Here is a 57671-nt window from a genome sequence, read left to right as displayed (position 1 = left end):
CGATGCGACGTCGATCGCGGGCAATTACGACATGGGCCTCGACTGGCTGACGGTCGCGATCGAATCGAGCGGCAACGCGTGCGACAACCCGGCGGTCGGGCTGTATGAAGACGACTTCACGGCCGCGATGCGAACCGAACCAGGTGTGGTATCGGTGCAGTCGTATTCCGCGATGATGCGCACCTACAACCAGGGCTACAACGAAAACTATCCGAAGATGAACGTCGTACCGATCGCCGCCGAGAACTATGGGGCGGTGTCGGTTGATGTCGGGCGGGTCAAGGGATACATGAACGTCAATTGCAGCATGACCGCGGTGCATCTGTTCCTGGCCGATCACAAGGCAACGACGATCAACCGGATTCTCGACGACGTGAAGCGTTATCGCGCGTCGCATGTCTTCCCGGGCATCAGTCTCCGTCTCGCGGCGGGTAATGCGGGCGTACTCGCCGCCACCAACGAAGAAGTAGCCAGCAGCGAATTCCCGATGATGCTGTACGTGTACGCAGCGATCCTGATCCTCGTGTTCTTCGCGTACCGCGACTGGCGCGCGATGATCGCGTGCTGCGTGCCGCTGTCGGTCGCGACCTTCATCGGCTACTGGTTCATGAAGGAACTGCAGATCGGGCTGACGGTGGCGACGTTGCCGGTGATGGTGCTGGCGGTCGGCATCGGCGTCGACTACGCGTTCTACATCTACAACCGGCTGCAGGTGCACCTCGCGGGCGGGCAGACGATCGTGAAGGCGGTGCAGCACGCGATGCTGGAAGTGGGCGTGGCGACGATCTTCACGGCGATCACGCTGGCGATCGGCGTCGCGACGTGGAGCTTCTCGGCGCTGAAGTTCCAGGCCGACATGGGCAAGCTGCTCGCGTTCATGTTCATCGTCAATCTGATCATGGCCATGACGGCATTGCCCGCATTGGCGTCCGCGCTGGAACGCTGGTTCCCGCGTCGCCAGCCGGCGCGCGCGCCGGGCCTGTTCAGTCACTGACCGTCGCGACACAAATTACAGGGATCCAGCCATGATCAAGACTTTCATTGCCTGCGCCGTGCTGTGCGCGAGTGCGGCCGTTTTCGCGGAACCCCAGGGGACGGTCGCCGCCTGGAGCGCGATACCCGCTCACGCATGGGCCGAGCCGACGCACAGGGTGCTGATGGATGCGGCACGGGCCGGCGCGCGTATCGTTGCCGTCGGCGAGCACGGCGTCATCCTGCTTTCGGACGACGACGGGCATACGTACCGACAGGCACGGCGCGTGCCGGTCTCCGCGACGTTGTCGGCCGTCACGTTCGCCGACGCCCGGCACGGCTGGGCGGTGGGCCAATGGGGCGTGATTCTCGCGACTGACGACGGCGGCGAAACCTGGGAGAGGCAGCGTATCGACGTCTCGGTCGATCAGCCGTTGTTTTCCGTGCTCTTCACCAGCGCACAGGACGGAATCGCGGTCGGCCTGTGGTCGCTCGTGCTCGCGACCCATGACGGCGGCAAGACGTGGGCCAGGACGACATTGCCGAAGCCGCCGGGCGGCGGGAAAGCGGACCGCAATCTGTATCACGTCTTTGCCGATCATCGCGGCGCGCTGTACATGGTCGCGGAGCAGGGGACGGTGCTCAAGTCGACCGACGGCGGCGCGAACTGGACCTACCTCGCGACCGGCGGCAAAGGCACGTTGTGGGCGGGTGTGGCGATGCCGGACGGCCGGATCGTTGTCGGTGGCCTGCTCGGCGGCATGTTTCAGAGCACCGACGGAGGGACGACCTGGTCGGCGCTGAATTCCGGCACGAAGAGTTCGATCACGGATCTCGTCGCAACTGGCGGCGGACTGATCGGGGTGGGACTCGACGGCCTGGTGCTGACGCAACAGACGGGAGATGCAAAGGTCAACGTCCTGCAACGCGCGGATCGTGCGACGCTGACCGCAACCCTGATCAACGCGGATGGGAAACCGATCCTGTTTTCGCAGGACGGGGTACTTGCACCTTAGTACCTGCTGCGGCATCCGCGCCGAACCGATCGCTTTGTCCGACTCGACGACTCAGGTCATGAATGACAGGCTCTTGCTGTTTCCAGTCGCAGCGCTGTTGGTCGAAGAGACGGACCGGCCACTCTGGTTTCGCCGTGCGCGAGACGCTCATGGCGCCGTGATCTGCGTATTCGGCGATGTGACCGATGTGCTCGCGCGCCTGCCCGATAGCTGGAATGTCGTTCCTCGTGCGCTGCTCGAAGGCTTGCACGACGACGAAGACATCGTCCTGGCCGATCCGCGCTTCAACGGCGAGATGCAGGATCCCGGCTTTGCGATCGTGCGTCATATCGATCGACGCATCAGTGTGGCACTCCTGCTGATCAACGCCGCAGAGGCGGTCTTGCTGCCCGAGCGCCTGCTCGGTACGCGGAATACTTTCGAGACCTGCGTACCCGGCATCGCCCGTTAATGCGTGCCGTCGCGCGCGACGACATGCGGCGTGACGCGCACGCCGCATGATCTAATGCACACAACGGCGATCAGCGTCCGCCCGGCAACGCGATGTCGATCAGCACCGGATCGTGATCCGACGAGCGGTATGCGTCGGGCGCGTAATACGTCCGTTGCTGCTCGGTGGTCTTGTACGCGAGCGTGTACTGCAGCGCGACCGGCTCGTCCGCATTGATGTGCCATTCATGCACGGCCTTCACGTGCGACGCGAGCGGCAGCGACGCGAGCGCATGATCGAGATAACCCGCTTCGCCGTTGTAGACGTAGCTGTACGCATTCGCGCCAATCCAGCGCGACACGAGGTTCCGGTAGCCGCGCGACTCGAGCAGGCGGATCGGATCCTCATGCGTGTAGCTGTTGAAATCGCCGATCAGCAACACGCCCTGGCCCGCGACGCCGGTCGGCGTGCCCGCGAGCCAGTCAACGAGCTTTGCCGCCGCGCGCGTACGCGTCGGGTTCCAGCAACCCTGGCCGTCACCCTGGTCGAGATCGTCGTTCGCCGCATCCGGGCAATTCTTCGATTTCAGGTGGTTGACCGCGACCGTCAGCGCCTGCTTGCCACCGACGCGCCGGAACGATTGCGCGAGCGGCTGGCGGTTCTTGTCGTCGATCGCGAGCGTTGCCGCGCGGCCGACGGGTTCGACCTTGCGGCTGTCGTAGATCATCGCGACCGCGATCGCATCGCCGCCGAGCCGCGACGTGCCCGGATCGACGACGCGCCAGTGGCTGCCGAGCTTCGCCGCGAGCTGACGCACCGCGCTCAGTTCGCCGTAGCCGTTGTTCTGGATTTCCATCAGGCCGATCACATCGGCGTCGAGCGCCTTCAGCGCGCTGACGATCTTCGCATCCTGGCGGACGAATTCCTGATAGTTCTTCGCGCCGCGGTTGTTCGGATCGTCGAAGCCGCCGCCGAGGCCGTTGCCGTTGAAATAATTGAGGACATTGAACGAAGCGACCCGCAGGTTCGAATGCGGATCGCGCGCGGGCGCCTGGGTGCGCGGATTCGCGCGTGCGTCGAACGCCGGCGCGGGCGCGCCGGGCACCGGCTGCACGCGCCATGCGCCGTAGCGCACCTCGAGCACGCCTTCGACGTTGCTGACCGTGTAGCCCGCGCGCAGCGTGTTCGCGGCGGAAAGCTCCGGTGCCGGATACGGCACGGTCGCGGGGTTCTGCTTGTTCGAGCCGTCGTCGAGGACCAGCCGGTTGCGCGCGTTCGCGTCGATTTGCGTCTGCGCCTGGGCGGGCGGCACGACGCTCGTCGGTATGCGCAGGCGGCCGTTGCTGAGCAGCACGCTGCCGTAGCGGCCGAGCTCGTAGTTGTCGGTCACGTTCAGCGTCTGCGGCAGGCGCACGAGCATGCCCTCATACGCGGCGAACGCATTCGGGCTGTCGACCGGCAGCGTGAGCGTCGCGGGCGTGACCGACTGGCCGTTCGCGCAAACCGCGATGCCGCCCGCCAGCGTGAGCTGCGTCTGTCCGTATTTTTCGTCGACCCTGCCCGTCACGTGGACGAGATCGCCCGCCTTCGCGCGCGCTTTCGGCGAATAGACGAACAGCCCCTCGGAGACGCCCGGCTGGTTGCGGCGCTGCGAATCGGCCTGCTGGACGAAGAAGCCGCCGAAGCCGTCGGTGCCGCCGAAATCGGCAGTGACGACAGCTTCGATCGACACGTTCTGGCCGGCGAGCGGCGACGGCGCGCCCGGACCTTGAATCTCGGCGATCGGCGTCGTGCTGCCGCCGCAGGTCGCGCTGACGGGCGCGGCGGTGGCCGCGAACGCTGGCGCGGCAGCGAGGGCAGGCAGGAGCGACAAGGTGGCAAACAACGGCATCGAGGGGCGCATGGAGAAGAATCCCGGTTGTGAGGGTGGCGAAAGCTTAGCGACGCGTGGTGACGGTTTTTTGTAAATAATTGACAGGTTTATGTAATTTAATTTTCATGGACGAACCGCCGTGCGGCGGCTGCTCCGGCATCCATTTCCGAAACCGTTTCGCGGGGACTGCGTTTCAGTTCTGAAACATTCGCCGTCTCCAGCCGCGCGCGCCGCTTGCGCGCTCATCACGGAGGCCCGCCAGGCTTGGCGTTGCGCCCGATGGTGCGTTCCTTGCGTATCTCTTGGTGCCGCCAGCAGGAACGTCGACGATGTCAGATCGATAATCACGCACCGGCGGTCAGGGAGCATTTCAATCGGGGACACGAGAATGAAAAGAGATCACATCGCAACGCGCCGTGTTGCAAACATGAATCGGCGAAAATCTCGGGTCCTCAATTCCCATCTGCACGAGGTGACTTGATCACGCTCGGCACCGAATCCCGTCCGGAAATCCGCGTCCACTTCATCGAACTTTCGCGCATGCATGGCGAACGATGCTGACCGTCGAGTGCGTTGTGACGACGGCGGCGAGCGACAGAAGCGAGCGTCGGCCCACGGATGGTCATGCAATCAATTTGATTTGTCGTCCTGATTAACGAAGTGCGGGTCTTGCGTGTCACGCGATGCATCGGCGAGTGACGCTCGGACCGGAACCGGCTTAGACGCGCGGGCGGTGTGATTCAAAACCGAAACCTGACGCGCCGACCGAACGCAGGCACCTTGAACGACATCGGGATACGAGACGGCGATCGCTACGACATGAACGGTCATCTCGACAGGCAGGCAGGACGAACGATTTGCGGCTTCGCACTGCGGTGTCGCCGGATCGGGTTCGCCCATCGCTTTGCCGGTCACGAATCCGGGCAGCCGGAACGAGCAGGGAGGGCAGGCAGCGTGCAGCGCCGCGAATGACATAAAAGGATTGGCGTCGACCGGGGATCATCCGTCGGGCAAAACCCCGCGGATGTAACGACGCCAGGTTTCCAGTTGATCCACAACCCCGATGGATCAATTGTTCAAGCGCCCATCACCTTTTTGGCGGATGGGCGCCTTTTTTTGCACGCGACGTTTTGACGACCGGCGCGGTCTTGCGGCTGTTCGCTCGCTCCGGTGGCTCGCGAGTCGCCAGCCTGATCGATCAGGGTTTCGGTATCATGTGCTGGCATGCCGGCGGGCCACGCGTATTCCGACCGCCGCCCACACCCGTTCATCGCGGACCCGGTCTTTCCCGCCGGATCCGCCGTCGCTGTCATGACTGACTTCGCTTCCACCGATCCGTCTTCATCCGCCGTTGTCGACACCCCAGCGCTCGATGCGCTGCACGCGTTCGTCGAGCGCCATCCGCGCCTGCTCGTGCTGACGGGGGCCGGCATCAGCACCGATTCCGGCATTCCCGGCTATCGCGACCGCAATGGCCAATGGATGCGTTCGCCGCCGATCCAGCTTCACGAATTCCTGGGTTCCGACGCGGCACGCCGGCGCTACTGGGCACGCAGCATGATCGGCTGGCCCGTCGTCGGCCGTGCGCAGCCGAACCGTTCGCACGTCGCACTCGCGCGGCTCGGCGCAGCCGGGCGCATCGAACGTCTGGTCACGCAGAACGTCGACGGCCTGCATCAGCGCGCCGGCAGCGGCGACGTGATCGAACTGCATGGCGGCATCAACGGCGTCACGTGCCTCGATTGCGGCGCGCAGCACGCGCGGGCCGCGATCCAGGCCGTGCTCGAAGAGGAGAATCCCGAACTGCTCGGCGCGCAGGCGCAGCCTGCCGCCGATGGCGACGCGCATCTCGAATGGGACGCGCTCGATACGTTCCGCATCCCGGCCTGTCCGGCTTGCGGCGGCCTGCTGAAGCCGGCCGTCGTGTTCTTCGGTGAAAACGTGCCGCGCGAGCGGGTGGCCGAGGCCGCGCGCGCGCTCGACGCGGCGGATGCGCTACTGGTGGTCGGCTCGTCGCTGATGGTGTATTCGGGCTATCGCTTTTGCGTGTGGGCGCACGCGCAGAACAAGCCGGTCGCCGCGCTCAACCTCGGCCACACGCGCGCCGATCCGATGCTGACGCTGAAGGTCGAGGCCCATTGCTCGCTCGCGCTCGATGCGCTGAACGCGCGGCTCGGCCTCGCCGATCTCGACTCGGAGCATTGCACATCATGACCGGAAAAACTCCCGCCGATCCGTCGCTGCGGCTTTCGGCGCCCGCGGCCGAGCGTAACCGCGGGCCGATTCTCGACGTATTGCGCCGCGTGTTGCCGGCGAGCGGCGACGTGCTCGAGATCGCGAGCGGCACCGGCCAGCACGTCGTGCATTTCGCGGCGGCGCTGCCGGGCTTGCGCTGGCAGCCGAGCGACCCCGACGCGCAGGCGCGGCAGTCGATCGCCGCGTGGATCGCGCATACGGGGGTGCCGAACGTCCGCGCGCCGCTCGCGTTCGACGTGCGCGACGCGGTGTGGCCATTCGCGGCTCTCGACGCGATTGTCTGCATCAACATGATCCACATCTCGCCCTGGGCGTGCGCACAGGCGCTGTTCGCCGGCGCGTCGCGCGTGCTGCGGCCGGGCGGCGTGCTCGTGCTGTACGGGCCGTATCGCCGCGAAGGCCGGCACACCGCGCCGTCGAACGAAGCATTCGACGCGCAATTGAGGCGGAGCGATCCGTCATGGGGCGTGCGCGATCTCGAGGCCGTCGTCGCGCTCGGGCTCGATTGCGGGCTCGACTGCATCGAGGTTGTCGAGATGCCCGCCAACAACCTGAGCGTCGTGTTCCGCCGCCTGCCGCACACGGAACAGTGACGCGCCGCGCGCATCGCGGCCGGGTTTCCCTTATCCTTTCGCCTGTGCGCGCGACCCGCTCGGGTCGCGCCCTGTTTTTTCCGGAGAATTGACTAATGGGCAAACAAGCAATCGGTGTGATCGGCCTCGCGGTAATGGGCCGCAACCTCGCTCTCAATATCGAAAGCCGCGGCTATGCGGTGTCGGTATACAACCGCAGCCGCGAGAAAACCGACGAATTGATCGCCGAATTCCCCGGCCGCAACCTGGTGCCGACCTATACGCTCGAGGAATTCGTCGGGTCGCTCGAAACGCCGCGCCGGATCCTGATGATGGTGAAGGCGGGCGAAGCGACCGACGCGACGATCGCCGCGCTCAAGCCGCTGCTCGAGAAGGGCGACGTGCTGATCGACGGCGGCAACACGCATTTCACGGATACGATCCGCCGCAACCAGGAACTCGCGCAGTCGGGCCTGCATTTCATCGGCACCGGCGTGTCGGGCGGCGAGGAGGGCGCGCTGCGCGGCCCGTCGATCATGCCCGGCGGCCAGCGCGACGCGTACGACCTCGTCGAGCCGATCCTCAAGCAGATCGCCGCGAAGGCGCCGTCGGACGGCGAGCCGTGCGTCGCGTACATGGGGCCGGACGGCGCGGGCCACTACGTGAAGATGGTCCACAACGGGATCGAGTACGGCGACATGCAGCTGATCGCCGAGAGCTATGCGGTGCTGAAGGGCGTCGCGGGCCTGACGAACGACGAACTCGGCGCGGTCTACACCGAGTGGAACCAGGGCGAGCTCGACAGCTACCTGATGGAGATCACGTCGAAGATCTTCGGCAAGAAGGACGACGAAACCGGCAAGCATCTGGTCGACGTGATCCTCGATCGCGCGGCGCAGAAGGGCACCGGCAAGTGGACGAGCCAGAACGCGCTGGATCTCGGCGTGCCGCTGCCGCTGATCACCGAGTCGGTGTTCGCGCGCGTGCTGTCGTCGCTGAAGACGGAGCGCGTGGCGGCCAGCAAGGTGCTGTCGGGCCCGTCCGCGACGCCGCTGCAAGGCGATCGCGCGGCTTTCGTCGAGGCCGTGCGTCGTGCGCTCTACCTTAGCAAGGTGATCTCGTACGCACAGGGCTTCGCGCAGCTGCGCACTGCGTCCGGGGAATACGGCTGGAACCTCGATCTGGGGACGATCGCGAAGATCTTCCGCGCGGGCTGCATCATTCGTGCACGCTTCCTGCAGAAGATTACGGATGCATACGCGAAGGATCCCGCGCTCGCGAACCTGCTGCTCGACCCGTATTTCCAGGACATCGCCGCGAACTACCAGGCATCGCTGCGCGAGGTCGTGATCGAGGCGGTGAAGGCTGGCGTGCCGGTGCCGGCATTCGCGTCGGCGGTCGCGTACTTCGACAGCTATCGTTCGGAACGGCTGCCGGCGAACCTTGTGCAGGCGCAGCGTGACTTCTTCGGCGCGCACACGTTCGAGCGTACCGACAAGCCGGGCAGCTTCCACGCGAACTGGTCGTAAGCCGCGAGCGGCAGCGGCAATTGTTGCGAAAATCTATTCTATCGATAGGGTTTTTCGATGCCGGATCCCGGAATTGTTAGCTCCGTCGAAACAGTGTTTTTGTCGTTTCATGGTTTTCCCTAAGTGATTGCGGGACTAGACTTCGTTCCATCGCTGCAGACATGGTGTGTGCGGCGGAGCAAAAAAATCACGGAGGTAAGTCATGAAATCGCTGATCGCAACGTTCGCTGCTGCTGCCGTTCTCGCTGTTCCGGCCGTCTCGTTCGCCCAACAAAGCGGCCCGGTCACCCGTGACCAGGTCAAGGCCGAGCTGGTCCAGCTGCAACAAGCCGGCTACAAGCTCGGCAGCGACCGCACCACCTATCCGGAAGGCCTCCTGGCCGCCGAAGCGCGCGTGCATCCGCAACAGAACGTGGCCGCCGCCGATACGAGCGGTGTCGGCGCGCAACCGGCCGCCCAGCAGGAGTCGGGCGCACCGGCAGCGGCCACCAACGCGTGGCCGAACGGGATCAAGCGCGTCGCCGACGGCGCGCCGGTCTACAAGGGTCGTTGATCGACGCGGCCGCGAGGCCGCAGCCGGCTGTCCGCCGGATTCGCTTCACCCGTCCGAGCTTGTTCATGCAGCCCATCGTTCCGCGATATGGAACGATGGGCTGTGTTCTTTTGGGGGCGGGATGGAGTGGGGTGCGTCAGTGCAGCGGCCGCTTGCCTCGGCCGATGTCCTTGAACAGCTTGTCGGCCGGCTCCAGCGCCATCAGCCAGGTTTCGTCGTAGCCGCTCAGCGTGTCGAGTGCGTCGCGCAGACGCTCGATCGCCGCGACAGGCAGCTCGACGCTGCGCCGCGCACCGCCCGACAGGTGCGTGACGCTGGCGAGCTGAACGAGCGCGTCCGCGGCCTCGGCGACGTCGCTCGCAAACATCAGGTGCCGGTTGAGCAATTCGACGAGTCCGCTCGAACCGGCGAAATCCTCGGCGTTGAGCTGGACGGATAGAAACATCGCATTGTTCATTGTCGGTCTCCTCTCTAAGGCGGATCGGGCAGCGCATCAGTGAGTATAGGTGACGGGGCTCGACCGGGCGGCCGGGCGGCGGCGATGCCGCGCCGGTGCAGGCTCTGGCGCCGTCACCGGGCGGCCGGCAGGCGCTGCGCATCCGCAACACGCATCTGCAAGATGCATCTGCAAGAATGTCGCGGCGGACAAGCGCTTGTCGTCGCCCGGACCGCCGCGGTGGTATCTTTGCCGGTCGGGATGGCGCGCAACGGGCCGGCGAGTCCGTGCGCGGCGCCCCGATGATCTGGAAACTGCCGGCCGCACATGCGGTCGGATATCGATGGGTCCGGCCGTTGCGCCGGACATCGTGCGTCGCACGCCGGAGGGCGGTGGGTGGCGCATCGAGGCAAATCCGGGAGGTACCTTGAGAGAAATTATTCCCATCCGCGTTTCGCTGAAACGCCGGTTGCCGCAGGCGGCGCTGGCTGCAGCCGTGATCGCGCTGACCGGCTGTACGACTACGCCGTGGACCGACTACTGGCAGCCGTATCGGCCGTCATCGCCTGCCGCGCCGGCGAGCACGTCTGGCGGTGTGCTGGCAGGCTACTACCGCGTAAATCCGGGCGACACGCTCGCGAGCATTGCGGGCGCATTCGGGCAGCGGGTGCAGGACGTCGCGAGCTGGAACCACATGGCGACGACGAGCGTGCTCACGCCCGGCCAGGTGCTGCGCGTCGCGCCGCCGCCCGCCGCGACGTCGTTGACGCCGCAGCCGGCCCCGAGCCAGGCAGGCGCGCTGGCGTGGCCCGCCACCGGTGTGGTGACGACGCCATTCTCGACCGGCAGGACGCGCGGGATCGTGATCGCCGCGTCCGGGCCCGATCACACCGTGCGCGCCGCGGCGAATGGCCGGGTCGTCTATGCAGGCTCCGGCGTCCAGGCATATGGCCCGCTCGTGATCCTGAAACACGAGAACGGCCTGATCACGGCTTATGGCCACAACGGCAAGCTGCTCGTCAACGAAGGCGATGCCGTGCGCGCGGGCCAGCCGGTCGCCGAGATGGGCACCGATGCGAGCGGCCGGGCGACGTTCGAGTTCGAAGTCCGGCAGAACGGCAAGGTGGTCGATCCGATGGGCTTCCTGCCGAGGAACGGCGGCTGACGCCATCCTGGCGTGTGTCCCGCAACGGGCGTGCACGCTGGCCGTTCAGTGTTCCTTCGTCGTCGCGTCGACCTGCCGCTGCCGGTTGCCGAGCCAGCGGATCGCCATCGCGAGCAGGGTCGAGCCGAGCGCGATCAGCGAGCATTGCAGTGCAACGGGCAGATAGCCATGCAGCCGCGGGTCGACGAACGGATACGGATACCAGTTTTCCCACGAGCCGCGTACGAGCGTGTACGCGAGATAGACGATCGGAAAGCCGAGCCACGCGGCCGCGCTCTGCCATGAAATCGGCGAGCGCGGCTCGACGTACAGCCAGTCGCCGAGCACGACGAGCGGCACGATCCGGTGCAGCACCCAGTTGTGGAGGGGCGGGGTGATGTGCCGCAGCGCGTCGAGACGGGCCAGCAGCAGTTCGTAGACGATTGCGGTGATCAGCATGTACAGCACGGCGGCGCCGCGCATCGATTCGTAGCGCGGCGAAACCGGGGGGCGGGTGGCGCGCCAGAGCCCTGCGCACAGCATGGTCGCGGCGTAGAGGCTGCTCAGCTGCGTGAAATAGCTCAGGTAATTGCCGAGATGAAACGCGGGCATGCCCCAGCGGCCGGCGATGCCGTGCAGCGTCGTGGACAAGGCGAGCAGCGCGGCAATCAGCCGGTAGGCTGCAACGAAGTACACTTTGCCCATGATGCTGCACGACATCGACGCTAAAGCTCCATCGTGCCACAGCCGCACCCGCGTGTGATGCGTTTCCGCACATGTCGTCGCATGCCATCGTATGCCGTTCGGGCGTGACGGATTCTTCGGATATTTGACCGCGTCGGACCATCGTGCGGCTCATGCCGCTACAATCGCTGCTGGCGCACCGGGCGCGGGCCAGCGTCCGCCGCAGCCGATTCCCCCAATACAAGACGGGACCGAGCATGAAAAACATCCTCGCCAAACAGACGCGCTACAGCACACCCGCGATCTTCTTTCACTGGGCGATCTTCGTGCTCGTCGCGCTCGCCTATCTCGCAATCGAGATCCGCGGGCCGAAAGGCAGCGACAGCCGCGTGTTCTGGATGAACGTGCACCTCACCGCGGGCACCTGCGTGCTGCTGCTGTCGGTGTTGCGGATATTGTGGCGGGCGGTCAGCCGGGTGCCGGAGCCGGTACCGCAGCCGGCGCTGCTGCAGTGGCTCGCGAAGCTCACGCACGTCGCGCTGTACGCGTTCATCATCGCGCAGCCGCTGCTCGGCATCCTGATGATCAACCTCGGTGGCAAGCCGGTATCGCTCGACTGGCTCGGCGTGTCGTTCACGCTGGTCGGGCCCGACAAGGCGCTGCGGCCGACCGTCAAGGATGCGCACGAGCTGATCGGCAACGCGTTCTATTTCGTGATCGGCCTGCACGCGCTGGCCGCGATCTATCACCATTACGTCCGACGCGACGGCATGATGCGCCGCATGGCGCCGTGATCTGTCGCGGCCGAATCGCCGCACGATGCCGGGGGCGCATGGTTGTGCAAACAACCATGCGCCCCCGGTGCATTTTTGGGACTGCATCGCACTGGCCAATGAGCTGAAGATTCTGTAACATTCGGGCTGATTTACATTCCGCTTACTCTCGCCCGATCGACGCCGCACATGCCGAACCGACATCGCACCCTGACTGCCTGGCTGGGCATGCTCGCGATCTGGTTCGCGATCGTGGCGCCGCTGGCATCGCAGTGGCGTGTTGCACAGGCATCGGCACCGGATGCGATCGTCTGCAGTGCAGAGCATGACGCCCATCGCTCGCCCGACGCTGGCGGCGCGCATCAACATGCGCTGCATCTCGATGCGTGCGGCTACTGCAGTTTCTTCTCGCACAGCCCGGCAATCGGCGGCCCGTCCGTCGCGCCGGATCTCCCCGTCTTCCTTCCGGCTCCGTCCGCCGCCGCGCCCGTCGCGGTCGCGGCGAGCGTCGCCCGCTATCCGCGCGCGTATCCGCGCGCACCGCCCGAGAACGCCTGACGCGTTTTCTTCCGTTTCTCATTCCGCCGATATCCGTGCGATCCATTGATCGCGTGGAGGGCGTTACTCGGGCTTTCGATCATGATCATTCTTCAATTGCGCGCGCAATCGGCGCCGCGCAATACTGGTTCGCGGCGTGCGCCGCTGATGTTGAAACTCACGATGCCGGCGCTTGCCGCCGGCGCGATGACCGCGGCGTGCGCCGCAACCGGGGCCGCGACCGGGGCCACAAGCGGGGCCGTGCATGCGGCCGACACGAACCCGGCCGCGCAGGCCGATGCGGCGCCGATGCTGCCGCCGATCGAGGTCGTCGCGTCGCCGCTGACGACGCCGCTCGTCATCGTCACCAATCCGAAGACGCCGCGCCAGCCGCTGCCCGCCAGCGACGGCGCGGATTACCTGAAGACGATTCCCGGTTTCGCGTCGATCCGCAGCGGCGGCACGAACGGCGACGCGGTGCTGCGCGGGATGTTCGGCTCGCGGCTGAACATCCTCGCGAACGGGATGCCGACGCTCGGCGCGTGTCCGGGCCGGATGGACGCGCCGACGTCGTACATCGCGCCGGAAAGCTACGACAAGCTCACCGTCGTGAAGGGGCCGCAGACGGTGCTGTACGGCCCCGGCGCGTCGGCCGGCACGGTGCTGTTCGAGCGCACGACGCGGCGCTTCGACAAGCCCGGCATGCGTTTCGATGGCAGTCTCGTTGGCGGCTCGTTCGGCCGCAACGACCAGAACATCGACGTGACGGCCGGCACGCCGGACGTGTACGGTCGCGTGACCGCGAATCACGCGCATTCGGACGACTACGAGGACGGCAACGGCCGCACGGTGCCGTCGCAATGGGACAAGTGGAATGCGGACGCCGCATTCGGCTGGACGCCCGACGCCCATACGCGCGTCGAGCTGACGGCGGGCGGCGGCGACGGCTATGCGCGCTACGCGGGCCGCGGGATGGACGGCGCGCATTTCCGCCGCGAGACGTTCGGCCTGTCGTTCGACAAGCAGCACATCGGCGACGTGCTCGATCGGGTCGAGGCGCGCGTGTACTACAACGAAGCCGATCATGTGATGGACAACTACACGTTGCGGCAGCCCGACCCGACGAGCAGCATGCCGATGCGGATGGCGTCGGAAGTGCGGCGGCGCACGTTCGGCGCACGGGCCGCGGCGACGTTCCGTTTCGCCGACGATTTCAAGCTCGTCGCGGGCGTCGACGCGCAGTCGAACCAGCTCGAATCGCGCTCGGCGATGGGCCGCCAGAACTACGCGGACAAGCCATGGAGTGCGCAGACGACGATGTGGAATACGGGCGCATTCGGTGAGCTGACCTGGTATGCGAACGATGCGTCGCGCGTGATCGGCGGCGCGCGCGTCGACTATGCGAGCGCGCGCGACAAGCGGCCGACGACGGGCGGCATGATGGGCAAGCCGAACCCGACGTTCGAAGACGACCGCTCCCGCGTGCTGCCGAGCGGCTTCATCCGCTACGAGCGGGATCTCGCGGCGCTGCCGGTCACGTGGTACGCGGGGATCGGCCATGCGGAGCGCTTTCCCGACTACTGGGAGCTGTTTTCCGCGAAGCGCGGGCCGGACGGTTCGATCAATGCGTTCTCGGCGATCAGGCCCGAGAAGACGACGCAGCTCGACATCGGCGCGCAATACCGCAGCGACCGGCTCGATGCATGGGTGTCCGCGTACGCGGGCTACGTGCAGGACTTCATCCTGTTCAATTACTCGGCCGGCATGATGGGCGCGACCACGCAGGCGACCAACGTCAATGCGCAGATCATGGGCGGCGAGGCGGGCGTCGCCTGGCGGCCGGTCGCGCCGCTGCGCGTCGAGACGTCGCTCGCGTATGCGTGGGGGCGCAACGTGGCGAGCGGCGATCCGCTGCCGCAGATGCCGCCGCTCGAGGCGCGTTTCGGGCTCGAGTACACGCGCGGCGCATGGTCGGCCGGCGGGCTGTGGCGGGTCGTTGCGCCGCAGCGTCGCTTTGCGCTGAACGAGGGCAACGTCGTCGGCAAGGATTTCGGTCCGAGCGCGGGCTTCGGCGTGCTGTCGCTGCATGCTCAATACAACCTCAGCAAGACCGTGCAACTGTCCGTCGGCGTCGACAACCTGCTCGACAAGGCCTACACGGAGCACCTGAACCTCGCGGGCAACGCGGGCTTCGGCTACGCGGCCAACACGCCGGTGACCGAGCCGGGGCGCACCGCGTGGGTGCGGATCAGCGCGAAGATGTAAGCGCCGCGCGTGCTGCGTGTGCAGTGCAGCATGCGTTTGCACGGGCGCCCCGCCGGATCGGGGCGCCCGCGTCAACCGATTAGAGAACCGTATCTAGAGGGGCGCAAACGTTCGCCGGTCGTGTTTCACTCCCGCAGTCGGCGCATCGGTGCACACGAGCGCGCCTGAGCGCGTCGACACGATCTCACTCGCACCAGCAGGACAAAACAACAGGAGAACATGCATGGCCAGATCGATGCGTTCGAGGGTGGTGGCAGGGGCAGTGGCATGCGCGATGAGCGCAGCGCCGTTCGCGGGGCTGACCGCGGCGATGACGGCCGCGACGACGCGCGCGGCGGCAGCGGCGACCGCGCCCATCGACAATTATGCGGCGACGCAGTACCCGATCATTCTCGTGCACGGGCTGACGGGCACCGACAAGTACGCCGGCGTGCTCGAGTACTGGTACGGCATCCAGGAGGACCTGCAGCAGCGCGGCGCGACGGTCTACGTCGCGAACCTGTCGGGCTACCAGAGCGACGACGGCCCGAACGGCCGCGGCGAACAGTTGCTCGCCTACGTGAAGCAGGTGCTGGCCGCGACCGGCGCGACCAAGGTCAACCTGGTCGGCCACAGCCAGGGCGGGCTGACGTCGCGCTACGTCGCCGCCGTCGCGCCGGAGCTCGTCGCATCGGTGACGACGATCGGCACGCCGCACCGAGGCTCGGAATTCGCCGATTTCGTTCAGGGCGTGCTTGCGTATGACCCGACCGGGTTGTCGTCGTCCGTGATCGCGGCCTTCGTCAATGTGTTCGGCATCCTGACGAGCAGCACGCTCAACACCAATCAGGACGCGCTCGCCGCGCTGAAGACGCTGACCACGTCGCAGGCCGCGACGTTCAACCAGAACTATCCGAGCGCGGGCCTCGGCGCGCCCGGCTCGTGCCAGACCGGTGCGGCGACGGAGACGGTCAGCGGCAACACGCATCTGCTGTATTCGTGGGCCGGCACCGCGATTCAGCCGACGATCTCGGCGTTCGGGGTCACGGGGGCGCAGGACACGAGCACGATCCCGGTCGTCGATCCGGCGAACGCGCTCGATCCTTCGACGCTCGCGCTGCTCGGCAGCGGCACGGTGATGATCAATCGCGGCGCGGGCCAGAACGACGGCGTGGTGTCGAAGTGCAGCGCGCTGTTCGGGCAGGTGCTGAGCACGCGCTACAAGTGGAACCACGTCGACGAGATCAACCAGCTGCTCGGCGTGCGCGGTGCCTATGCGGAGGATCCGGTCGCGGTGATCCGCACGCACGCGAACCGGCTGAAACTCGCGGGCGTGTGATCGATGGCCGCACGTGAGGGACGCGCGCCGCTCGTGCGGCGCGTTGCAGTGTATGCGGCCGTGGGTGCGGTCGCGGCGGCTGGCGTTGCGCTGTGGCACGGTGTGGCCACGCCGCGCGGCCCGCATGCCGCGCACCTGTCCGGCGATGCGGCGACCGCAGGCGGCACGGCTGGCGTGATGCAGGCGGCGGCCGCGCCGGACGGCGCGAGCCTGCCGGCGTCGCTCGCTGGATCGAGCGCGCCGCGCCTGCCGCTCGATCCGGCCGGCCATCTCGCGAAAGTGCGCGCGGTGCGCGATTTCTTCGACTATTGCCTGACCGCGCAGAGCGACCTGAGCGCGGCCGCGCTCGATGCGCTCGTCGAGCGCGAGATCGCCGCGCAGCTCGACGGCACGGTCGCGCAGGCGGAAGCGCTCGACGTCTGGCATCGCTACCGCGCGTATCTGGCGGCGCTCGCCAAGCTGCCGGATGCGGGCGGCGTGCCGAACAAGTTCGACGTCAGCGCGCTGCAGCTCGCGCTCGACCAGCGCGCGTCGATCGCGTACCGGACGCTCGGCGACTGGAGCGAACCGTTCTTCGGCGCGGAACAATGGCGTCAGCGCTACGATCTCGCGCGGCTGAAGATCACGCAGGACCGCACGCTGACCGACGCGCAGAAGGCCGAGCGGCTCGCGGCGCTCGACCAGCAGCTGCCGGCTGACGAACGCACCGCGCAGCAGCGTATCGCGCGGCAGCAGGCCGCGATCGCGCAGATCGCGCAACTGCAGCAAGCGGGCGCAACGCCGGATGCGATGCGTGCGCAATTGACGCAGTCGCTCGGGCCGCAGGTTGCCGAGCGCGTCGCGCGCCTGCAGCAGGACGACGTCGCGTGGCAGAGCCGTTACGCGGACTATGCGGCGCAGCGCGCGCAGATCGATGCGGCAGGGTTGTCGCCGCAGGATCGCGACGCGCAGGTTGCGGCGCTGCGGCAGCGCATCTTCACGAAGCCCGGCGAAGCGTTGCGCGCGGCGTCGCTCGATCGCGGCGCGGCGGCTGCGCCGTCGCGATAGAACGCGCCGGCGGGCGCGGCAAACCGGCTCACGCCGCGCGCGTGACGCGCGTCGGCAGGTGTTGCTCGATCGTCGTCGCGAGCGTGTCGAACGCCGGGCCGATGCCTTCGTGCGCAACGCACGCATAGCCGAGCAGCAGGCCCGGACGCGCGGTGGCCGGGCTGCTGTAGTAGCCCGTCAGCGGTCGCACGATCACGCCGGCGTCGAACGCACTCTGCGTGATCACGCGATCGTCGCAGGACTCGGGCAGGCCGAGCACGAGATGCAGGCCCGCTTCGTCGCCCATCACCGGCAGCGCGTCGCCGAAGCGCGCATGGATCGCGTCGATCAGCAGCTGCCGCCGCTCGCCGTACAGCGTGCGCATGCGCCGCACGTGCGAGGTCAGGTAGCCGTCCATGATGAATTCGGCGAGCACCGCCTGCTGCATCAGCTGGCCTTCTCGATACAGCTCCGACAAACCGGTGCGGAACGTGTCGACGAGATGCTCGGGCACGACCATGTAGCCCATCCGCAGGCCCGGGAACAGCATCTTGCCGAGGCTGCCGACGTAGATCACGCGCCCGCCTTCGTCGAGCCCCTGCAGCGACGCGAGCGGCCGGCTGCCGTAGCGGAACTCGCTGTCGTAGTCGTCCTCGATGATCCAGCAGCGATGCTGTCGCGCATATTCGAGCAGCATGCGGCGGCGCGCGAGGCTCATCACCATCCCGAGCGGATACTGGTGCGATGGCGTGACGAGCACGAGCCGCGGCGGATGCTGCAGGTCGCTCGCGCGCGGGTCGAGCCCTTCCTGGTCGACGGGCACCGGCGTGAGCGTCAGCCCGGCCGCCTGCAGCACGCTGCGCACGCCCCAGTAGCAGGGCTCTTCGACCCACGCGCGATCGCCGATGTCGGACAGCAGCCGCACCGCGAGATCGATCGACTGGTGGATGCCCGTCGTGATGATCACCTGGTCCGGCGAACACTTCACCGAGCGCGCGACACGCAGGTAATCGGCGAGCGCGCGCCGCAGCGGCCGGTAGCCGCCGCCCGGCGCATACGTCAGCAACTCCGGATTCGCCTCCTTCCATAGCCGCGCCTGCAGGCGGCTCCACGTGCGGCTCGGGAATTCCGACACGTCCGGCACGCCCGGCATGAACGCACCCCACTGGCGCCGCGACACGCCGGCGTGCTCGATCAACTGCCGGCCTCGCATCGACAGGCTGGCCTGCGCGTCGTCCTGCTGCTGTGCCGCATCGCCGGCGGAAGGGGGCGGCAGCGCGCCGCCCGGCGCCCGCATTGCCGCGGTGTCCGGGCGCGTATCGGCGACATAGGTGCCGCTGCCGGTGGTCGTCAGCACGTAGCCTTCGGCGGTGAGCTGGTCGTACACGTGCAGCACCGTATTGCGCGCGATCGACAGGTCGGTGGCGAGCGTTCGCGAGCTGGGAAGCTTGGTTCCTGGCCCCAATTCTCCGGTCAGGATCGCCTGCTGCATCTGCTGCAGCAGCTGGCGATACATCGGCTCGGACGAGCCGCGGTCGAGGCGGGCGGAGAGCCAGTCGGCAAGGATCACGGTATCCAAAGTGGTTCCACCGGGAATATTGAAATGGTTCCCTATTGTAGAACCGTGCGCGCCGTATAGTCGCCTACAACTCAATGAAACCTGTCACAACGCAGGGGACAGCCACGATGAAGACCGATGAAGTGATCGTCAGTTTCCGCGGTGTGCGGAAGACCTACGACGGCGAAACGCTCGTCGTGAAGTCGCTCGACCTCGACATCTACCGAGGAGAATTCCTGACGCTGCTCGGGCCGTCCGGCTCCGGCAAGACGACCTGCCTGATGATGCTGGCCGGCTTCGAGTTCCCGACGGGCGGCGAGATCCGGCTCGACGGCGAGCTGCTGAACCACGTGCCGCCGCACAAGCGCAACATCGGGATGGTGTTCCAGAACTATGCGCTATTCCCGCACCTGACCGTCGAGCAGAACGTCGCGTATCCGCTGACGGTGCGCAAGCTGCCGGCCGGCGAGCGCGCCGAGCGTGTTGCCCATGCGCTGAAGATGGTGCAGATGGAACGTTTCGCGAAGCGTTACCCGGCGCAACTGTCGGGCGGCCAGCAGCAGCGCATCGCGCTGGCGCGCGCACTCGTGTTCGAGCCGAAGCTCGTGCTGATGGACGAGCCGCTCGGCGCGCTCGACAAGCAGCTGCGCGAACACATGCAGTACGAACTGAAGGCGCTGCACGAGAAGCTCGGCGTGACCTTCGTCTACGTGACGCACGACCAGGGCGAGGCGCTGACGATGTCGGACCGCGTCGCCGTGTTCGACAAGGGCATCGTGCAGCAGCTCGACACCGTCGATCGCCTGTACGAATCGCCGTGCAACGAATTCGTCGCGAACTTCATCGGCGACAGCAACCGGCTGCGCGGCACCGTCGCGCACGTTGACGGCGAGTTCTGCGAATTCCGTCTCGACGACGGCACGAAGCTCGTCGGCCGCAACATCGGCAACGCGGCGGCGGGCGCACCCGCGGTCGCGTGCATCCGTCCCGAGCGGATGAGCCTCATGCAGCACAACGGCAACGGCCTCGCGAACGGCGCGGCTGCGAACCTGCTTGCCGGCGAGGCCCGCAGCCTGATCTATTTCGGCGATCACGTGCGCATGCGCTGCGCGCTGCCGGGGCAGGACGAATGCTTCGTCAAGGTGCCGCTCGGCACCGGCGCGCTCGATGCGTTTTCGCCCGGCGCGCCGGTCGGCCTCGCGTTCGCGCCGGAACATCTGCGCGTCTTCGCGTAATCGCCGCTTCACGCTTTTTCACAGCACGTCGTCCACAAGAACGGCTCACTTCCACCACGAGAGGAACCATCATGAATCGAGCAAGCTTCACGGCGCGCCGCACGGCGTTCGCATTGGCGCTGGCGGTGTTCGGCGCATCCGCGTCGGCGGCCGAGATCACCGTCGTCAACTTCGGCGGCGCGAACGGCGACGCGCAGAAGGTCGCGTTCAACCAGCCGTTCGAGAAGTCGACCGGCAACAAGGTCACCGCCGTCGAATACAACGGCGAGCAGGCGAAAGTGAAGGCGATGGTCGAGGCGAAGCACGTCAACTGGGACGTGGTCGAGGTCGAATCGGGCGACCTGAACCGCGGCTGCGACGAAGGGCTGTACGAGAAGCTCGACTGGGCGAAGATCGCGAAGAAGACCGACCTGATTCCGGAATCGCCGCAGACCTGCGGCGTCGGCTTCTTCGTGTGGTCGACGGCGCTCGCGTACAACGCGGACAAGCTGAAGGCCGCGCCGACGAGCTGGGCCGACTTCTGGGACGTGAAGAAATTCCCGGGCAAGCGCGGGATGCGCAAGGGCGCGCGCTACAACCTCGAGTTCGCGCTGATGGCCGACGGCGTCGCGCCGAAGGACGTCTACAAGGTGCTCGGCACGAAGGCCGGCCAGGACCGCGCGTTCAAGAAGCTCGACGAGCTGAAGCCGAACATCCAGTGGTGGGAGGCGGGCGCGCAGCCGCCGCAGTTCCTCGTCGCCGGCGACGTCGTGATGTCGACCGCGTACAACGGCCGCATCAGCGCCGCGCAGAAGGAAGGCAAGAACCTGAAGGTGGTCTGGAACGGCAGCATCTACGATCTCGACTTCTGGGCGATTCCGAAGGGCTCGCCGAACAAGGCGCTGGCCGAGCAGTACATCGCGTACACGCTGACGTCGAAGCCGCAGCAGGACTACGCGCACAACATCTCGTACGGCCCCGCGAGCGTCGCCGCAATCAAGGCGCTCGACGCGAAGACGCTCGCGAACCTGCCGAACTCGCCGGGCAACGGCAAGAACGCGGTGCTGCAGGACATCGGTTTCTGGACCGACCACAGCGACGAGCTCGAGCAGCGCTTCTCGGCATGGGCCTCGAAGTAAGCGCGTCGCAGTCCTGACGCAACCGGCCGCGCGACGCGAGCGCATCGCGGCGCTTCGCGCGGCACGCCGCCGGATTCCAGGTCCGGCCGGAGAGAACCGTTGAATACGATGACGATCGCTTCCACTTCGTCGACGCAGTCGACTGCCGCGCTGAAACGCGAACTGAAGACCGCCGAGTCCAAAAAGCGTGCGATGGCGCTGCTGCTGGTCGCGCCGCTCGCGGTCTTCCTGCTGCTGATCTTCGTCGTGCCGATCGGCGCGCTGCTGACGCGCGCGGTGCAGAATCCGGAGATCGCGACCGCGCTGCCGAAGACGGTCGCCGCGCTGTCCGGCTGGGACCGCAAGGCGCCACCCGCCGACGCCGCTTACGTGGCGCTTGCCGCCGACATGGCGAAGGTCGCGGACAGCGAGGCGATGGGCGCGCTCGCGCGGCGCCTCAACACCGAGATTCCCGGCTACCGCTCGCTCGTCGCGAAGACCGCGCGCGCGATGCCGCTCGCGGGCGACAACGGGCAGGCACTCACGCCCGCGCAGATTCGCGGCAAGCTCGTCGATCTCGATTCGCGCTGGGCGGAGCCGACATACTGGCAGGCGATCGCGAAGAATGGCAGCACGTACTCGCCGTTCTACCTGCTCGCGTCGCTCGATCACAAGCAGGACGGCTTCGGCCACGTCGTGCCCGCCGATCCGGACCAGTCGATCTACCTGGCGATCTTCGGCCGCACGCTGCTGATCGGCTTCGCGGTGACGCTGTTCGCGCTGCTGCTCGGCTATCCGCTCGCGTACTGGATCTCGACGCTGTCGGAGCGGCGCGCGAACCTCGTGATGATCCTCGTGCTGATTCCGTTCTGGACGTCGGTGCTGGTGCGCGTCGCCGCGTGGATCGTGCTGCTGCAGAGCGAAGGGCTCGTCAACAAGGCGCTGCTCGGCAGCGGGCTGATCTCGCAGCCGCTCGCACTGCTGTTCAACCGCGTCGGCGTATACATCTCGATGACGCACATCCTGCTGCCATTCATGATCCTGCCGCTGTACAGCGTGATGAAGGCGATCCCGCCGACCTACCAGCGCGCGGCGATCTCGCTCGGCAGCCATCCGTTCGCCGCGTTCTGGCGCGTGTACGTGCCGCAGACCTATCCGGGCGTCGGCGCGGGCGCGCTGCTCGTGTTCATCCTCGCGATCGGCTACTACATCACGCCGGCGCTGCTCGGCGGGCCGAACGACCAGATGGTCAGCTACTACGTCGCGTACTTCACGAACGTGACGATCAACTGGGGCATGGCGTGTGCGCTCGGCGGACTGCTGCTTGCCGCGACGCTCGTGCTGTACGCGGTGTATGGCCGCTTCACGCGCTCGAACGTGAGCCTCGGCTGAGCACGCGCAACCACGAACAAGGGAAGGGGATTCGATCATGAAACTGCTCGCCAGGCCGCTGTTCGCGCCGCACATGTCGTTCGCCGAACGCGCGTGGTACGTCGCGCTGCGCGCGCTCGTCGTGCTGACGCTGCTGTACCTGATCCTGCCGGTGCTGGCGATCGTGCCGCTGTCGTTTTCGTCGAGCACGTTTCTCGTCTATCCGATTCCGGGCTTCTCGATGCGCTGGTACGAGAACCTGATCGCGTCCGACGAGTGGCGGATGGCCGCGAAGAACAGCTTCATCGTCGCGCCGTCGGCGACCGTCGTCGCGACCGTGCTCGGCACGCTCGCCGCGATCGGTCTCACGAAAGCCGACTTCCGCGGCAAGGGGCTGCTGATGGCCGTGCTGCTGTCGCCGATGATCGTGCCGGTGGTCGTGGTCGGCGTCGGCATGTACCTGTTCTTCGCGCCGCTCGGGCTGGCGAACACCTACACGGGGCTGATCGCCGCGCATGCGGCGCTCGGCGTGCCGTTCGTCGTCACGACGGTCGCGGCGACGCTGCAGGGCTTCAACCACAACCTCGTGCGCGCGAGTCTTTCACTCGGCGCGAATCCGGTCACGACGTTCTTCCGCGTGACGCTGCCGGTGATCGCGCCGGGCGTGATGTCGGGCGCGCTGTTCGCGTTCGCGACGTCGTTCGACGAAGTGGTGGTCACGCTGTTCCTGGCCGGCGCCGACCAGACGACGCTGCCGCGCCAGATGTTTACCGGGATTCGCGAGAACATCAGCCCGACGATCGCCGCGCTCGCGACGATCCTGATCGTCTTCTCGACGAGCCTGCTGCTCGCGCTCGAATGGCTGCGCGGGCGCAATGCGGCGCGCGCGGTACGTTGACGACGACGTAGCGGGCGCTCGCGCGGCTTCGGTGTCGCTACGCGAGCGACGCACGCGTCATTCGCGATCCGTGGCGGATGGCCAGGCGGCCGGAACAGAGGCCAGGTAGCCGCGGCGCCACTCGCTCGGCGACATGTTCAGCCAACGATGGAACGCGCGCGAGAACGCGCTGATTTCCGAATAGCCGAGCAGGAAAGCCAGCTCGGAAATCTGGATTGCCGGATCGCGCAGATAGTCGATCGCCATCTGACGGCGCACGCCGAGCAGCACCTCCTGGTAATTGCAGCCTTCGATGCGCAGCCGCCGCTGCAGCGTCCAGCTCGGAAGATTGAGCGCTTGCGCGATGTCGTCGAGCGTCGGTTCGCCGTCCGCGAGGCGCTGGCGGATCGCGGCCTGCGTGCGTTCGACGAGCGACTCGGCCTGCCGGCCGGGCAGGCCCAGTTGCGCGAGATTGTGTCGCACGAGTGCGAGCAGATGCTCGTCGGCGCCCGGCATCGGTCGCGCGAGATCGGCGCTGCGCAGCACCAGCGCGTTGCAGGGTTGCGTGAACGCGGCAGGCGCGCCGAAGCAGCGCTCATGATCGCGCCAGGATTCCGGGCGGTCGTGCTCGAAGTGCACGCATTCGGGTGACCAGTGCTGGCCGAGCGCATGCCGCAGGATATTGAAGAACATGCCGAGCGACAGCTCGGCATCCTGCCGGCGCATGACGATCTTCTGCTCGCGGATCTGGTACTCGACGCGGCTCAGGTCGCCGTGCGCGACGACCCGCAGCAACGAATTCTGCTGATGATGGTGGAACAGCGCGCTGATATTGCGCAGCGCATCGCCGACCGTCGGCGACGACAGCGCGACATAGCCAAGCAGCCCGAGATGCGTCGGCTCGAACTGCTGACCGTATCGGAGACCGAAATTGCCGTCGCCGGTTTCTGAGGCGGCCTGCTCCAGGATCCGGCAGTACAGCCCGAGCGTGAGGCATGCCGACGGTTGTCCGAGGGCGACGCCGTCCGCTCCCGAGATGCCGAGCACGCGGTCGGGATCGCCGCCTTCGCATTCGATGAAGCGCACGAGGCCCGTGGCCGCAGCGGACAGGATGCCGGCATCGGCCGCCGCGGACGGGCGCAATGAAGCAGACGGGCGGACGAACGTAGAACGCATGCTTCCTTCCAGTCCAGGTCGGGCGTCGAGACGTGACGCATCCTATCCCGACAATTTCCGGTCATCAACCCATCCTCCTGAGGTAGTTCGCGCCCAGTTCCGCGGTCGCTGCAACCCAGCCGTCGCCGAGGCTGCGGGCCAGGTCGGTTTCGTGATGCGAACCCATCCATGCGAGCAGTTGCAGGCGACGTTGCATCAGGAACGTCGGGAATTCGTCGCGTTCGGCGTCCGACAGCGATCCGGCTTCGCAATAACCTTCCGCCCACGCGTCCATCAGCCGCTCGATGCCGGGGCGGTGTTCGATGAAGCTGAGGGTCGACGCCATGTCGTGCAGAAACCAGCCGATTCCGCAGTCGTCGAAATCGATCACGTGGGTATCGTCGCCATCCACCAGCAGATTCGCGATCCGCATGTCCGCGTGAATCAGCCCGAAGCGATCGGGTGTCCTGCCGAAGGCGTCGAGACGTTCTCGCAGTAGCGTCTCGGTTCGTGCAAGCACCGCGCGACGCACGCTGGTGAGCCCGGGCGCATCCTGCCAACGGCCCCAGTGCGCGTGCGGCCCGATCGTGCCGGCATCGTCCCAGACGATCCGTTCGAAATAGGCGGGGCGCGACCATGCCTTCGATTGCGCGTGCATCCGCGCGCTCAGCTGGCCGAGGTAGCGTTGCGACGCGTCGAGGTGGTGTTCGTCGGGGAAGTCGCCGTCGATCCAGCGGAACACCGCGAGCGCGCGTGTGCCGACCGTTGCGTGCGTGACCTCCTGAAGCAGCGAACCGTCCAGCGCGGGCACCGCCTGCGGCGTTCCGATGCCGGCCTCGTTGAGCGCCCGCATCCAGTCGAGTTCGGTCTGGATGGCGTTGCGCGTCTGATAGTTCGGCCGATGAATGCGCATCACCGTGCGCGTGAGCGTGCGCGGGTCGGAAATCTTGAACACCGTGTTCTCGGAGTGGCTGAGCAGATCGATGCGCGCGTCGCTTTCGATTCCGTAGCGGGGAAGCGCCAGACGGGCCAGGTCGGACAGTTGGCGGATGAACTGCCGGTAATCGGGATCGGTACGAGCGGTCATGTCGGACTCCGGGTGGAAGAGGCGTCCATCTTCACGCGGGCTCCCCGCAAACCGTTTGACCGCAACACGCAATGCGTTGACCGGACGCGGCAACGCCGCTCAGGGTGAACCCGCGGTATCGCGCCGCAGCCGCCCGTGAGACGGCGGGATCGGGGTTGACCCTTGCCGTCACGGCCGATCAAGCAACTGTATCGGCGTGTCAAACCGAATCCCGATGCACGGCCGCAAGATGACACAACGTTCAAGGAGGAGTCTGCCGTGTTGAGTCCAATGCGTGGAAAGGTCGTGATCGTGACCGGCGCAAGCCGGGGAATCGGCAAGGGGATTGCCGACGTATTTGCCCGCAGCGGCGCGCGTGTTGCCGTCGTCGCTCGCTCGCCGGACGCCGCCCGGGCCTGTGCGGACGGACTCGTCGCCGCCGGCGGCGATGCCGCGCCGTTCGTCGCCGACGTCGGCGATCGTGCGTCGCTGGACGAGATGGCGCGCGGTGTTGTCGAGCAGTACGGCGGCATCGACGTGCTGTGCGCGAACGCCGGCGTGTTTCCGAGTGCGGCGCTGGAAGACATCGACGCGCACGCATGGGATCACGTGCTCAACGTCAACGCGCGCGGCTCGCTGTTCGCCGTGCAGGCGTGCCTGCCGTGGCTGAGGCGCGCCGAAGCGGGGCGCGTGATCCTGACCTCGTCGATCACCGGCCCTGTCACGGGCTACCCGGGCTGGGCCCACTATGCGGCCAGCAAGGCCGCGCAGCTCGGCTTCATGCGCTCGGCCGCGCTCGAGCTCGCGCGCGACGGCATCACGATCAATGCAGTGCTGCCGGGCAACGTGATGACCGAGGGGCTGAGAGAGATGGGCCCCGGGTATCTCGAGCAGATGACCCGGTCGATTCCGCTCAAGCGTCTCGGTACCGTCCACGACATCGGCTGGGCCGCGCTCTTCCTCGCGTCGCGCGAGGCGTCCTTCATCACCGGGCAGACGCTCGTCGTCGACGGTGGGCAGACGCTGCCGGAGAGCATCGACGCACTGTAGGCCCGCCACCACTCATCCACCTGCGCGCAGGCGGCCCGCCCGCGCGCCCCTTCGGGGAGACGACGATGCATCTACCTGTCGATTCGATGCCGGCCGACGCCGAGCACGACGTATCGAAGTACGGCTACGTGCAGGAACTCGAGCGCACGATGAACGTGTGGCAGTTGACCGCGTTCGGGCTGAACTACATGGTGCCGATCGCGCCGGCGATCATCTTCGGCATCCTGCTGAAGCTGTCCGGCGGCACGGTCGCGCTGCCTTACCTGCTGGCTGGCATCGCGATGCTGTTCACCGCGTTCAGCTACGCAGTGATGGTGCGCAATTTCCCGCTGGCGGGGTCCGTCTACAGCTACGTCGGGCGCGGCTGGAACCCGTATCTCGGGTTCCTGGCAGGCTGGGTGCTGACGCTCGACTACATCCTCATTCCGACGGTCACTGCGTCGAGCTCCGCGTATTTCGCGCAGCAGTATCTTCCGCACGTGCCGTACTGGATGCTGCTCGGCGTGTTCTCGGTCGGAACCGGGATGATCAACCTGTTCGGAGTGCAGCTGATGTCCCGCCTCGGTTTGTGGCTGCTGGCGCTCGGCGAATTCGTGGTGTGGCTGTCGATCCTGGTATGGGGGCGCGCAGTGCTCGTGCATCACGTCGGCACCGGTACGCTGCTGAGCACGTCGCCGTTCCAGTTCGACAGCATGTCGAGCCTCGCGGCGGCGACGTCGCTCGCGATCTTCAGCTTCCTCGGCTTCGACGCGATCACGACGCTCGCCGAGGAAACCCGGCGGCCGAAGCGCGACATTCCGCGCGCGATCTACTGGTGCATCGGCATCGGCACGCTGACGATGTTCGCATGCGGCTACGTGGCGATGCTGGTGATTCCCGACTGGCGGCAGCACATCGGCAACGAAACCTGGGTCAACACGACACTGTTCCAGGTGTCACGCATGACCGGCGGAGAAGGGTTCGGCCTGTTCTTCACGGCTGGCTACCTGACCGAGCTCGGCGTGTTCAACATTGTCGCGACGGCGGCCGGCGCGCGGCTGCTGTTCGGCATGGGCCGCGACACGCTGCTGCCGAAGGCGATCTTCGCGAAGGTCAACCGGCGCTGGCGCACGCCGCACTGGAGCATCCTGCTCATCTGCGCGATCGAATTCATCCTCGGCAACCTCGCGAACATGGACACGCTGTCCAATCTCGTCAACTACGGGGCGATGTTCGCGTTCGCGGCGCTGAACCTCGCGGTGATCTGGCTGTACTACGTGCGGCGCGACGGCGAGCTGACGAGCGCGATCGGCACGCTCGTGCGCGCGAAGCCGGCCGGCGCACAGCACGTGCGCTATCTGCTGATGCCGCTCGTCGGCTTCGTGGTGATCGTCTACGTGTGGATCAACATGGATTCGCTCGCGCAAATCATCGGCACCACGTGGCTCGTCGCCGGCATCGGCTACCTGCTGATCAAGACGCGCGGCTTCCGCCAGCTTCCGCCGAGCCTCGATCTGTAGGCGATGCGGCACCCATCCGTTTGAATTAATTCAGGAGAACGATCGTGTATGCAGACAACATGCTCGCGCTGAACGCCTTCGATCCCGCGTCGCGACGCGGGATCGATCCGACGGTGCACGGGCTGATCGAGCGGCGCAGCAAGGTGTTCGGCAGCGCCGTGCCGCTCTTCTACGAGGAGCCGGTCCACATCGTGCGCGCGAACGGCGTGTGGCTGTACGATCACGAAGGCCGCGAGTACCTTGACGCTTACAACAACGTGCCGTCGGTCGGCCACTGCCATCCGCACGTCGTCGACGCGATCGCGCGACAGGCGGCGTGCCTGAATACCCACACGCGCTACCTGTCGGAAGTCGTGTATGCGTATGCCGAGCGCCTGCTCGGCACGTTTCCCGAGCCGTTGTCGCAGGTCCTGTTCACGAGCAGCGGCACCGAGAGTGTCGATCTCGCGATGCGCATCGCCCGCTATCACACGGGAGGTACGGGCTTCATCGTCACGCGCTTCGCGTATCACGGCCATTCGACCGCGGTTGCCGAGATCACGCCGGCTTTCGGTCCCGGCGTGCCGCTGGGCGAGCACGTGCGCACCGTGCCGGCGCCGGACGGTTACCGCGGCGCGCCGGACGTTGCCGCGGCTTTCGCGTCGCACGTCGAGCAGGCGATCGCCGACATGGCCCGCCACGGCATCCGCTTCGCCGGCATGATCGCGGATTCGGTCTTTTCCAGCGACGGCCTGTTTCCCGACCCGCCGGGCTTCCTGCAGGCGGCCGTCGACGTCGTGACGCGCGCGGGCGGCGTGTACATCGCCGACGAGGTTCAGCCGGGCTTTGGCCGCACCGGCGCGGGCATGTGGGGATTCGGCCGTCACGGCATCACCCCCGACCTCGTCGTGATGGGCAAGCCGATGGGCAACGGCATGCCGATCGCCGCCGTCGTCGCGCGGCCGGACGTGCTGGCGTCGTTCGCGTCGCGCTCGGGCTACTTCAACACGTTCGGCGGCAATACGGTGTGCTGCGCGGCTGCCGCCGCCGTTCTCGACGTGATCGAGAACGAGCGGCTGATCGAACGCGCGGCCCGGGTCGGCCGGTATCTGAAGGAGGGCTTCGAGCGCCTGAAGGGCGCGTACCGCTCGATCGGCGACGTGCGCGGTGCGGGCCTGTATGTCGCCGTCGAATGCGTCGATCCGCAACGGGGCGGCGCGCCCGACGCGGCCGAGGCGCTGCGGATCGTGAACGGCCTGCGCAGGCGCCGCATTCTGATCAGCACGTGCGGTGCGTCGGGCAACGTGCTGAAGATCCGCCCGCCGCTGCCGTTCTCCGCCGAGCACTGCGATCTGCTGCTGCTCGCGACCGAAGCCTTGCTGGCCGATCGTTGAACCTGCACGGCCATTCGCTGACAACCACACGGAGACACCCGCATGTCCACACTTGACCCGCATCACGCGCATCCCGACACGCTGCCGGCGCGACTTGCCGCAACCGCGAACGTCGCGGGCATGGACGCGTATCGCGCGCTCGCGGCCGAAGCCGAGCGCGATTACGAGGGATTCTGGGCGCGCCGCGCCCGTGCGATGCTCGATTGGCACAAGCCGTTTACGCGCACGCTGGACGATTCGGATGCGCCGTTCTATCGCTGGTTCGACGACGGCGAACTGAACGCGTCGCACAACTGTCTCGACCGGCACGTCGCACGCGTCCAAGGCGAGCGCGCCGCGATCGTGTTCGAGTCCGACGACGGGGCCGTCACGACCGTCAGCTATGCGAACCTGCTCGCCCGCGTGTGCAGGCTCGCGAATGCGCTGAAGGCCGACGGTGTGCGCAAGGGCGACCGCGTGGTGATCTATCTGCCGATGTCGATCGAGGCGATCGTCGCGATTCACGCATGCACGCGGATCGGTGCGATCCATTCGGTCGTGTTCGGCGGCTTCTCGGCGAAATCGCTGAACGAGCGGATTGCCGATCTCGGCGCGGTCGTGCTGATCACGGCCGACGAGCAGATGCGCGGCGGCAAGGCGCTGCCGCTCAAGCAGATCGTGGACGACGCGCTGGCGCTCGGCCAGTGCGACGCGATACGGCGCGTGATCGTGTACCGGCGCACCGGCGCCGCGATCGCGTGGCATCCGCCGCGCGACGTCTGGCTGCACGACGCGATCGCCGACCAGCCGCCGCATTGCGAGCCGGAGTGGGTCGACGCCGAGCATCCGCTGTTCGTGCTCTACACGTCGGGCTCGACCGGCAAGCCGAAAGGGGTGCAGCATGCGACCGGCGGCTACCTGATGTGGGCCGCGCAGACGATGTACTGGACCTTCGACCTGAAGCCGGACGATATCGTCTGGTGCACCGCCGACATCGGCTGGATCACCGGCCACACCTACATCGCGTACGGACCGCTGCTGTGCGGCGCGACGCAGGTCGTGTACGAGGGCGTGCCGCTGTATCCCGATCCGGGGCGTTTCTGGCGGATGATCGAGCGCCACCGGGTGTCGATCTTCTACACCGCGCCGACCGCGATCCGCGCGCTGATCAAGGGCGCACACGAAAATCCCGCGACCCATCCGGCGCAGTTCGACCTGCGCAGCCTGCGCGTGATCGGCACGGCCGGCGAACCGATCAATCCGCACGTATGGAAGTGGTATGACGAAGCGGTCGGCGGCGGTCGCTGTGCTGTCGTCGATACATGGTGGCAAACCGAAACCGGCGGCCAGCTGATCGCGCCGCTGCCGGGCGCGACGCCGCTCGTCGCGGGATCGTGCACGCTGCCGCTGCCGGGCATCCACGCGGCGATCGTGGACGAGGCCGGGCGCGAGGTGCCGAACGGGCAGGGCGGCTCGCTCGTCGTCACGCGCCCGTGGCCGTCGATGCTGCGTACCGTGTGGGGCGACCGCGAGCGCTTTCGCCGCACCTATTTTCCGGCCGAGCTTGGCGGCGCGCTGTATCTCGCCGGGGACGGCGCGGTTCGCGATGCCGATACTGGCTACTTCACGATCACGGGCCGGATCGATGACGTGCTCAACGTGTCGGGCCACCGCCTCGGCACGATGACGATCGAGTCGGCGCTGGTCGCGCATCCGGACGTCGCCGAGGCCGCCGTGGTGGGCCGTGTCGACGAGCTGACCGGCGAGGCGATCGTCGCATTCGTCGTGACCAAGTCCGGCCGGCCGCACGGGGAAGTCGCGGCGGCGCTCGCGCACGCGCTGCGCGCATGGGTTGCAAGCGAGATTGGCCCGATCGCGAAGCCGCGCGAGATCCGCTTCGGCGACAACCTGCCGAAGACGCGCTCCGGCAAGATCATGAGGCGCCTGCTGCGCGCGCTAGCGAACGACGAACCGATCACGCAGGATACGTCGACGCTGGAAAATCCCGCGATCCTGACGCAGCTCGGCGCCGTGGCCTGAGCGGGACGCACGGCGACACGCAAGCTTTCGTTTTTCTGACTGATGAGGCGGCGGCCTGCACGTTCGATGCGGCTCTGCAACAATGGCGGACGCGGCGGCGTGCGCCCCGGTTGTACGTCTCGAGACGCACGCCGCCCGCGCCGGTCAACCCAAGACGCCGCGACCCCGCGCGTCGCTCGTCAGCCGAGTCCCGTCTTGTCCGAATTCGCACCTAGCGCCGGCGCCATGGAGCCGGCCGTCAACTGGCGCGCGATGGCCGCCGTGCTGCTTGGCGTCGCGCTCGCGACGCTCGACACGGCGATCGCGAACACCGCGCTGCCCGCGATCGCCGCCGACCTGCATGCGTCGCCCGCCGCGTCCGTGTGGATCATCAACGCATACCAGCTCGCGATGGTCGCGACGCTGCTGCCGTTCGCGTCGCTCGGCGACATCGTCGGCCACAAGCGCGTGTACGTCGCGGGCCTCGCGGTGTTCACGCTGGCGTCGCTCGGCTGCTCGCGCGCGTCCACGCTGCCGCTCCTCACCGCCGCCCGGGTCGTGCAGGGCTTTGGCGCGAGCGCGGTCATGAGCGTCAACGTCGCGCTGATCCGCAACCTGTTTCCCGCGCATCGACTCGGGCGCGGCGTCGGATTCAACTCGCTCGTCGTCGGCGTGTCGTTCGCGGTGGGGCCGACGATCGCATCGCTGATCCTGTCGGTGGCCACGTGGCCGTGGCTGTTTGCGGTGAACGTGCCGCTCGGCGTATGCGCGCTCGCGGTCGCGATCCCGTCGCTGCCGCCGACGGCACGCGGCCGCCATGCGTTCGATCCGTTCGCCGCGCTGTTCAACGTGGTCACGTTCGCGGCACTGATCTTCGCGCTCGGCGAATTCGCGCAGCGTGCGCCGCTGCACGTCGTGCTCGCGGCGGCCGCCGTCGCGCTCGGGTTCGGCTGGCTGCTGGTCCGCCGCCAGGCCGGGCACCCGGCACCGATGCTGCCGGTCGACCTGTTCAGGCGGCCCGTGTTCGCGCTGTCCGCGCTGACCGCCGGTTGCGCGTTTGCCGCGCAGGGGCTTGCGTTCGTGTCGCTGCCGTTCTATTTCGAAACTGTCCAGCATCGCAGCGTGGTCGAAACGGGATTCCTGATGACACCGTGGTCGGTGATCGTCGCGCTTGCGGCGCCGATCGCGGGACGGCTGTCGGATCGTTACCCGCCGGGACTGCTCGGCGCGATCGGGCTCGCGTTGCTGAGCGCGGGCATGGTGTCGCTCGCCGCGCTGCCGGCGGCGCCAAACGTGTTCGACATCGGCTGGCGGATGATGCTGTGCGGCGCGGGTTTCGGCTTCTTCCAGTCGCCCAACCTGAAGGCGCTGATGACGAGCGCGCCGCCCGAGCGCAGCGGCGGCGCGAGCGGGATCGTCGCGACCGCACGGCTGATCGGGCAGGCGACAGGCGCGGCGCTGGTCGCGCTGTCGTTCGGGATCGCCGGGCGCCACGGGCCGACGCTGGCGCTGATGCTTGGCGCGGGTTTCGCGGGGGCCGCGAGTATCGCAAGCGGGCTGCGGCTGTTCGCGCCGTCGCACCGGGCCGGCGTGCCGGCCATGTCGGAATGCGAGGCGGATTGCGTGACGAAGTAGTGCGACTGTGCGGGCGCGACACTGAACTGCAAACCTGATTCGTGACGACTTATGAACCTACGTAGCGTTGATCTGAACCTGCTCGTCGTGCTCGATGCATTGCTGACCGAAAAGCATGTGACGCGTGCCGCGGCGAAGGTCGGGTTGAGTCAGTCCGCGATGAGCAGCGCGCTGCGGCGTTTGCGCGTGCTGATGCGTGACGAGCTGTTGATACGCAACGCATCGGGTATGGAGCCGACACCGCGCGCGCTGGAACTGGAAGAGCCGCTGAGACAGCTGCTTCGCCAGGCGGAGCGGCTCGTCAAGTCCAGCAGTTCGTTCGATCCGGCGACGACGACGCAGCACTATCGGCTCAGAATGTCGGACGTGCTCGAGTATCTGTTGATGCCGGCGTTGCTGGAGCAACTCGAACAGGAAGCGCCCGGCGTGACGCTCGACGTGGTGCATGTACCGCCGCGTCAGACCGTGATCGCGCTCGATGCCGACGATATCGACGTCGCGGTGAGCATGGATCTTGAGCATACGAGCGCGGTGCGATCGACGCCGTTGTTCGACGACCGCATGGTGTGTGTGCTGGCGCAAGGCCACCCGCATGCCGCCGACGAGATGACGATGGAATTGTTTCTCGCGTTGCCGCATCTCAAGGTGTCGATGAGTTCGACCGATGGCCGTTACGTCGACGCGATGCTGGCCGACATGCAGCGGGTGCGGAACGTGGCGCTGAATGTCCCGCACTGGCTGGTTGTCCCGCACCTGCTGCGTCGTTCGTCGATGATTGCGGTGATGTCTGCACGCATGGCCCGATGCTTCGCGGAAGACGGATTGGTGCTCAAGGAGCTCCCGTTTTCGTCGACGGGCTTTCATTGGTCGATGTACTGGCATCGGCGCCACGATAGCGCGCCGGCGCAAGCGTGGCTGAGGGAGAAAATTCGCACAGCGGTCCGCCGGCTCGCGTAACACGCCGGCCGGTTCCATCGTTCATCGCGACGGCAGGCGACGGAAATTCAACGAATGGTGCGTCACACGTGCCGCCAGCGCGGCAGTTGTCGAAGGCAACTGACCATCGTGCCCATCAGCGCAAACGCACTGCCGACCCACAACGCGACGACCGGGCCATGGGCGCCGCAGACGTTGAAGCACAGCGCGACCAGCGCGGCGCCCAGCGTCTGTCCGAGCAGGCGTGCCGTGGCGACGACGCCGCTGGCGCCGCCGCTGCGTTCGGGCGGTGCGCTTCCCATCAGCGCCTTGAGATTGGGTGCCTGAAAAAAGCCGAATCCGGCGCCGCACACCACCATTCGCCACGCAATGTCGATCGTCGCGGGCGTCGGCGGCAGCGTGGCCAACGATGCCATGCCAACGCACAACGTGAAGAGGCCGATGGTGCCGAGCGTGCCCGCGGAGTATCGATCGGCCAGACGTCCGGCAACGGGCGCCATGATCGCCACGACGGCCGGCCAGGGCGTCATGAGGAAGCCTGTCGCAACCTGGCTGTTTCCGAGGCCGACTTGCAGGAAAAACGGCAGCGACACGAACGCGAGGCCTTGCGTCGCAAACGAGCAAACCGACGTGGCGGCGGACAGCACGAAGACAGGGCGCCGGAACAGATCGGCCGCCAGCATCGGAGCGGGGTGATGCGCGTGACGTCGAAGCAGCGCGTAGCCGCACATGGCCGCGACGGTCCATTCGACCGCGACGGGTATCGAAATGCCGTGATGAGAGGCCGTGTCCAGCCCGAGTATCAGCAGTGCGAAGAAGCCCGCGCATAGCAGCGCGGCGATCACGTCAAAGCGATGCCGCGCGCGGTCGGTTATCGGCAACGTGCGGACCGCCAAAGCGATGGCCAGCACACCGACAGGGACATTGATCAGAAACAGCGCGTGCCACGACGCAATGGACAGGATCGCCGATGCGACGGTCGGCCCCACGGTGAAAGAGACGGCGACGACGAGCGCGTTCAATCCGACGCCGCGCCCAAGCAACCTCGCGGGATAGGAGAAGCGGATGAGCGCGGTATTCACGCTCATGATGGCGGCGGCGCCGACGCCCTGGAACGCGCGCGCGGTTGCGAGCGTGGGAAGGGACCACGCGACGCCGCACGCGAGCGAGCTCGCGGTGAACAGCACAAGCCCCGCGATATAGACGCGCCGGTGCCCGACTATCTCGCCAAGGGATGCAAACGGAAGCAGCGTTGCGACCATTGCAAGCTGATACGCATTGACCACCCATATCACCGACGAAGGATCGGAGTCGATGCTGGTGGCGATGGTCGGGAGCGCGGTATTGGTAATGGCCGTATCTAGGCTGGCCATCGCTACCGCGAGTGAAATGGCGAGCAGCGCCGCCACCCGTTGTCGTGTTGGTAAGCCATCCTGAAGAGAGGCACTGAGGGGCTGCAGATCGGTAGTGGACATCGCGGGCCATCGCAGGTTTGGTGAACGCACACTTTCGCACCTGCGTGAAAATGAATCCAATGGATGTTTGTGATGTCTGTATTCACTCGGTGGATAATGGTGGGCGATGCGCGCCGACTGGCCGGTGCGCGGCATCCAGCCCGCCGCGCACCGGCCGTCATGCATCGCTCAGAAGCCGCCCGAGCGGATCAGCTGGTTGAGGTTCGCGATGTTCAGGCTGCCGAAGCCGGTCGTGTAGTCCCAGCCCCGGCCGGCCGTATAGCCGTAGCCCTGGTAGCCGTTGTTGCCCGACACGACGTCATAGCGGACGAGCGCCGGGTTCACCGGAATCGCGCGGTACAGGTTGCCGGCGGGGAAGCCGAGGCCCGTGCCGTTGGCCGCGAGGAGCCGCGCCCAGAAGCCCGAGAAGATCGGCGCGGCGAGGCTCGTGCCGCCGATCTGCTGCAGCTGGCCGTAGTTGTAGATATACGCGCCGGTGCTCTGCGCGGCATCGAACGACACGTCCGGCAACTGCCGGTTGCTGCCCGACTGCCACGACGGCGCTGGCAGGATCGTGCTGATGCCGCCGCCCGTCGCCCAAAGCTTGCCATTGCTGTCGAGACCTTCGTTCCACACCGTCTCGTTCGAGAACGCGCCCGCGGACGTCGTATAGAGCGTCGTGCCGCCGATCGCGAGCACGTGCGGCGACGATGCCGGCCACGACACCGTGTAGTTCGCGCCGTCCGGATAGCCGCGGTTGTTGCATTCGTACACGCCTTCGTCGCCGGACGACACCGAGAACGTCTGGCCTTGTGCGGCCGCCGTCGTGAAGATCTGCTCCTCGGCGTCGAGCGTGCCGTCGGCGGATGCGTCGGTCTCGCACCAGCCGAGCGACACGTTGATCACTTTCGCGACGTTGTCCGACACCGCGCGGTTGAACGCCTGTGTGAGCCCCGTGTTGCCGGCCGCGTTCAGGTCCGCCATGTAGAACACGAGCTTGCCGACCTGTCCGCCCGCCGCGCCGACGATCGACTGGCTGTCGAGATCCCATTCGCCCTGGCCTTCCTGGTCGTCGGTGTAGTTGCCGCCGGTGCCGTTGGTCTTGACCGTCTGCGTCGACACCGCACCGTAGCCGTTGCTCGACGTGAAGGTCTTCAGGTCCTGCAGCGTCTGCGCGACGCCGCCGATCGTCATGATGCCGACCGTCACGCCGGCCGCGGTCGGCACGCCGGTTGCGTTGTAGAGGCCCGGGAATTCCTTTGGATAGTGGCCGGTCGCGGTGCCCGCCGCGAGCGCTCGCGGTTTCGCGACGTTGCCGACACGCAGCAGCGGCCGGGCGCGCGCGACGTCCTGCAGCCCGAGCACCGAGCCGACGACGTCGCCGAGCGCGCGCGGCACCTGTGCGGTCGCGGCATTCGCGAAGCCCGAGCGGCCCGCGTACTCGAAGTGCACGAGCGGCGTGTTGAACGCGGTCTTGATCGTGCCGGCCGTGCCACGCGCGGACACGAGCAGCCGGTTCGGCGCGACGTCGATGTTGATGAAACCGCTCTTGCGCAGATAGTCGACGACCGCTTTCACCTGCGCGTCGTTCGGCGCGTAGTCGGCGAGGAACTGCTCGCGCGTCAGGAACTTGTGGTACCGCGCGTTGCCGGGACGGTTCACGTCGCGGGCAAGCTGCTTGAGCTGCGCAGCGTTGCGCAGCTTCAGGCTGACGACAATGTCGGTCGTCTCGCCTGCTGCGAGCTCGAGCGACGGCGCCGCGCTGCGCGCCATCAGTTGCGGGCCGGTCAGAAAGGCCTTCGTGTGGGTGTCCACCCAGTCCGTCGCGGCGTGCGCCGTGCCGGCGGCAAGCACGAGCGGCCACGCACAGGCGAGGCGGCGGGGTGACGGGAGGGGAAGGGCAAACCAGGCGTTCCGTTTCATCGGGAGTCCTTTTGAGGAGAGACGACGTGGTTGGAACCCCGGCCCTTGTGGGGCCGCGAGCGCAGACGAGCGTAGGGATGCCGGCACGTTTCAGGTAGCTGCCAGTTTCCATAGCTGTCAGTTCTGACAAGGGCGCGGCCCCCGATGCGGCGCAAGCCGCGCCGGTGCGGGCGACGAACGGAACCGGTTCGCGCGGCGTCGGTTGCAGCACTGCGATGCGCATCTGCCGCCGTGGCATGCGCAGCGTCTGTCGTTGCACGGGAACCGTCGTGGTGTCGGCGTGTGTAGTGCGGCGCGTGCGCAAGCGTCTGGCGGCTGTCGCGGCGTGCGGGATCGCACTATGTGGTCAACCTGGCGCGGGCAGTGTGCCGATCGGGCTGCGCGTCGACGCAGGCGGATGAAAAAAGGGGCGGTTGCCACCGGGTTGTTCCGAACTGTGGAACACAGTCTTTCGGGTGGCTTTCGGCGAACGCGGGCGGCCCGCGAATTAGAGTAAACGCTCGACTGACTGCGCAGTCGAAAAAAAAGCCCGGTACGAGACCGGGCTTCCAAATCGGCCGCAGCCGCCGAAGCGGTGCGGCACCTGCAAAAGCGGAGCGCTTACGCTGCGAGCAGCGAGCGCAGCACGAACGGCAGGATACCACCATGCTTGTAGTAATCGACTTCGATCGGCGTATCGATGCGCAGCAGCACCTGCACGCGCTTCGTTTCGCCGTCCTTGCCGTTGATCACGAGCGTGACGTCCTGCTGCGGCTTGAAGTCGTCGCCGAGGCCTTCGATGTCGAACGTTTCGTCGCCGGTGATGCCGAGCGACTGGATGCTGTCCGCGCCCTTGAACTGCAGCGGCAGCACGCCCATGCCGACCAGGTTCGAACGGTGGATCCGCTCGAAGCTGCGTGCGATCACGGCCTTCACGCCGAGCAGTTGCGTGCCCTTCGCGGCCCAGTCGCGCGACGAGCCCGTGCCGTACTCTTCGCCTGCGAACACGACGGTCGGCGTGTCGGCGTCGATGTACTTCATCGCCGCGTCGTAGATCGACAGCTGTTCGCCGCTCGGCTGGTGGATCGTCAGGCCGCCTTCGACGCGCGTGCCGTCTGCCTTCGCCGGGATCATCAGGTTCTTGATCCGGACGTTCGCGAACGTGCCGCGCATCATCACGTCATGGTTGCCGCGGCGCGAGCCGTAGCTGTTGAAGTCGGCCTTCTGCACGCCGTTCTCCTTCAGCCACTTGCCTGCCGGCGAGTCTTCCTTGATCGAGCCTGCCGGGCTGATGTGGTCGGTCGTGACCGAGTCGCCGAAGATGCCGAGCGCGCGCGCGCCCTTGACCGTGACGATCTCGTCGGTCGGTTCCATCGAGAAGTCCTTGCCGAAGAACGGCGGCTCCGCGATGTACGTCGACGTCGGCCAGTCATAGACCTGACCCGTCTCGCCCTCGATCTTGCTCCAGAGGTCGCCCTTCTTGGTCAGCTTCGCGTAGTTGTCCTCGAACTTCTTCGGATCGAGCGCGTACTTGAGCAGCGCGTGGATTTCGTCGCTCGTCGGCCAGATGTCGCCGAGGTAGATGTCCTTGCCGCCCTTGCCCTGGCCGACCGGCTCGGTCATCAGGTCGCGCGTGATGTTGCCGGCGATCGCGTACGCGACGACGAGCGGCGGCGACGCCAGGAAGTTCGCGCGGATGTTCGGGTGGATACGCGCTTCGAAGTTACGGTTGCCCGACAGCACGGCGGCCGCGACGATGTCGTTCTTCGTGATCGCTTCGTTCAGTTCCGGCGTCAGGTCGCCCGCGTTGCCGATACAGGTCGTGCAGCCGTACGCGGCGACTTCGAAGCCGAGCTTCGCGAGGTAGGGCAGCAGGCCCGTCTTCGTCAGGTACTCGGTGACGATGCGCGATCCCGGGGCGAGCGACGTCTTGATGTGCGGCGCGACGGTCAGGCCGGCTTCGACGGCCTTCTTCGCGAGCAGGCCGGCAGCCAGCAGCACGCTCGGGTTCGACGTGTTCGTGCACGACGTGATCGCGGCGATCAGCACGTCGCCGTTCTTCACGTTGACGCCGTTGCTCGTCGTGTACTCGGCGCCGAGGTCTTCCGTCTTCTTCGCGAAGCCGTTTTCCGCGACCGGCTTCGAGAACAGGTCGGTGAACGTCGACTTGACGTGGCCGATCTCGATGCGGTCCTGCGGACGCTTCGGGCCTGCCAGCGACGGCGCGACCGTGGCGAGATCCAGCGTCAGCGTCTTCGAGTAGTCGATGTCGCCGGCCTTCGGAATGCCGAACAGGTCCTGCGCCTTGAAGTAGTTTTCGAACGCGGCGATTTCCGCCTTCGTGCGGCCCGTGCCCTTGAAGTAGTCGATCGTCTTCTCGTCGACCGGGAAGAAGCCCATCGTCGCGCCGTATTCCGGCGCCATGTTCGCGATCGTCGCGCGGTCCGGCAGCGCGAGCGACTTCGTGCCTTCACCGAAGAACTCGACGAACTTGCCGACGACCTTTTCCTTGCGCAGCATTTCGGTGATGGTCAGCACCAGGTCGGTGGCCGTCACGCCTTCGCGCAGCTGACCCTTCAGCTCGACGCCGACGACGTCCGGCGTCAGGAAGTACACGGGCTGGCCCAGCATGCCGGCTTCCGCCTCGATGCCACCCACGCCCCAGCCGACCACGCCGATGCCATTGATCATCGTCGTGTGGCTGTCCGTGCCGACGAGGGTGTCCGGGTAGAAGACGGTGCCGTCCGCATCCTTCTTCTTGTGGACGCCGCGCGCGAGGTACTCGAGGTTCACCTGGTGGACGATGCCGATGCCCGGCGGCACGACCTTGAACGTGTCGAACGCCTGCATGCCCCACTTCATGAACTGGTAGCGCTCGTTGTTGCGCTGGAATTCCAGCTTCATGTTCAGGTCGAGCGCGTCCTTCTGCGCGAAGTAGTCGATCTGGACCGAGTGGTCGACGACGAGATCGACCGGGACCAGCGGCTCGATCTTCTTCGGGTTCTTGCCCGCGCGCTTCGCGACGCCGCGCATGGCCGCGATGTCGGCGAGCAGCGGCACGCCCGTGAAGTCCTGCAGCACGACGCGCGACACGACGAACGGGATTTCGTCGACACGCTTCGCGGTCGGCTGCCAGTTCGCGAGCTGCTCGATGTGTTCCTCGGTGATCTTCTTGCCGTCGTAGTTGCGCAGCACGGACTCGAGCACGATACGGATCGACACCGGCAGGCGTTCGATCTTCGTCTTCAGTTCCTTGCCGAGTTGCGGCAGCGAGTAGAACTTGCCTTTGCCGGAACCGCTGTCGAATTCCTTGAGGGTCTTGTGGAGATTGTGGGCCATGGTGATTTTCCTGGGTTCAAGTCTAGGAAACAAAGAGTCCTGTATCTGACGGCTATATCACATACAAGTCGACGTACTCATTGACCGGCATCGCTTCGAGCTCTGCCTGGTCCAGCGACACGTCGAGAATCGCTTGTTGCTGCTTTGCCGGGAAGCGGCGGGCGAGGTTGGTCCTGAATTTCTCGATCAGCAGCGGGATGCCGTCAGTGCGGCGTCGCTTGTGGCCGATCGGATACTCGACCACCACTTCGGCAAGCGTCGATCCGTCCGCGAACTCGATTGTCAGCGCATTCGCAATCGATCGCTTGTCCGGATCGTGGTAATCCTTCGTGAACTGCGGGTCCTCGACGCACACCGTCTTCGCGCGCAGCGCGTCGATGCGCGGGTCCGCGGCGACCGCGTCCTCGTAGTCGGCCGCCGTCAGCCGGCCGAACAGCAGCGGCACCGCGACCATGTACTGGATGCAGTGGTCGCGATCGGCCGGGTTCGCGAGCGGCCCCTGCTTGTCGATGATCCGGATCGCCGCCGCGTGCGTGCGGATCGTGATCCGGCTGATGTCGTCGGTCGATTTCCCCGCCGCGGCGAGCTGCGCGTGCAGCTGCATCGCGGCCTCGGCCGCGGTCTGCGCGTGGAATTCCGCGGGGAACGCGATCTTGAACAGCACGTTCTCCATCACGTAGGTGCCGTACGGGCGCTGGAAGCGGAACGGCTGCCCTTTGAACAGCACATCGTAGAAACCCCAGGTCGGCGCGCTCAGCGCCGACGGGTAGCCCATTTCGCCCGTCTTTGCGATCAGCGCGACGCGCACCGCGCGCGACGTCGCGTCGCCGGCCGCCCACGACTTGCGCGAACCTGTGTTCGGCGCGTGGCGGTAGGTGCGCAGCGCATGGCCGTCGACGAACGCGTTCGATACCGCGTTGATCAGCTCGTCGCGCGTGAGGTCGAGCAACTGGCCGACGACGGCGGTCGACGCGACCTTGACGAGCAGCACATGGTCGAGCCCGACCTGGTTGAATGAATTCTCGAGCGCGATGCAGCCCTGGATCTCGTGGGCCTTGATCATCGCGGTCAGTACGTCGCGCATCGCGAGCGGCGTCTTGCCGGCGGCGACGGCGGTGCGCGACAGCCAGTCGGCCGTCGCCAGGATCCCGCCCAGGTTGTCGGACGGGTGGCCCCATTCGGCGGCGAGCCAGGTGTCGTTGAAGTCCAGCCAGCGGATCATCGCGCCGATGTCGAACGCGGCCTGGACCGGGTCGAGCTGGAACGACGTGCCGGGCACCTTCGCGCCGTTCGGCACGATCGTGCCCGGCACGACCGGGCCCAGGAGCTTGGTGCAGGCCGGATAGGACAGTGCCTCGAGCCCGCAGCCGAGCGTATCGATCAGGCAATGACGCGCGGTCTCCAGCGCGAGCGCGCTGTCGATCCCCGTATTCAGCACGTAGTCGACGATATCGACGAGTACCGGATCCGGGGCAGGGCGGACGTTGGAGATCGGCGCGGACATCGAGGTGCCTGCGTGAGCGGGCTTAGTTGTTCTTCAGCTCGTTCGACTGCGTCGGCGCCGGCGTGCCTTGCGCCATTTCCGGCGTCACGCACTCGTCCGCGAGGCGCTCGCCGCCGTTCGCGTCGCTGAACAGCATCGCCTTGCTCGGGATCACGATCAGCTTGAAGCCGGCTGCCGGATCGTAGAACGTGTCGGCGCCCGTCGTCGTTGCCTGGCGCGGCAGCTTGTAGTTCTTCTTCGCCCAGTGAACCGTGACGACCTGGTCGCGCTTCATGTCACCGGCGAGGTCGAACGACAGGCCGTCCTTGCACGCCCACTTGACGGCGCCGTCCGGCACCGGATCAACCTTGGCTGCGGCGCGTGCCTGCGCCTTCTTGCTGCGCGGGATGATGCGCTTGGCCGGCGCCGGGCGCTTCGCCGCTGCCTTCTTCGCGGTCGTGCCCGCTTCCTGGGCGAACGCGCTCGGAGCCGACAGCAGCATCGTGGCGGACAAGGCGCCGATGGCGGTAGCGATCAGGAGTTTCTTCATGGAGTCAGAACCTTTCGAAAATCAGTTAGCAAAGGCCGGCGGCCTGGGCCACCGGCCGGGTTGAAACTGCACGCGCCCCGGAAGCGCGCAGCGGCCGCTATTTTCGCCTATTTGGCCGCGCATATTTCAGGTTTTCAGGCTCCGTTACGTTTTTTGTCGATTCTCACGGCCGGCTGCACGCTCCGCGCGCCGGTCGAGGTGTGAAAGACTGTTTCGGCCACGCTGGCGGCGCGCGCTCACCGCGTGTCTCCCGCAGCGGCCGGGCCGAACAGCGGCTCCGCTTCGGCGGGCACCGGCTGGCCGGTCGCCCGCGCGCGGCGCAGCACCGACCAGTAATAGCGGTAGCTCGCGCGGTCGTGCAGCGTGTCGCCGTGGCGCGTCGGACCCCAGTCGGCAGCCTGCGCGGCCAGCAGGATCTCGGCCGCAAGCGCGACCTCGTCGGTGCGCGGTGCGAACGCGTCGACGATCGGCCGGACCTGCGCCGGATGGATGCTCCACATCCGCGTGAACGCGAACTCGTCGCGCGCGCGGCGCGCGTCGTTCGCGACGACGCTCATGTCGCGCACTTCCGTCGTCACGTTGTGCGACGGCGTCTTGCCGTGCGCGTGGCAGGCCGCGGCGATCTCGAGCTTCGCGCGCCGCACGAGCGGGTGCTCGAACTGGCCGGGCGAGCGCATCGCCGAATCGGGGATCGCGCCGTGGTGCGCCGACACGAAATCCATCAGGCCGAAGCTCAGCGTGCCGACGAGCGGCAGCGCGGCGAGGGCGGCCGCCTGCGCGAGCGCGCCATGCGTCTCGACCAGCACGTCGACCGGAATCGGCCGGGCGATGCCCAGTTCGCGGCGGGTGCCTTCGATGAACGCGCACATCTCGGCCGCGTCGGCCGCATTCGCGATCTTCGGCAGCGTCAGGTAGGCGGGCGGGCGCGCCGCGCGCAGGATGATGCGCACGTCGTCGCGCCAGTGCGGGTGGGAAAAGTCGTGGACCCGTGCGCCGACGCGCCCGTAGCGGTTCTCGGCGTCGCCGAGCATCGCGGCGACCAGTTCCGCGTGCGCGGCTTCCTGGCCGACGGCGGCGCCGTCCTCGCAATCGAGCGTGATATCGAACACGGGGCCCAGCTCGGCCTGCAGCGCGAGCGACTTGCGCATCAGCTTTTCGCTGCCTGCGTAGTGGTCGCAGCATGGCAGGATCGCGGGCGGAACCGCACCGTCGTACAACACTTCTGCAGGGGAGAGCGCGGACATCTTCTTCTGCGTCCAGGAAGCGGGCCAACGTGGAAAAATCGGATTCGGGCACGTTCTGGGCCTGCGCCGCACATGAATCGTGCGTGCGGGCGGCAAAACGCGTCCGGATCGGATCGGGGCAATACGGGCCAGGGGCCGGCGGCGGGTGGCCGCCGGGCCTGCAGGCCCGTACTGCAACCGGGCTGCCCGAAAGCGGCCCGGTCAGTGCGTTACTTCAGCAGGTGAGCAACGCCGTCGCGCTCTTCGAGCAGCTCGGCCAGCGTGCCGTCCATCTTTTCGCGCGAGAACGCGTCGATCTCGAGGCCTTCGATGCGCTTGTATTCGCCGTTTTCGCAAACGACCGGCACGCCGTAGATGATGTCTTCGGGGATGCCGTACGAACCGTCCGACGGAATGCCCATCGTGACCCACTTGCCGTTCGTGCCGAGCACCCAGTCACGCACGTGGTCGATCGCCGCGTTCGCTGCCGACGCTGCCGACGACAGGCCGCGCGCTTCGATGATCGCCGCACCGCGCTTGCCGACGGTCGGGATGAATGTGTTGCGGTTCCATTCGTCGTCGTTGATCAGGTTCAGCAGCGATTCGCCTTCGACGGTCGCGAAGCGGAAGTCCGGGTACATCGTCGGCGAGTGGTTGCCCCACACCGCGAGCTTCTCGATCGACGCGACCGGCTTGCCCGACTTGGCCGCGAGCTGCGACAGCGCGCGGTTGTGGTCGAGGCGCAGCATCGCCGTGAAGTTCTTCTTCGGCAGGTCCGGCGCCGACTTCATCGCGATGTATGCGTTCGTGTTGGCCGGGTTGCCGACCACCAGCACCTTCACGTCGCGGCTTGCGACTTCGTTCAGGGCCGCGCCCTGAACCGTGAAGATCTCGGCGTTCGCCGACAGCAGGTCCTTGCGCTCCATGCCCTTCGAGCGCGGACGGGCGCCGACCAGCAGTGCGACGTCTGCATCCTTGAATGCGACCTTCGGGTCGTCGGTGATCACGACGCTTTCCAGCAGCGGGAACGCGCAGTCATCCAGTTCCATCACGACGCCTTTGACGGCGGCTTGGGCTTGCGGGAGGTCGAGCAGTTGCAGGATGACCGGCTGGTCCTTGCCGAGCAGGTCGCCGTTCGCGATACGGAACAGCAGCGAGTAAGCGATTTGACCTGCGGCGCCGGTGACGGCAACGCGCTTTGCGGGCTTAGCCATTGAAATTCTCCAGGACGGGTGAAGCGTGGGACGCTCGGGAAAACGCCATTCTATGCGCGTTACGCGAAGCGTTGCATTGAAGCAGGGCGGAGGACTCGCGGTTGCATGTGCGGTGAACCTGGAGACGGGCCGAGGCACGTGGCCGGGGACGCGCCTTGACACCCGCGAACCCTTGCTCGACCCGGAGTTTAGGAGTCGAAAGGCGCAAAGTCAAACGGTATCATATGTCTTATATAAGACAGATGTTTTGCTGAATTTGTGTGGACGGAAAACATGGGTTTGTGATGAAATGCGCGCCATGACATCGAACCAGGCGAACAACGCGAATCCGACCGGCGCAGGCGGCCCAGGGCAGCCGGCTGTCGGCGAACCCGCGTCGACGCCATCGCCGTCGCCGACGTTCAGTCCTTTATACCAGCAGATCAAGGCATTGATCACGCAGAGTCTCGAATCGGGTGAATGGAAGCCGGGCGAGATCATCCCGAGCGAGGTCGAGCTCGCGGCCCGCTTCAAGGTCAGCCAGGGCACCGTGCGCAAGGCGATCGATGAACTGGCCGCAGAGAACCTCGTGGTGCGCCGGCAGGGCAAGGGGACTTTTGTTGCGACGCACAATGAAGATCGCGCGCAATTCCGCTTCCTGCGCCTGCTCGCCGACGATGGCGCCGAACATCCGCACGTCAGCCGCCTGCTCGAGTGCCGGCGGCTGCGCGCGCCGGCCGAGATCGCCCGCCAGCTCGACCTGAAGCCGGCCGACCCGGTCGTGCAGGTGCGCCGGCTGCTCGAGTTCGAGCGCGTGGCGACGGTGCTGGACGAGATCTGGCTGCCGGGCACGATGTTCCGCGGGCTGACGTTCGAGCGGCTCAGCGAGTACAAGGGGCCGCTCTACGCGATGTTCGAAACGGAATTCGGCACGCGCATGATCCGGGCCTCCGAGAAGATTCGCGCGGTGGCGGCGGAGCCGGCGGTGGCCGACCTGCTGCACGTGCCGCCCGGTTTTCCGTTGCTGTCTGTCGAGCGCGTGTCCTATACATATGGTGACCGGCCGGTGGAAGTGCGGCGCGGCTGGTATGTCACAACCGGGTATTACTATCAGAACGACTTGAGCTGAAGATGAAGTTGCTCGTGCTGTGTGCATTCGCCGTCCCAACGTAGAGCGAAGCATGTTTCGGGCCGCCTTTGTTCCATGTCGCGCAACGATCCAGAGCAGGTTTTCGCTGCAGCGCGATATAAAAAGGCGCTAAAATCGCGGATTAGTGTGACAACATAAGTAGGGGTCTAGCATGACTGATGCAGTAAGAAAGCCGAGGCCGGAATACCGGAACATCGGATTCGGCGATATCACGATGAAATATCGCATGCCGCTGGCGGCGATCTTGTCGATTCTCCATCGAGTCAGCGGTGCGCTGCTGTTCCTGTTCCTCCCGTTCCTGCTTTACCTCTTCGACCAGAGTCTCACCTCCGAACTCAGCTTCGAAGGCTTCAAGCAATTCCTCTCCAACATCATCGTCAAGCTGATCGTCCTCGCGCTGTCCTGGGCGTTCTTCCACCACTTCTGCGCCGGCATCCGTCACCTGCTGATGGACGTCAACCATGACGCGGTCACGAAGGAAAGCGGCAAGAAGACGGCGGCTGTCGTGTTCGTCATCTCGATCGCCCTCACGATCGCGATGGCCCTCAAACTGTTCGGAGCATTCTAAGAAAATGGCAGCCAACAACCGAATCGGCTCGAAGCGCCTCGTCGTCGGCGCGCACTACGGCCTGCGCGACTGGCTCGCGCAACGCGTCACGGCCACGATCATGGCCGTCTACACGGTCATCCTGCTCGTGCTGTTCTTCGGCGCGCACGATTTCTCGTACGACGGCTGGGCGTCGATCTTCTCCGCGCAATGGATGAAGCTCGCCACCTTCGTGACGCTGCTCTCCCTCTTCTACCACGCATGGGTCGGCGTGCGCGACATCTGGATGGACTACGTGAAGCCCGTCGGTGTGCGCCTGCTGCTGCAATCGCTGACCATCGTCTGGCTGCTCGCATGTGCGGGCTACGCCGCGCAGATTCTCTGGAGAGTGTAAAGAATGGCTGCAATCAAAACTTCCCTCCCGCGTCGCAAGTTCGACGTGGTGATCGTCGGCGCGGGCGGCTCCGGCTTGCGTGCGGCACTGCAACTGTCGCGTGCGGGCCTGTCGGTCTGCGTGCTGTCGAAGGTGTTCCCGACGCGTTCGCACACGGTCGCCGCGCAGGGCGGGATCGGCGCATCGCTCGGCAACATGAGCGAAGACAACTGGCACTTCCACTTCTACGACACGATCAAGGGTTCCGACTGGCTCGGCGACCAGGACGCGATCGAGTTCATGTGCCGTGAAGCGCCGAACGTCGTGTACGAGCTCGAGCACTTCGGCATGCCGTTCGACCGCAACGCGGACGGCACGATCTACCAGCGCCCGTTCGGCGGCCACACCGCGAACTACGGCGAGAAGCCGGTCCAGCGCGCTTGCGCGGCCGCCGACCGTACCGGTCACGCGCTGCTGCACACGCTGTACCAGCAGAACGTCGCGGCGAAGACGCAGTTCTTCGTCGAATGGATGGCGCTCGACCTGATCCGCGACGCGGACGGCGACGTGCTCGGCGTGACGGCCCTCGAAATGGAAACGGGCGACGTCTACATCATCGAAGGCAAGACCACGCTGTTCGCGACGGGCGGCGCAGGCCGGATCTTCGCGGCATCGACCAACGCGTTCATCAACACCGGCGACGGCCTCGGCATGGCGGCCCGCTCGGGCATCGCGCTGCAGGACATGGAGTTCTGGCAGTTCCACCCGACCGGCGTGGCCGGCGCGGGCGTGCTGATCACCGAAGGCGTGCGTGGCGAAGGCGGTATCCTGCGTAATGCGAACGGCGAGCGCTTCATGGAGCGCTATGCGCCGACGCTGAAGGACCTCGCGCCGCGTGACTTCGTGTCGCGCTCGATGGACCAGGAAATCAAGGAAGGTCGCGGCGTCGGTCCGAACAAGGACCACGTGCTGCTCGACCTGTCGCACATCGGCGCCGAGACGATCATGAAGCGTCTGCCGTCGATCCGCGAAATCGCGCTGAAGTTCGCGAACGTCGACTGCATCAAGGAACCGATTCCGGTCGTCCCGACGATCCACTACCAGATGGGCGGCATCCCGACTAACATCCACGGTCAGGTCGTCGGCACGTCGCGCGATCACAAGGAGCCGATCAACGGCTTCTACGCAGTGGGCGAATGCTCGTGCGTGTCGGTCCACGGCGCGAACCGCCTCGGCACGAACTCGCTGCTCGACCTCGTGGTGTTCGGCCGCGCGGCCGGCAACCACATCGTCGAGCACGTGAAGAACCAGCGCGATCACAAGCCGCTGCCGGCAGACGCCGGCGAGTTCTCGCTCGCGCGCCTGGCCAAGCTCGAGAAGTCGTCGTCGGGCGAGTACACGCAGGATGTCGCGAACGACATCCGCGCGACGATGCAGAAGCACGCAGGCGTGTTCCGCACGTCGGCGCTGCTGAAGGAAGGCGTTGAAGAGATGGCCGGCCTGAAGGAGCGTGCGGCCAACATCCACCTGAAGGACAAGTCGAAGGTGTTCAACACCGCGCGCGTCGAAGCGCTCGAGCTGGAGAACCTGATCGAAGTCGCTCGCGCGACGATGGTGTCGGCGGAAGCCCGCAAGGAAAGCCGCGGCGCACACGCGCACAGCGACTACGAACACCGCGACGACGACAACTGGCTGCGCCACACGCTGTGGTACAGCGAAGGCGATCGCCTCGACTACAAGCCGGTTCAAATGAAGCCGCTGACGGTCGACTCCGTGCCGCCGAAGCCGCGCACGTTCTAAGCCGAGTCAAAGGAATCCGAAATGGCAAAACGCATTTTTGAAATCTACCGCTACGATCCGGACAAGGACGCAGCGCCGCGCATGCAGACGTATGAGCTGGACCTTCAGCACGAGCGCATGCTGCTCGACGCGCTGGTCAAGCTGAAGGCGCTGGACGAGACGCTGTCGTTCCGTCGCTCGTGCCGTGAAGGCGTGTGCGGTTCGGACGCGATGAACATCAACGGCAAGAACGGTCTCGCGTGCCTGACGAACCTGAACGACCTGCCGCAGAAGATCGTGCTGCGCCCGCTGCCGGGCCTGCCCGTCGTGCGCGACCTGATCGTCGACATGACGCACTTCTTCAACCAGTACCACTCGATCAAGCCGTACCTGATCAACGACGCGCCGCCGCCCGAGAAGGAGCGTCTGCAGTCGCCGCAGGAACGTGACGAGCTGGACGGCGTGTACGAGTGCATTCTGTGCGCAAGCTGCTCGACGTCGTGCCCGAGCTTCTGGTGGAACCCGGACAAGTTCGTCGGCCCGGCCGGCCTGCTGCAGGCTTACCGCTTCATCGCGGACAGCCGCGACACGGCGACCGGCGAGCGCCTCGACAACCTGGAAGACCCGTACCGTCTGTTCCGTTGCCATACGATCATGAACTGCGTCGACGTGTGCCCGAAGGGCCTGAACCCGACGAAGGCGATCGGCAAGATCAAGGAACTGATGGTCCGCCGTGCGGTTTGAGATGAGCGACGATCCTCATCAATCCGACCCGCACCGCCGCGCGCGCCTCCGCTGGCGCGCGCGGCGGGGTCTGCTGGAGAACGATCTCGTTTTCGAGCGTTTCTTCAGCCGACACGAGCATGACCTCACCGATGCAGACGTAGGCGCACTGACGCGCCTGCTCGATCTGAGCGACAACGACCTGATGGACTTGCTCCTCGCGCGCAAGGAACCAGAAGGCGACCTTGACAGCCCGGATATCCGCCGGCTGTTGGAGATGCTGCGCAACGTGTAACCACGTTTCGCCCGTTATCGAATCCCGTTTCCAATTTCGATTGAGGATGTGCCATGACTCCGTCTGATGTAAAAGCCACGCTATCGTTCAGCGACAATTCGCCGAGCGTCGAACTGCCGATCTACAAGGGCACGATGGGCCCGGACGTGATCGACATCCGCAAGCTGTACGGCCAGACCGGCAAGTTCACGTATGACCCGGGCTTCATGTCGACGGCATCCTGCAACTCGGCGATCACGTACATCGACGGCGACAAGGGCGAGCTGCTGTATCGCGGTTACCCGATCGACAACCTCGCGCAAAACGCCGACTTCCTCGAGACCTGCTACCTGCTGTTCAAGGGCGAGCTGCCGAACGAAGCGCAGAAGAAGGAATTCGTCGCGACCGTCACGAAGCACACGATGGTGCACGAGCAGATGCAGTTCTTCTTCCGCGGGTTCCGCCGCGACGCGCACCCGATGGCGATCCTGGTCGCCGCAGTCGGCGCGCTGTCGGCGTTCTACCACGACTCGCTCGACATCAACGACGCGCGTCACCGTGAAGTGTCGGCGATCCGCATGGTCGCGAAGCTGCCGACGCTCGTCGCGATGGCGTACAAGTACAGCATCGGCCAGCCGTTCGTGTACCCGCAGAACGATCTGTCGTACAGCGCGAACTTCATGCGCATGATGTTCGCGAACCCGTGCGAGGAATACAAGGTCAACGACGTGCTCGTCCGCGCGCTCGACCGCATCCTGATCCTGCACGCCGACCACGAGCAGAACGCATCGACGTCGACGGTCCGTCTGGCCGGCTCGTCGGGCGCGAACCCGTTCGCGTGTATCGCGGCCGGTATCGCATGTCTGTGGGGCCCGGCGCACGGTGGTGCGAACGAAGCCGCGCTGAACATGCTCGAGCAGATCGGTTCGCCGGACAACATCCCCGAATTCATCAAGCAGGTGAAGGACAAGAATTCGGGCGTGAAGCTGATGGGCTTCGGTCACCGCGTGTACAAGAACTACGATCCGCGTGCGAAGCTGATGCGCGAAACGTGCTACGAAGTGCTGAACGAACTGGGCCTGCACGACGACCCGCTGTTCAAGCTCGCGATGCAGCTCGAGAAGATCGCGCTGGAAGACGAGTACTTCGTGTCGCGCAAGCTGTACCCGAACGTCGACTTCTACTCGGGCATCGTCCAGCGCGCGCTGGGCATTCCGACGTCGATGTTCACCTGCATCTTCGCGATGGCACGCACGATCGGCTGGATCGCGCAGTGGAACGAAATGATTGCGGATCCGGAACAGAAGATCGGCCGTCCGCGTCAGCTCTTCATCGGCGACACGCCGCGCGAAGCGAAGCCGCTCAACGCACGCTAAGCCGTGTGCGGCGCGAATGGCCGGCAGGTCGTTCGCGTCAGGCGATCGCGCAACGCCAAGACACCCCGGCCGGGTTTTCCCGCCGGGGTGTTTTTTTGCGCATCCGCCTCTGCAGCCGCTTTCACCCTTCGAAATAGGTCAGGCCCAGCGCGCTTTTCACGTCGGATAGGGTTGCTCCGGCCACTTCCCGCGCGCGCATCGTGCCGCGGCGCAGGATGGCCATCACCTCGGCCCGGTCCGCATCGAACTCGCGACGGCGCGCGCGAATCGGCTCGATCAGCGCCTGCAGCCGCTCGTTCAGCACGCGCTTGACCACGCTGTCGCCCAACCCGCCGCGACGATAGTGCGCCTTGAGCTCGGCCACTTTCTGCACGTCGGGCTCGAACGCGTCCAGGAACGTGAACACGACATTGCCCTCGACCTGACCGGGGTCGCTCACCCGCAGGTGGTTGGGATCGGTGTACATGTCGTTGACCGCCTTCGTGATCTCGTCCGGGGTCGCGCCGAGCGTGATCGCGTTCCCCAGCGATTTGCTCATCTTGGCCTTGCCGTCGATGCCGGGCAGCCGCGTCACCGACGACAGCACGGCTTCGCATTCGACCAGCACCTGCCGGTCGACCGTGTTGTTGAAGCGGCGCACCAGTTCATTGGTCTGCTCGATCATCGGCAGCTGATCGTCGCCGACCGGCACGTGCGTCGCGTTGAACGCGGTGATGTCGGCTGCCTGGCTGACCGGGTAGGTTAGGAAGCCGGCGGGGATGTCGCGTTCGAACCCGCGCAGGCGGATTTCTTCCTTGATGGTCGGATTGCGCTCGAGGCGCGCGACCGTCACGAGATTGAGCAGGTACTGCGACAGCTCCGCGAGTTCGGGCACCTGCGACTGGATGACGATCGTCGACTTCGCCGGATCGATCCCGACCGCGAGATAGTCGAGCGCAACTTCGATCACGTTTTCGGTGACTTTCTGGCGGCGGCCCATGTTGTCGGTCAGGGCCTGCGTGTCCGCGAGCAGCAGGAACTGCTGCGCTTCGTGCTGCATCCGCACCCGCGCGCGCAACGAGCCGATGTAGTGGCCGAGGTGCAGCGGCCCGGTCGTCCGGTCGCCGGTCAGAATGGTGGGGCGATTCGTGTGAGTCATGGTCTGGAGTCCTGTAATGTCGACAGTTCGAGACACCACCAGCCATGAGCGCGTAGAAACGACAATGCCGCCTTGACTGGCGGCATCGCGTTTTCGATGTGCATGGAGAAACGGGCCGCCTGGGTCAGGCGCGCCACCAACGATGCAGGTTCAGCGAAATCCGTTTCGTATCCATCGGGCCAGTATAGCGCAATCGCGGATCGCTCCGCCGGCGGCCGTCCGGAGCGACGTCGCGCGAGCGTCTGCCGAATCGGCTGTTAGCGGCGCGCAATTCGACGCAATCGGCTGTGAGCGCAGCCGATTTCGACGCAGTTGGCCTATTTTGACTTCCGATAATGGTCTGGAACCCCGGGGCGGCATTATGGCACTGCGTGCAAGCCGCCCCGATGACCAAGGAGAAGTCGATGAATTTCACGCAAGCGATCGTTCGCCGTCCCGCGCTGTCGTGCGGCGCCGGCCTGACCACCGCGCAACTCGGCGCACCCGATTACGACACCACGCTGACGCAGTTCCACGGCTACTGCGAAACGCTGCGCAAGCTCGGCGTCTCGCTCACCGAGCTGCCGCCGCTCGACGCGTTTCCCGATTCGCACTTCGTCGAGGACGTCGCGGTCGTCACGCGTGAATTCGCGGTGATCACGCGTCCCGGCGCGCCGGCGCGGCGCGGTGAAATCGCGCATATTGAAACGCCGCTCGCCGCGCATCGCGAACTGCTGCCGATGCGCGCAGGACGACTCGACGGCGGCGACGTGATGCTCGTCGGCAAGCGTTTCTACATCGGCCTGACCGGCCGCACCGACGCGGACGGCATCGCGGCGTTCGAATCGCTCGTGTCGCCGTACGGTTACTCGGTCGTCGCCGTGCCGGTGGGCGAGGGGCTGCACCTGAAGTCGGTCGTCAACTACGTCGGCGACGATACGCTGCTTGTGAACGAAGCGCTGGCCGGCCATCCGGCGTTCGCCGGGTTCCGCCGGATCGAGGTCGCGGCAGCCGACGAATATGCGGGCAATACGCTGCGCGTGAACGATGCGCTGATCACGCCCGCCGGCTATCCGCGCGTGCACACGGCCATCGAGCCGCTCGGCCTGCCGCTCTACGTGATCGACACGAGCGAGTTCCGCAAGATGGACGGCGGGCTGACTTGCCTGTCGCTGCGGTTCTAGCCGATTGGCGCAGGGTCCGGTTCGGTCGGATAATGTGGCGCGCGTGCACAGCGGAAAGCGCTGTGCGCGCGGCCTACGACCCGACTGGAGCAAACGCGGATGCCCGACAAGAAGATGCAGCTCGACAAGATCGATCTCCGGATCATCGACATCCTGAAGAACGACGGGCGAATCTCGTACCGGAAGCTGTCGGAGCTCGTGAACCTGACGCCGCGGCCGTGCCAGGCACGCGTCGAGCGGCTCGAAGCGCTCGGGATCATCGAAGGGTACCGCGCGGTGATCAACGCGCCGCGCGAGACCAAGCCGATCGTCGTGCTCGCGCAGATTGTGCTCGCCGATCACGGTCGTTCGCAGGTGCCGTTCGAGGAGGAAATGCGCACGAATCCGGCGGTGCTCGACTGCTGGCTGGTGAGCGGCACGTTCGATTTCCTCGTGCGGCTCGCGTGCGAGGACCTCGACGAGTACCGGCGGATCGCGAACGTATGGCTCGAGAGCCCGCGCTACCGGATCGAGAAGATCGTGACGACGGCCGAGCTGCAGGTGATCAAGCGCAGCGTCGCGTAACGCGCGGACGCGCGTCGGTCGTTACGCGGGCCCGCGCCTGAACATGCGTGCGAGCACTGCGGAAAACCGTGCCATTTACTTTGCATCCCGAATCAAACGAATTTGTTCGAATTTTCCAAGGTGAACTCTATGGACACTTTGCAAGCGACAGAGCAGTCGGTTTCCGCGTCGACGACGATGCTGAAGCGCCGTCTGCAGGGCCGTCATATCGCGATGATCGCGATCGGCGGCTCGATCGGCACCGGGCTGTTCGTCGCGTCCGGCGCGTCGGTCGCGCAGGCCGGGCCCGGCGGCGCGATTGCCGCGTATATCGCGATCGGGCTGATGGTCTACTTCGTCGTGACCGGGCTCGGCGAAATGGCCGCGCTGATGCCCGTATCGGGCTCGTTCGCGATCTACGGCGAGAAGTACGTCGACGAAGGCTTCGGCGTCGCGCTCGGCTGGACCTACTGGTACAGCTGGGCCGTGACGATCGCGATCGAGCTCGTGGCCGGACAGATCGTGATGCGTTACTGGTTTCCCGGCGTGCCCGGCATCTGGTGGGGTGCCGCGTTCCTGGTGCTGATCTTCCTGCTGAACACGCTGTCCGTGCGCGGCTTCGGCGAATCCGAGTACTGGTTCTCGCTGATCAAGGTCGTCACGGTGATCGCGTTCATCGCCGCCGGGCTGCTGATCGCGACTGGCGCGATCGGCAGCGGGCATGCAGCGGGCTGGCACAATTTCACGATCGGGGACGCGCCGTTCGTCGGCGGCGTGCACGCGATGATGAGCGTCGCGCTGATCGCCGGGTTTTCGTTCCTCGGCACCGAGCTGGTCGGGATCACGGCCGGCGAATCGGAGAACCCGCGCACGACGATCCCGCGCGCGGTGAAGCAGATCTTCTGGCGGATCCTGCTGTTTTACGTACTCGCGATCTTCGTGATCGGGCTGCTGATTCCGTACACCGATCCGAACCTGCTGAAGAGCGACGTGACGGATATCGGCGTGAGCCCGTTCACGCTCGTATTCCGCCATGCGGGGTTTCCGCTGGCCGCCGACGCGATGAATCTCGTGATCCTGACCGCCGTGCTGTCCGCCGGCAACTCCGGCACCTATGCGGCGACGCGGATGCTGTACAACCTCGCGAACGAAGGCCGGGCGCCGGCGATGTTCGCGACGCTGTCGCCGGGAGGCGTGCCGCGCAATGCGCTGTACGCGACGATGGCGGTCGGCGGGCTGTGCTTCCTGACGTCGCTGACCAACAACCAGGGAGTCTATCTGTGGCTGTTGAACACGGTCGGCATCACGGGTTTCATTGCGTGGCTCGGCATCGCGGTCAGCCACTACCGGTTCCGCAAGGGCTTCCTGAAGCAGGGCTATCGGCTCGAGCAACTGCCGTATCGCGCGAAGTGGTTTCCGTTCGGACCGCTGTTCGCGGTCGCGATGTGCGCGGTGATCTCGCTCGGGCAGGACTATCAGGCGTTTTACGCGACGAAGATCGACTGGATGGAGGTGCTGTCGATCTACGTGTGGATTCCGCTGTTCGTCGCGATCTGGCTCGGCTACCGGCATGTCCGCAAGAGCCGTCTCGTGCGCTACGACGAGATGGATATCGGTCCGTGGCTGAACAGGTCCGTCGAAGCGGTCGATGCGGTGACGGGTGCGCACGGGCGGCCGCATTGAGCTGACTGACACGGATGCGCGCGGTGGTGCCGGGTAGTGCCGGCCGGCGCGCGCGCCGCTTCGCATGCTGCATCGTCACCGCCGCGTCGCCCGATTTCGCCGGAGGCGGCTCAGGCTGCTCAGCTCGCGGTCGTCAGCGCGGCTCCTTCAGATACGCCTTCATGAAGTCGACCCACGCGCGCACTTTCTGCGGCACGTGCGAGGTCGACACATACAGCGCGTACACGTTCTGCCGCGGAAACCGGTAACCGGGCAGCGCATCGACGAGCACGCCGCTCGCGAGGTCGTCGCACACGAGCCATTCGGGCAGCAGCGCGACGCCACTGCCTTGCCGCGCGAGTTCGCGCAGCACCGATGCGTTGTCGACGACAACACGCGGTTTCGCGGCCGGGCGGAACACGTGCGTGTCGCCGGCGCGGTCGACGAGCGTCCATTCGGCGATCCGCTCGAGCCGGCTGTGGCCGAGCTGCGGCAGGCGCGCGAGCGCGTCGGGCGATGCCGGATGTGGCACGCGGGCGCGCGCGGGCAGATCCGGCGCCATCACGGGGCGCACCTCGTAGGTGCCGAGGCGCACGCCGCGATAGGGTAGGTGCGCGAACTGCTCGTCGCGCCCGAGCCGGATCGCGACGTCGAACCGGTCGCGCACGAGGTCGGCCGCCGACGTATGCGTTTCGAGCCGCACCCGCAGCGCGGGGTGCTGTTCAAGGAACGCGTGCAGCGCGGGCGCGACGACCCGCGACGCATATTCGACCGTCGACGTTACGCGCAGCACGCCTTGCATCCCGCCGTGCTCGCCGCGCACTTCGTCGATCGCACCTTCGGCTTCGTCGAGCACGCGCAGGCAGCGCTGGTAGAAGCGCTCGCCCGCATCGGTCAGCTCGACGCGCCGCGTCGTCCGCGTGAGCAACGTGACGCCGAGCTCGGCTTCGAGCTGCTTGATGTTGAAGCTGACGGCCGCGCGCGCCTGGTTCAGCGCGGTCGCGGCGGCCGTGAACGAGCCCGCTTCGACCACGGCGCGGAATACGGCGAAACGATCGAGGCTCACCATGATTGTGTCGATCATCCTTCAAAAAAAACGGCATACCGGACGAAGCGTACCGGGAATGCGCGCGGGCGTGGGGTTTGCGGCGATCGGCATCCGCGATACGCGATACGCGCTGCCCGGATTGTCAAAATTTTTCGACCGGACCATCCGTGTTGCCGGGCTTATCCGCGCGAGCGGCGAACCTTACACTGCGACGTTTCGTTCGATTGCCGCCGCCATGTCCGACCGTTCCAGAATCGCCGCCGTCTATCTGCTCGGCTTCGCGATCGATCTTGCGAACATGTTCATGCTCAATGCCGCGTATCCGGCGCTGCAGCGCGAACTGCACGCATCGGTCGCGCAGCTAGCATGGGTCGGCAACACGTACGTGCTCGGCCTGACGGTCGTGATCCCGCTCGGCACCTGGCTCGCACGCCGGTGCGGCGAGCGCCGCGTGCTGGCGGCGTCGCTGCTGCTGTTCGCGCTCGGCAGCGCGGGCGTCGGCGCGTCGCGGTCGATC

50 protein-coding genes (1 of these 50 running past the window's edge) are annotated in these 57671 nt (G+C 66.3%); 34 read left to right on the top strand and 16 right to left on the bottom strand.

What is annotated here, in order from left to right; translation table 11 throughout:
• The 3 genes in view from G3N94_RS08710 to G3N94_RS08700 are tightly spaced (at most 58 nt apart) and all read left to right on the top strand, a layout consistent with a single transcriptional unit that may run on beyond the window.
• Positions 1-994, top strand: partial view of an efflux RND transporter permease subunit gene (locus G3N94_RS08710; protein ID WP_205791975.1) — the end only. The gene continues 1367 nt to the left of window position 1, outside the view; 994 of the gene's 2361 nt are visible here — the last part of the coding sequence; the start codon falls outside the window, past its left edge; its stop codon occupies positions 992-994.
• Positions 995-1025: 31 nt separating this feature from the next.
• The gene (locus G3N94_RS08705; protein ID WP_205791973.1) at positions 1026-1988 is read left to right on the top strand and encodes a YCF48-related protein; all 963 of its coding nucleotides are present in this window, start codon (positions 1026-1028) and stop codon (positions 1986-1988) included.
• Between the two features lie 58 nt (positions 1989-2046).
• Positions 2047-2439 (top strand): hypothetical protein, encoded by a 393-nt coding sequence (locus tag G3N94_RS08700; protein ID WP_205791972.1) that lies wholly within the window; start codon positions 2047-2049, stop codon positions 2437-2439.
• 70 nt (positions 2440-2509) lie between these two features.
• Here the strand turns inward: G3N94_RS08700 and G3N94_RS08695 are convergent, their stop codons facing one another.
• Positions 2510-4321 (bottom strand): ExeM/NucH family extracellular endonuclease, encoded by a 1812-nt coding sequence (locus tag G3N94_RS08695; RefSeq protein WP_205791971.1) that lies wholly within the window; start codon positions 4319-4321, stop codon positions 2510-2512.
• A gap of 600 nt (positions 4322-4921) precedes the next feature.
• Positions 4922-5266: a hypothetical protein gene (locus G3N94_RS08690; protein WP_205791970.1), complete on the bottom strand. Its 345-nt coding sequence runs from the start codon at positions 5264-5266 to the stop codon at positions 4922-4924.
• A gap of 336 nt (positions 5267-5602) precedes the next feature.
• Here G3N94_RS08690 and G3N94_RS08685 point away from each other — a divergent pair, with 336 nt between their 5' ends.
• The 4 genes from G3N94_RS08685 to G3N94_RS08670 all read left to right on the top strand — a co-directional run bounded on the left by G3N94_RS08685 (position 5603) and on the right by G3N94_RS08670 (position 9201).
• Complete coding sequence (locus G3N94_RS08685; RefSeq protein ID WP_205791969.1) at positions 5603-6505, top strand: NAD-dependent protein deacetylase; 903 nt, start codon at positions 5603-5605, stop codon at positions 6503-6505.
• Positions 6502-7140 carry a DUF938 domain-containing protein gene (locus tag G3N94_RS08680; RefSeq protein ID WP_205791968.1) on the top strand — a complete coding sequence of 213 codons (639 nt, stop codon included), beginning with the start codon at positions 6502-6504 and terminating at the stop codon, positions 7138-7140. The genes G3N94_RS08685 and G3N94_RS08680 overlap by 4 nt, the downstream gene beginning before the upstream one ends.
• A 95-nt stretch (positions 7141-7235) precedes the next feature.
• On the top strand, positions 7236-8648 hold the full coding sequence (gndA, locus tag G3N94_RS08675; RefSeq protein WP_205791967.1) for an NADP-dependent phosphogluconate dehydrogenase: 1413 nt from the start codon (positions 7236-7238) through the stop codon (positions 8646-8648).
• 202 nt (positions 8649-8850) lie between these two features.
• Positions 8851-9201, top strand: a complete 351-nt coding sequence (locus G3N94_RS08670; protein WP_205791965.1) for a DUF4148 domain-containing protein — start codon at positions 8851-8853, stop codon at positions 9199-9201.
• Between the two features lie 136 nt (positions 9202-9337).
• Here the strand turns inward: G3N94_RS08670 and G3N94_RS08665 are convergent, their stop codons facing one another.
• Complete coding sequence (locus tag G3N94_RS08665) at positions 9338-9658, bottom strand: hypothetical protein (RefSeq protein ID WP_124603299.1); 321 nt, start codon at positions 9656-9658, stop codon at positions 9338-9340.
• Between the two features lie 406 nt (positions 9659-10064).
• Here G3N94_RS08665 and G3N94_RS08660 point away from each other — a divergent pair, with 406 nt between their 5' ends.
• Positions 10065-10802, top strand: coding sequence for a peptidoglycan DD-metalloendopeptidase family protein (locus G3N94_RS08660; protein WP_205791963.1), 738 nt, complete (start codon positions 10065-10067; stop codon positions 10800-10802).
• Positions 10803-10847: 45 nt separating this feature from the next.
• Here the strand turns inward: G3N94_RS08660 and G3N94_RS08655 are convergent, their stop codons facing one another.
• Positions 10848-11486: a Pr6Pr family membrane protein gene (locus G3N94_RS08655; RefSeq protein WP_205791961.1), complete on the bottom strand. Its 639-nt coding sequence runs from the start codon at positions 11484-11486 to the stop codon at positions 10848-10850.
• 236 nt (positions 11487-11722) lie between these two features.
• On the opposite strand from G3N94_RS08655, the gene G3N94_RS08650 reads away from it, so the two are divergent.
• The 5 genes from G3N94_RS08650 (at position 11723) to G3N94_RS08630 (ending at position 17405) form a co-directional block, all read left to right on the top strand.
• Complete coding sequence (locus tag G3N94_RS08650) at positions 11723-12259, top strand: cytochrome b (protein ID WP_205791959.1); 537 nt, start codon at positions 11723-11725, stop codon at positions 12257-12259.
• A gap of 168 nt (positions 12260-12427) precedes the next feature.
• Complete coding sequence (locus tag G3N94_RS08645; protein ID WP_205791957.1) at positions 12428-12796, top strand: DUF2946 domain-containing protein; 369 nt, start codon at positions 12428-12430, stop codon at positions 12794-12796.
• A gap of 81 nt (positions 12797-12877) precedes the next feature.
• A complete protein-coding gene (locus tag G3N94_RS08640) occupies positions 12878-15040 on the top strand; it encodes a TonB-dependent copper receptor (protein WP_205791955.1) in 2163 nt (720 codons plus the stop codon).
• A gap of 223 nt (positions 15041-15263) precedes the next feature.
• Entirely contained in the window at positions 15264-16358 is a 1095-nt protein-coding gene (locus tag G3N94_RS08635; RefSeq protein WP_205791953.1) for a triacylglycerol lipase, read from the top strand.
• Positions 16359-16361: 3 nt separating this feature from the next.
• On the top strand, positions 16362-17405 hold the full coding sequence (locus G3N94_RS08630; protein WP_205791952.1) for a lipase secretion chaperone: 1044 nt from the start codon (positions 16362-16364) through the stop codon (positions 17403-17405).
• Positions 17406-17433: 28 nt separating this feature from the next.
• Here G3N94_RS08630 and G3N94_RS08625 read toward each other — a convergent pair whose 3' ends face one another.
• Positions 17434-18963 carry a PLP-dependent aminotransferase family protein gene (locus G3N94_RS08625; protein ID WP_205791951.1) on the bottom strand — a complete coding sequence of 510 codons (1530 nt, stop codon included), beginning with the start codon at positions 18961-18963 and terminating at the stop codon, positions 17434-17436.
• A 107-nt stretch (positions 18964-19070) separates the two neighbouring features.
• Between G3N94_RS08625 and G3N94_RS08620 the strand changes: the two genes are divergently transcribed.
• From G3N94_RS08620 to G3N94_RS08605, 4 genes are all read left to right on the top strand, one after another.
• On the top strand, positions 19071-20177 hold the full coding sequence (locus G3N94_RS08620) for an ABC transporter ATP-binding protein (protein WP_205791950.1): 1107 nt from the start codon (positions 19071-19073) through the stop codon (positions 20175-20177).
• 71 nt (positions 20178-20248) lie between these two features.
• Positions 20249-21295, top strand: coding sequence for an ABC transporter substrate-binding protein (locus G3N94_RS08615; protein ID WP_205791949.1), 1047 nt, complete (start codon positions 20249-20251; stop codon positions 21293-21295).
• Positions 21296-21394: 99 nt separating this feature from the next.
• On the top strand, positions 21395-22666 hold the full coding sequence (locus tag G3N94_RS08610) for an ABC transporter permease (RefSeq protein ID WP_205791948.1): 1272 nt from the start codon (positions 21395-21397) through the stop codon (positions 22664-22666).
• 37 nt (positions 22667-22703) lie between these two features.
• Positions 22704-23543, top strand: coding sequence for an ABC transporter permease (locus G3N94_RS08605; protein ID WP_205791947.1), 840 nt, complete (start codon positions 22704-22706; stop codon positions 23541-23543).
• A gap of 57 nt (positions 23544-23600) precedes the next feature.
• Here G3N94_RS08605 and G3N94_RS08600 read toward each other — a convergent pair whose 3' ends face one another.
• Together G3N94_RS08600 and G3N94_RS08595 are read right to left on the bottom strand one after the other, a co-directional pair.
• Complete coding sequence (locus G3N94_RS08600) at positions 23601-24698, bottom strand: AraC family transcriptional regulator (RefSeq protein WP_205791945.1); 1098 nt, start codon at positions 24696-24698, stop codon at positions 23601-23603.
• 64 nt (positions 24699-24762) lie between these two features.
• Positions 24763-25764 carry a phosphotransferase gene (locus G3N94_RS08595; protein WP_205791943.1) on the bottom strand — a complete coding sequence of 334 codons (1002 nt, stop codon included), beginning with the start codon at positions 25762-25764 and terminating at the stop codon, positions 24763-24765.
• 258 nt (positions 25765-26022) lie between these two features.
• Between G3N94_RS08595 and fabG the strand changes: the two genes are divergently transcribed.
• From fabG to G3N94_RS08565, 6 genes are all read left to right on the top strand, one after another.
• On the top strand, positions 26023-26793 hold the full coding sequence (gene fabG / locus G3N94_RS08590; RefSeq protein WP_346778670.1) for a 3-oxoacyl-ACP reductase FabG: 771 nt from the start codon (positions 26023-26025) through the stop codon (positions 26791-26793).
• Between the two features lie 65 nt (positions 26794-26858).
• On the top strand, positions 26859-28292 hold the full coding sequence (locus G3N94_RS08585) for an APC family permease (protein ID WP_205791941.1): 1434 nt from the start codon (positions 26859-26861) through the stop codon (positions 28290-28292).
• Between the two features lie 44 nt (positions 28293-28336).
• Positions 28337-29665 carry an aspartate aminotransferase family protein gene (locus G3N94_RS08580; RefSeq protein ID WP_346778669.1) on the top strand — a complete coding sequence of 443 codons (1329 nt, stop codon included), beginning with the start codon at positions 28337-28339 and terminating at the stop codon, positions 29663-29665.
• A gap of 42 nt (positions 29666-29707) precedes the next feature.
• A complete protein-coding gene (gene acs / locus G3N94_RS08575; RefSeq protein ID WP_205791939.1) occupies positions 29708-31684 on the top strand; it encodes an acetate--CoA ligase in 1977 nt (658 codons plus the stop codon).
• Positions 31685-31879: 195 nt separating this feature from the next.
• Positions 31880-33298, top strand: coding sequence for an MFS transporter (locus G3N94_RS08570; RefSeq protein ID WP_205791937.1), 1419 nt, complete (start codon positions 31880-31882; stop codon positions 33296-33298).
• A gap of 51 nt (positions 33299-33349) precedes the next feature.
• Positions 33350-34255, top strand: coding sequence for a LysR family transcriptional regulator (locus G3N94_RS08565; protein ID WP_205791935.1), 906 nt, complete (start codon positions 33350-33352; stop codon positions 34253-34255).
• Positions 34256-34317: 62 nt separating this feature from the next.
• On the opposite strand, the gene G3N94_RS08560 is transcribed toward G3N94_RS08565, so the two are convergent.
• From G3N94_RS08560 to G3N94_RS08530, 7 genes are all read right to left on the bottom strand, one after another.
• Positions 34318-35709, bottom strand: a complete 1392-nt coding sequence (locus tag G3N94_RS08560) for an MFS transporter (RefSeq protein ID WP_205792020.1) — start codon at positions 35707-35709, stop codon at positions 34318-34320.
• Between the two features lie 168 nt (positions 35710-35877).
• Positions 35878-37611 carry a S53 family peptidase gene (locus tag G3N94_RS08555; protein ID WP_205791933.1) on the bottom strand — a complete coding sequence of 578 codons (1734 nt, stop codon included), beginning with the start codon at positions 37609-37611 and terminating at the stop codon, positions 35878-35880.
• Between the two features lie 600 nt (positions 37612-38211).
• Complete coding sequence (gene acnA, locus G3N94_RS08550; RefSeq protein ID WP_205791931.1) at positions 38212-40929, bottom strand: aconitate hydratase AcnA; 2718 nt, start codon at positions 40927-40929, stop codon at positions 38212-38214.
• 52 nt (positions 40930-40981) lie between these two features.
• Complete coding sequence (locus tag G3N94_RS08545; protein WP_205791929.1) at positions 40982-42433, bottom strand: bifunctional 2-methylcitrate dehydratase/aconitate hydratase; 1452 nt, start codon at positions 42431-42433, stop codon at positions 40982-40984.
• 22 nt (positions 42434-42455) lie between these two features.
• On the bottom strand, positions 42456-42962 hold the full coding sequence (locus G3N94_RS08540; RefSeq protein WP_205791927.1) for a hypothetical protein: 507 nt from the start codon (positions 42960-42962) through the stop codon (positions 42456-42458).
• 236 nt (positions 42963-43198) lie between these two features.
• Positions 43199-44206, bottom strand: coding sequence for an aldolase/citrate lyase family protein (locus G3N94_RS08535; RefSeq protein ID WP_205791925.1), 1008 nt, complete (start codon positions 44204-44206; stop codon positions 43199-43201).
• Between the two features lie 209 nt (positions 44207-44415).
• Positions 44416-45399, bottom strand: a complete 984-nt coding sequence (locus G3N94_RS08530) for a malate dehydrogenase (RefSeq protein ID WP_124603282.1) — start codon at positions 45397-45399, stop codon at positions 44416-44418.
• Between the two features lie 289 nt (positions 45400-45688).
• Between G3N94_RS08530 and G3N94_RS08525 the strand changes: the two genes are divergently transcribed.
• The 7 genes from G3N94_RS08525 (at position 45689) to gltA (ending at position 51600) form a co-directional block, all read left to right on the top strand.
• Complete coding sequence (locus G3N94_RS08525) at positions 45689-46507, top strand: GntR family transcriptional regulator (protein WP_205791923.1); 819 nt, start codon at positions 45689-45691, stop codon at positions 46505-46507.
• Between the two features lie 172 nt (positions 46508-46679).
• Positions 46680-47096, top strand: coding sequence for a succinate dehydrogenase, cytochrome b556 subunit (sdhC, locus tag G3N94_RS08520; RefSeq protein ID WP_205791921.1), 417 nt, complete (start codon positions 46680-46682; stop codon positions 47094-47096).
• 4 nt (positions 47097-47100) lie between these two features.
• The gene (sdhD, locus tag G3N94_RS08515) at positions 47101-47469 is read left to right on the top strand and encodes a succinate dehydrogenase, hydrophobic membrane anchor protein (protein WP_065495327.1); all 369 of its coding nucleotides are present in this window, start codon (positions 47101-47103) and stop codon (positions 47467-47469) included.
• Between the two features lie 3 nt (positions 47470-47472).
• Positions 47473-49248 carry a succinate dehydrogenase flavoprotein subunit gene (gene sdhA, locus G3N94_RS08510; protein WP_205791919.1) on the top strand — a complete coding sequence of 592 codons (1776 nt, stop codon included), beginning with the start codon at positions 47473-47475 and terminating at the stop codon, positions 49246-49248.
• Between the two features lie 21 nt (positions 49249-49269).
• Positions 49270-49971 carry a succinate dehydrogenase iron-sulfur subunit gene (locus G3N94_RS08505; protein WP_205791917.1) on the top strand — a complete coding sequence of 234 codons (702 nt, stop codon included), beginning with the start codon at positions 49270-49272 and terminating at the stop codon, positions 49969-49971.
• 1 nt (position 49972) lies between these two features.
• Complete coding sequence (locus G3N94_RS08500; protein ID WP_205791915.1) at positions 49973-50245, top strand: succinate dehydrogenase assembly factor 2; 273 nt, start codon at positions 49973-49975, stop codon at positions 50243-50245.
• 53 nt (positions 50246-50298) lie between these two features.
• Complete coding sequence (gene gltA, locus G3N94_RS08495; protein ID WP_205791913.1) at positions 50299-51600, top strand: citrate synthase; 1302 nt, start codon at positions 50299-50301, stop codon at positions 51598-51600.
• A 121-nt stretch (positions 51601-51721) separates the two neighbouring features.
• On the opposite strand, the gene trpS is transcribed toward gltA, so the two are convergent.
• Entirely contained in the window at positions 51722-52738 is a 1017-nt protein-coding gene (trpS, locus tag G3N94_RS08490; protein ID WP_205791911.1) for a tryptophan--tRNA ligase, read from the bottom strand.
• 404 nt (positions 52739-53142) lie between these two features.
• On the opposite strand from trpS, the gene G3N94_RS08485 reads away from it, so the two are divergent.
• The 3 genes from G3N94_RS08485 (at position 53143) to G3N94_RS08475 (ending at position 56127) form a co-directional block, all read left to right on the top strand.
• Positions 53143-53901 (top strand): amidinotransferase, encoded by a 759-nt coding sequence (locus tag G3N94_RS08485; RefSeq protein ID WP_205791909.1) that lies wholly within the window; start codon positions 53143-53145, stop codon positions 53899-53901.
• Positions 53902-54000: 99 nt separating this feature from the next.
• The gene (locus G3N94_RS08480) at positions 54001-54465 is read left to right on the top strand and encodes an Lrp/AsnC family transcriptional regulator (RefSeq protein ID WP_205791907.1); all 465 of its coding nucleotides are present in this window, start codon (positions 54001-54003) and stop codon (positions 54463-54465) included.
• Between the two features lie 129 nt (positions 54466-54594).
• A complete protein-coding gene (locus G3N94_RS08475) occupies positions 54595-56127 on the top strand; it encodes an amino acid permease (protein ID WP_205791905.1) in 1533 nt (510 codons plus the stop codon).
• A 133-nt stretch (positions 56128-56260) separates the two neighbouring features.
• Here the strand turns inward: G3N94_RS08475 and G3N94_RS08470 are convergent, their stop codons facing one another.
• Complete coding sequence (locus tag G3N94_RS08470) at positions 56261-57175, bottom strand: LysR family transcriptional regulator (protein WP_205791903.1); 915 nt, start codon at positions 57173-57175, stop codon at positions 56261-56263.
• 214 nt (positions 57176-57389) lie between these two features.
• Between G3N94_RS08470 and G3N94_RS08465 the strand changes: the two genes are divergently transcribed.
• Positions 57390-57671, top strand: a 282-nt coding sequence (locus tag G3N94_RS08465; RefSeq protein WP_205791902.1) for an MFS transporter, incomplete at its 3' end; no start/stop codon positions are given.

It is taken from the genome of Burkholderia sp. Ac-20353 (genome assembly GCF_017104785.1).
Classification (GTDB): Bacteria; Pseudomonadota; Gammaproteobacteria; order Burkholderiales; family Burkholderiaceae; genus Burkholderia.
The sequence above is the reverse complement of the archived record's forward strand: the minus strand, read 5'-3'. Positions and strand labels throughout refer to the sequence as shown.

Bases quoted from the DNA above. Each gene is read 5' to 3' on its own strand.
- G3N94_RS08705 (WP_205791973.1), top strand. From the start codon at position 1,026: ATGATCAAGACTTTCATTGCCTGCGCCGTGCTGTGCGCGAGTGCGGCC.
- G3N94_RS08700 (WP_205791972.1), top strand. From the start codon at position 2,047: ATGAATGACAGGCTCTTGCTGTTTCCAGTCGCAGCGCTGTTGGTCGAA.
- G3N94_RS08695 (WP_205791971.1), bottom strand. From the start codon at position 4,321: ATGCGCCCCTCGATGCCGTTGTTTGCCACCTTGTCGCTCCTGCCTGCC.
- G3N94_RS08690 (WP_205791970.1), bottom strand. From the start codon at position 5,266: ATGTCATTCGCGGCGCTGCACGCTGCCTGCCCTCCCTGCTCGTTCCGG.
- G3N94_RS08685 (WP_205791969.1), top strand. From the start codon at position 5,603: ATGACTGACTTCGCTTCCACCGATCCGTCTTCATCCGCCGTTGTCGAC.
- G3N94_RS08680 (WP_205791968.1), top strand. From the start codon at position 6,502: ATGACCGGAAAAACTCCCGCCGATCCGTCGCTGCGGCTTTCGGCGCCC.
- gndA (WP_205791967.1), top strand. From the start codon at position 7,236: ATGGGCAAACAAGCAATCGGTGTGATCGGCCTCGCGGTAATGGGCCGC.
- G3N94_RS08670 (WP_205791965.1), top strand. From the start codon at position 8,851: ATGAAATCGCTGATCGCAACGTTCGCTGCTGCTGCCGTTCTCGCTGTT.
- G3N94_RS08665 (WP_124603299.1), bottom strand. From the start codon at position 9,658: ATGAACAATGCGATGTTTCTATCCGTCCAGCTCAACGCCGAGGATTTC.
- G3N94_RS08655 (WP_205791961.1), bottom strand. From the start codon at position 11,486: ATGGGCAAAGTGTACTTCGTTGCAGCCTACCGGCTGATTGCCGCGCTG.
- G3N94_RS08650 (WP_205791959.1), top strand. From the start codon at position 11,723: ATGAAAAACATCCTCGCCAAACAGACGCGCTACAGCACACCCGCGATC.
- G3N94_RS08645 (WP_205791957.1), top strand. From the start codon at position 12,428: ATGCCGAACCGACATCGCACCCTGACTGCCTGGCTGGGCATGCTCGCG.
- G3N94_RS08640 (WP_205791955.1), top strand. From the start codon at position 12,878: ATGATCATTCTTCAATTGCGCGCGCAATCGGCGCCGCGCAATACTGGT.
- G3N94_RS08635 (WP_205791953.1), top strand. From the start codon at position 15,264: ATGGCCAGATCGATGCGTTCGAGGGTGGTGGCAGGGGCAGTGGCATGC.
- G3N94_RS08630 (WP_205791952.1), top strand. From the start codon at position 16,362: ATGGCCGCACGTGAGGGACGCGCGCCGCTCGTGCGGCGCGTTGCAGTG.
- G3N94_RS08620 (WP_205791950.1), top strand. From the start codon at position 19,071: ATGAAGACCGATGAAGTGATCGTCAGTTTCCGCGGTGTGCGGAAGACC.
- G3N94_RS08615 (WP_205791949.1), top strand. From the start codon at position 20,249: ATGAATCGAGCAAGCTTCACGGCGCGCCGCACGGCGTTCGCATTGGCG.
- G3N94_RS08605 (WP_205791947.1), top strand. From the start codon at position 22,704: ATGAAACTGCTCGCCAGGCCGCTGTTCGCGCCGCACATGTCGTTCGCC.
- G3N94_RS08600 (WP_205791945.1), bottom strand. From the start codon at position 24,698: ATGCGTTCTACGTTCGTCCGCCCGTCTGCTTCATTGCGCCCGTCCGCG.
- G3N94_RS08595 (WP_205791943.1), bottom strand. From the start codon at position 25,764: ATGACCGCTCGTACCGATCCCGATTACCGGCAGTTCATCCGCCAACTG.
- G3N94_RS08585 (WP_205791941.1), top strand. From the start codon at position 26,859: ATGCATCTACCTGTCGATTCGATGCCGGCCGACGCCGAGCACGACGTA.
- acs (WP_205791939.1), top strand. From the start codon at position 29,708: ATGTCCACACTTGACCCGCATCACGCGCATCCCGACACGCTGCCGGCG.
- G3N94_RS08565 (WP_205791935.1), top strand. From the start codon at position 33,350: ATGAACCTACGTAGCGTTGATCTGAACCTGCTCGTCGTGCTCGATGCA.
- G3N94_RS08560 (WP_205792020.1), bottom strand. From the start codon at position 35,709: ATGTCCACTACCGATCTGCAGCCCCTCAGTGCCTCTCTTCAGGATGGC.
- G3N94_RS08555 (WP_205791933.1), bottom strand. From the start codon at position 37,611: ATGAAACGGAACGCCTGGTTTGCCCTTCCCCTCCCGTCACCCCGCCGC.
- acnA (WP_205791931.1), bottom strand. From the start codon at position 40,929: ATGGCCCACAATCTCCACAAGACCCTCAAGGAATTCGACAGCGGTTCC.
- G3N94_RS08545 (WP_205791929.1), bottom strand. From the start codon at position 42,433: ATGTCCGCGCCGATCTCCAACGTCCGCCCTGCCCCGGATCCGGTACTC.
- G3N94_RS08540 (WP_205791927.1), bottom strand. From the start codon at position 42,962: ATGAAGAAACTCCTGATCGCTACCGCCATCGGCGCCTTGTCCGCCACG.
- G3N94_RS08535 (WP_205791925.1), bottom strand. From the start codon at position 44,206: ATGTCCGCGCTCTCCCCTGCAGAAGTGTTGTACGACGGTGCGGTTCCG.
- G3N94_RS08530 (WP_124603282.1), bottom strand. From the start codon at position 45,399: ATGGCTAAGCCCGCAAAGCGCGTTGCCGTCACCGGCGCCGCAGGTCAA.
- G3N94_RS08525 (WP_205791923.1), top strand. From the start codon at position 45,689: ATGCGCGCCATGACATCGAACCAGGCGAACAACGCGAATCCGACCGGC.
- sdhC (WP_205791921.1), top strand. From the start codon at position 46,680: ATGACTGATGCAGTAAGAAAGCCGAGGCCGGAATACCGGAACATCGGA.
- sdhD (WP_065495327.1), top strand. From the start codon at position 47,101: ATGGCAGCCAACAACCGAATCGGCTCGAAGCGCCTCGTCGTCGGCGCG.
- sdhA (WP_205791919.1), top strand. From the start codon at position 47,473: ATGGCTGCAATCAAAACTTCCCTCCCGCGTCGCAAGTTCGACGTGGTG.
- G3N94_RS08505 (WP_205791917.1), top strand. From the start codon at position 49,270: ATGGCAAAACGCATTTTTGAAATCTACCGCTACGATCCGGACAAGGAC.
- G3N94_RS08500 (WP_205791915.1), top strand. From the start codon at position 49,973: ATGAGCGACGATCCTCATCAATCCGACCCGCACCGCCGCGCGCGCCTC.
- gltA (WP_205791913.1), top strand. From the start codon at position 50,299: ATGACTCCGTCTGATGTAAAAGCCACGCTATCGTTCAGCGACAATTCG.
- trpS (WP_205791911.1), bottom strand. From the start codon at position 52,738: ATGACTCACACGAATCGCCCCACCATTCTGACCGGCGACCGGACGACC.
- G3N94_RS08485 (WP_205791909.1), top strand. From the start codon at position 53,143: ATGAATTTCACGCAAGCGATCGTTCGCCGTCCCGCGCTGTCGTGCGGC.
- G3N94_RS08480 (WP_205791907.1), top strand. From the start codon at position 54,001: ATGCCCGACAAGAAGATGCAGCTCGACAAGATCGATCTCCGGATCATC.
- G3N94_RS08475 (WP_205791905.1), top strand. From the start codon at position 54,595: ATGGACACTTTGCAAGCGACAGAGCAGTCGGTTTCCGCGTCGACGACG.
- G3N94_RS08470 (WP_205791903.1), bottom strand. From the start codon at position 57,175: ATGGTGAGCCTCGATCGTTTCGCCGTATTCCGCGCCGTGGTCGAAGCG.